This window comes from Mycobacterium sp. IDUB_19 (assembly GCF_055419445.1).
Genome location: NZ_JBVAXR010000004.1, coordinates 210454 through 252532, shown reverse-complemented (window position 1 = coordinate 252532; position 42079 = coordinate 210454). Strand labels below are relative to the sequence as shown.

The 42079-nt window shown below is 65.6% G+C and carries 46 protein-coding genes, 4 tRNA genes and 3 pseudogenes; 29 read left to right on the top strand and 24 right to left on the bottom strand.

Annotated features, from left to right (window positions below):
• The 3 genes from ACZY0B_RS06300 to ACZY0B_RS06290 all read right to left on the bottom strand — a co-directional run bounded on the left by ACZY0B_RS06300 (position 1) and on the right by ACZY0B_RS06290 (position 265).
• A tRNA-Val gene (locus ACZY0B_RS06300) sits at positions 1-75 on the bottom strand.
• A gap of 18 nt (positions 76-93) precedes the next feature.
• Positions 94-164 (bottom strand) — tRNA-Cys (locus ACZY0B_RS06295).
• Positions 165-192: 28 nt separating this feature from the next.
• Positions 193-265, bottom strand: a tRNA-Gly gene (locus tag ACZY0B_RS06290).
• Positions 266-445: 180 nt separating this feature from the next.
• Here ACZY0B_RS06290 and ACZY0B_RS06285 point away from each other — a divergent pair.
• The 5 genes and pseudogenes from ACZY0B_RS06285 to ACZY0B_RS06265 all read left to right on the top strand — a co-directional run bounded on the left by ACZY0B_RS06285 (position 446) and on the right by ACZY0B_RS06265 (position 4626).
• A tRNA-Val gene (locus tag ACZY0B_RS06285) sits at positions 446-520 on the top strand.
• A gap of 328 nt (positions 521-848) precedes the next feature.
• Positions 849-1077: pseudogene (locus ACZY0B_RS06280) on the top strand (IS3-like element IS1141 family transposase); the annotation flags it as partial.
• A gap of 1257 nt (positions 1078-2334) precedes the next feature.
• The gene (locus ACZY0B_RS06275) at positions 2335-3207 is read left to right on the top strand and encodes a hypothetical protein (RefSeq protein ID WP_463763159.1); all 873 of its coding nucleotides are present in this window, start codon (positions 2335-2337) and stop codon (positions 3205-3207) included.
• Positions 3208-3387: 180 nt separating this feature from the next.
• Positions 3388-3681 (top strand): hypothetical protein, encoded by a 294-nt coding sequence (locus ACZY0B_RS06270; RefSeq protein ID WP_463763158.1) that lies wholly within the window; start codon positions 3388-3390, stop codon positions 3679-3681.
• A 105-nt stretch (positions 3682-3786) separates the two neighbouring features.
• Entirely contained in the window at positions 3787-4626 is an 840-nt protein-coding gene (locus ACZY0B_RS06265) for an enoyl-CoA hydratase/isomerase family protein (RefSeq protein WP_463763157.1), read from the top strand.
• 14 nt (positions 4627-4640) lie between these two features.
• Here the strand turns inward: ACZY0B_RS06265 and ACZY0B_RS06260 are convergent, their stop codons facing one another.
• The 5 genes and pseudogenes from ACZY0B_RS06260 to ACZY0B_RS06240 form a co-directional block, all read right to left on the bottom strand.
• Complete coding sequence (locus tag ACZY0B_RS06260; protein ID WP_463763156.1) at positions 4641-5441, bottom strand: MBL fold metallo-hydrolase; 801 nt, start codon at positions 5439-5441, stop codon at positions 4641-4643.
• Positions 5442-5490: 49 nt separating this feature from the next.
• Positions 5491-5661, bottom strand: a complete 171-nt coding sequence (locus tag ACZY0B_RS06255; protein WP_463763155.1) for a RidA family protein — start codon at positions 5659-5661, stop codon at positions 5491-5493.
• Entirely contained in the window at positions 5646-5891 is a 246-nt protein-coding gene (locus tag ACZY0B_RS06250; protein WP_463763154.1) for a RidA family protein, read from the bottom strand. The genes ACZY0B_RS06255 and ACZY0B_RS06250 overlap by 16 nt, the downstream gene beginning before the upstream one ends.
• Positions 5892-5924: 33 nt before the next feature.
• Positions 5925-7493, bottom strand: a complete 1569-nt coding sequence (locus ACZY0B_RS06245) for a long-chain-fatty-acid--CoA ligase (RefSeq protein ID WP_463763179.1) — start codon at positions 7491-7493, stop codon at positions 5925-5927.
• Positions 7494-7724: 231 nt separating this feature from the next.
• Positions 7725-7859 (bottom strand): annotated as a pseudogene (locus ACZY0B_RS06240) (LysR family transcriptional regulator); the annotation flags it as partial.
• A 101-nt stretch (positions 7860-7960) separates the two neighbouring features.
• On the opposite strand from ACZY0B_RS06240, the gene ACZY0B_RS06235 reads away from it, so the two are divergent.
• The 3 genes from ACZY0B_RS06235 to ACZY0B_RS06225 are packed head-to-tail and all read left to right on the top strand — an operon-like array spanning position 7961 to position 10556.
• A complete protein-coding gene (locus tag ACZY0B_RS06235) occupies positions 7961-8752 on the top strand; it encodes an SDR family NAD(P)-dependent oxidoreductase (RefSeq protein ID WP_463763153.1) in 792 nt (263 codons plus the stop codon).
• Between the two features lie 18 nt (positions 8753-8770).
• Positions 8771-9712: a catalase family peroxidase gene (locus ACZY0B_RS06230; RefSeq protein ID WP_463763152.1), complete on the top strand. Its 942-nt coding sequence runs from the start codon at positions 8771-8773 to the stop codon at positions 9710-9712.
• A gap of 34 nt (positions 9713-9746) precedes the next feature.
• Positions 9747-10556: a sulfite exporter TauE/SafE family protein gene (locus ACZY0B_RS06225; protein WP_463763151.1), complete on the top strand. Its 810-nt coding sequence runs from the start codon at positions 9747-9749 to the stop codon at positions 10554-10556.
• 6 nt (positions 10557-10562) lie between these two features.
• Here ACZY0B_RS06225 and ACZY0B_RS06220 read toward each other — a convergent pair whose 3' ends face one another.
• Positions 10563-11657 (bottom strand): glutamate--cysteine ligase 2, encoded by a 1095-nt coding sequence (locus tag ACZY0B_RS06220; RefSeq protein ID WP_463763150.1) that lies wholly within the window; start codon positions 11655-11657, stop codon positions 10563-10565.
• Positions 11658-11711: 54 nt separating this feature from the next.
• Positions 11712-12143 (bottom strand): anti-sigma factor antagonist, encoded by a 432-nt coding sequence (locus tag ACZY0B_RS06215; RefSeq protein ID WP_463763149.1) that lies wholly within the window; start codon positions 12141-12143, stop codon positions 11712-11714.
• A gap of 155 nt (positions 12144-12298) precedes the next feature.
• Between ACZY0B_RS06215 and ACZY0B_RS06210 the strand changes: the two genes are divergently transcribed.
• On the top strand, positions 12299-12919 hold the full coding sequence (locus ACZY0B_RS06210; RefSeq protein ID WP_463763148.1) for a TetR/AcrR family transcriptional regulator: 621 nt from the start codon (positions 12299-12301) through the stop codon (positions 12917-12919).
• Here ACZY0B_RS06210 and ACZY0B_RS06205 read toward each other — a convergent pair whose 3' ends face one another.
• Both ACZY0B_RS06205 and ACZY0B_RS06200 read right to left on the bottom strand, forming a co-directional pair.
• The gene (locus ACZY0B_RS06205) at positions 12920-13585 is read right to left on the bottom strand and encodes a DedA family protein (RefSeq protein WP_463763147.1); all 666 of its coding nucleotides are present in this window, start codon (positions 13583-13585) and stop codon (positions 12920-12922) included. It lies immediately after the preceding gene.
• Positions 13582-14478 (bottom strand): SGNH/GDSL hydrolase family protein, encoded by an 897-nt coding sequence (locus ACZY0B_RS06200; protein WP_463763146.1) that lies wholly within the window; start codon positions 14476-14478, stop codon positions 13582-13584. Before ACZY0B_RS06200 ends, ACZY0B_RS06205 begins: the two co-directional genes overlap by 4 nt.
• A gap of 60 nt (positions 14479-14538) precedes the next feature.
• Here ACZY0B_RS06200 and ACZY0B_RS06195 point away from each other — a divergent pair, with 60 nt between their 5' ends.
• Genes ACZY0B_RS06195 through ACZY0B_RS06185 form a run of 3 tightly spaced genes read left to right on the top strand, consistent with a single transcriptional unit; the run spans position 14539 to position 18120 of the window.
• Positions 14539-16191 carry an acyl-CoA synthetase gene (locus ACZY0B_RS06195; RefSeq protein ID WP_463763145.1) on the top strand — a complete coding sequence of 551 codons (1653 nt, stop codon included), beginning with the start codon at positions 14539-14541 and terminating at the stop codon, positions 16189-16191.
• Positions 16192-17277, top strand: a complete 1086-nt coding sequence (locus tag ACZY0B_RS06190; RefSeq protein WP_463763144.1) for a permease — start codon at positions 16192-16194, stop codon at positions 17275-17277.
• 39 nt (positions 17278-17316) lie between these two features.
• On the top strand, positions 17317-18120 hold the full coding sequence (locus ACZY0B_RS06185) for an IclR family transcriptional regulator (protein ID WP_463763143.1): 804 nt from the start codon (positions 17317-17319) through the stop codon (positions 18118-18120).
• An 8-nt stretch (positions 18121-18128) separates the two neighbouring features.
• On the opposite strand, the gene ACZY0B_RS06180 is transcribed toward ACZY0B_RS06185, so the two are convergent.
• The 6 genes from ACZY0B_RS06180 to ACZY0B_RS06155 all read right to left on the bottom strand — a co-directional run bounded on the left by ACZY0B_RS06180 (position 18129) and on the right by ACZY0B_RS06155 (position 22676).
• Entirely contained in the window at positions 18129-18968 is an 840-nt protein-coding gene (locus ACZY0B_RS06180; RefSeq protein WP_463763178.1) for a polysaccharide deacetylase family protein, read from the bottom strand.
• A 94-nt stretch (positions 18969-19062) separates the two neighbouring features.
• Positions 19063-19788 carry a 3,4-dihydroxyphthalate decarboxylase gene (gene phtC, locus ACZY0B_RS06175; protein ID WP_463763142.1) on the bottom strand — a complete coding sequence of 242 codons (726 nt, stop codon included), beginning with the start codon at positions 19786-19788 and terminating at the stop codon, positions 19063-19065.
• On the bottom strand, positions 19785-20591 hold the full coding sequence (gene hcaB / locus ACZY0B_RS06170; RefSeq protein WP_463763141.1) for a 3-(cis-5,6-dihydroxycyclohexa-1,3-dien-1-yl)propanoate dehydrogenase: 807 nt from the start codon (positions 20589-20591) through the stop codon (positions 19785-19787). Before hcaB ends, phtC begins: the two co-directional genes overlap by 4 nt.
• On the bottom strand, positions 20588-20854 hold the full coding sequence (locus tag ACZY0B_RS06165) for a dihydrodiol dehydrogenase (protein ID WP_463763140.1): 267 nt from the start codon (positions 20852-20854) through the stop codon (positions 20588-20590). Before ACZY0B_RS06165 ends, hcaB begins: the two co-directional genes overlap by 4 nt.
• The gene (locus ACZY0B_RS06160; protein ID WP_463763139.1) at positions 20851-21384 is read right to left on the bottom strand and encodes a 3-phenylpropionate/cinnamic acid dioxygenase subunit beta; all 534 of its coding nucleotides are present in this window, start codon (positions 21382-21384) and stop codon (positions 20851-20853) included. The genes ACZY0B_RS06165 and ACZY0B_RS06160 overlap by 4 nt, the downstream gene beginning before the upstream one ends.
• Positions 21381-22676 carry a Rieske 2Fe-2S domain-containing protein gene (locus tag ACZY0B_RS06155; RefSeq protein WP_463763177.1) on the bottom strand — a complete coding sequence of 432 codons (1296 nt, stop codon included), beginning with the start codon at positions 22674-22676 and terminating at the stop codon, positions 21381-21383. Before ACZY0B_RS06155 ends, ACZY0B_RS06160 begins: the two co-directional genes overlap by 4 nt.
• Before the next feature lie 332 nt (positions 22677-23008).
• Here ACZY0B_RS06155 and ACZY0B_RS06150 point away from each other — a divergent pair, with 332 nt between their 5' ends.
• From ACZY0B_RS06150 to ACZY0B_RS06130, 5 genes are read left to right on the top strand one after another with little or no spacing between them, the layout of a single operon-like run.
• Positions 23009-23959: a Rieske (2Fe-2S) protein gene (locus ACZY0B_RS06150; RefSeq protein ID WP_463763138.1), complete on the top strand. Its 951-nt coding sequence runs from the start codon at positions 23009-23011 to the stop codon at positions 23957-23959.
• A gap of 21 nt (positions 23960-23980) precedes the next feature.
• Positions 23981-24466, top strand: coding sequence for a hemerythrin domain-containing protein (locus ACZY0B_RS06145; protein WP_463763137.1), 486 nt, complete (start codon positions 23981-23983; stop codon positions 24464-24466).
• Positions 24467-24499: 33 nt separating this feature from the next.
• Positions 24500-25276, top strand: a complete 777-nt coding sequence (gene pcaH / locus ACZY0B_RS06140; RefSeq protein WP_463763136.1) for a protocatechuate 3,4-dioxygenase subunit beta — start codon at positions 24500-24502, stop codon at positions 25274-25276.
• Positions 25273-25830 carry a protocatechuate 3,4-dioxygenase subunit alpha gene (gene pcaG / locus ACZY0B_RS06135; protein ID WP_463763135.1) on the top strand — a complete coding sequence of 186 codons (558 nt, stop codon included), beginning with the start codon at positions 25273-25275 and terminating at the stop codon, positions 25828-25830. The genes pcaH and pcaG overlap by 4 nt, the downstream gene beginning before the upstream one ends.
• Positions 25827-27056 carry a lyase family protein gene (locus ACZY0B_RS06130; protein WP_463763134.1) on the top strand — a complete coding sequence of 410 codons (1230 nt, stop codon included), beginning with the start codon at positions 25827-25829 and terminating at the stop codon, positions 27054-27056. The genes pcaG and ACZY0B_RS06130 overlap by 4 nt, the downstream gene beginning before the upstream one ends.
• 63 nt (positions 27057-27119) lie before the next feature.
• On the opposite strand, the pseudogene ACZY0B_RS06125 reads toward ACZY0B_RS06130, so the two are convergent.
• Positions 27120-27758: pseudogene (locus ACZY0B_RS06125) on the bottom strand (TetR/AcrR family transcriptional regulator); the annotation flags it as partial.
• A gap of 169 nt (positions 27759-27927) precedes the next feature.
• Positions 27928-29052, bottom strand: a complete 1125-nt coding sequence (locus tag ACZY0B_RS06120) for an Rv2629 family ribosome hibernation factor (protein ID WP_463763133.1) — start codon at positions 29050-29052, stop codon at positions 27928-27930.
• A gap of 234 nt (positions 29053-29286) precedes the next feature.
• On the opposite strand from ACZY0B_RS06120, the gene ACZY0B_RS06115 reads away from it, so the two are divergent.
• Entirely contained in the window at positions 29287-29769 is a 483-nt protein-coding gene (locus tag ACZY0B_RS06115; RefSeq protein ID WP_463763132.1) for a flavodoxin family protein, read from the top strand.
• A 77-nt stretch (positions 29770-29846) separates the two neighbouring features.
• Here ACZY0B_RS06115 and ACZY0B_RS06110 read toward each other — a convergent pair whose 3' ends face one another.
• Positions 29847-30116, bottom strand: a complete 270-nt coding sequence (locus ACZY0B_RS06110) for a hypothetical protein (RefSeq protein WP_463763131.1) — start codon at positions 30114-30116, stop codon at positions 29847-29849.
• Positions 30117-30407: 291 nt separating this feature from the next.
• Here ACZY0B_RS06110 and ACZY0B_RS06105 point away from each other — a divergent pair, with 291 nt between their 5' ends.
• The 3 genes from ACZY0B_RS06105 to ACZY0B_RS06095 all read left to right on the top strand — a co-directional run bounded on the left by ACZY0B_RS06105 (position 30408) and on the right by ACZY0B_RS06095 (position 33762).
• Entirely contained in the window at positions 30408-31574 is a 1167-nt protein-coding gene (locus ACZY0B_RS06105; RefSeq protein ID WP_463763176.1) for an alpha/beta hydrolase family protein, read from the top strand.
• A 14-nt stretch (positions 31575-31588) separates the two neighbouring features.
• Entirely contained in the window at positions 31589-32992 is a 1404-nt protein-coding gene (locus ACZY0B_RS06100) for a wax ester/triacylglycerol synthase family O-acyltransferase (RefSeq protein WP_463763129.1), read from the top strand.
• A gap of 104 nt (positions 32993-33096) precedes the next feature.
• Complete coding sequence (locus tag ACZY0B_RS06095; protein ID WP_463763128.1) at positions 33097-33762, top strand: SRPBCC family protein; 666 nt, start codon at positions 33097-33099, stop codon at positions 33760-33762.
• Between the two features lie 20 nt (positions 33763-33782).
• Here the strand turns inward: ACZY0B_RS06095 and ACZY0B_RS06090 are convergent, their stop codons facing one another.
• Together ACZY0B_RS06090 and ACZY0B_RS06085 are read right to left on the bottom strand one after the other, a co-directional pair.
• Positions 33783-34676 carry a universal stress protein gene (locus ACZY0B_RS06090; protein WP_463763126.1) on the bottom strand — a complete coding sequence of 298 codons (894 nt, stop codon included), beginning with the start codon at positions 34674-34676 and terminating at the stop codon, positions 33783-33785.
• Positions 34677-34806: 130 nt separating this feature from the next.
• Positions 34807-35601 (bottom strand): class I SAM-dependent methyltransferase, encoded by a 795-nt coding sequence (locus ACZY0B_RS06085; RefSeq protein ID WP_463763125.1) that lies wholly within the window; start codon positions 35599-35601, stop codon positions 34807-34809.
• Between the two features lie 54 nt (positions 35602-35655).
• Here ACZY0B_RS06085 and fdxA point away from each other — a divergent pair, with 54 nt between their 5' ends.
• The 5 genes from fdxA to ACZY0B_RS06060 are packed head-to-tail and all read left to right on the top strand — an operon-like array spanning position 35656 to position 38458.
• Positions 35656-36012 carry a ferredoxin gene (gene fdxA, locus ACZY0B_RS06080; RefSeq protein WP_463763124.1) on the top strand — a complete coding sequence of 119 codons (357 nt, stop codon included), beginning with the start codon at positions 35656-35658 and terminating at the stop codon, positions 36010-36012.
• Between the two features lie 11 nt (positions 36013-36023).
• On the top strand, positions 36024-36683 hold the full coding sequence (locus ACZY0B_RS06075; RefSeq protein ID WP_463763123.1) for a helix-turn-helix transcriptional regulator: 660 nt from the start codon (positions 36024-36026) through the stop codon (positions 36681-36683).
• 2 nt (positions 36684-36685) lie between these two features.
• Entirely contained in the window at positions 36686-37111 is a 426-nt protein-coding gene (locus tag ACZY0B_RS06070) for a hypothetical protein (RefSeq protein ID WP_463763122.1), read from the top strand.
• 52 nt (positions 37112-37163) lie between these two features.
• On the top strand, positions 37164-37511 hold the full coding sequence (locus ACZY0B_RS06065; protein ID WP_463763121.1) for a cupin domain-containing protein: 348 nt from the start codon (positions 37164-37166) through the stop codon (positions 37509-37511).
• A 5-nt stretch (positions 37512-37516) separates the two neighbouring features.
• Positions 37517-38458, top strand: coding sequence for an NAD(P)H-dependent flavin oxidoreductase (locus ACZY0B_RS06060; RefSeq protein ID WP_463763120.1), 942 nt, complete (start codon positions 37517-37519; stop codon positions 38456-38458).
• Between the two features lie 7 nt (positions 38459-38465).
• On the opposite strand, the gene ACZY0B_RS06055 is transcribed toward ACZY0B_RS06060, so the two are convergent.
• Positions 38466-38966 (bottom strand): DUF1990 family protein, encoded by a 501-nt coding sequence (locus ACZY0B_RS06055; RefSeq protein WP_463763119.1) that lies wholly within the window; start codon positions 38964-38966, stop codon positions 38466-38468.
• 30 nt (positions 38967-38996) lie between these two features.
• Between ACZY0B_RS06055 and ACZY0B_RS06050 the strand changes: the two genes are divergently transcribed.
• The 3 genes from ACZY0B_RS06050 to thrS form a co-directional block, all read left to right on the top strand.
• Complete coding sequence (locus ACZY0B_RS06050) at positions 38997-39899, top strand: aldo/keto reductase (protein ID WP_463763118.1); 903 nt, start codon at positions 38997-38999, stop codon at positions 39897-39899.
• A 21-nt stretch (positions 39900-39920) separates the two neighbouring features.
• Complete coding sequence (locus ACZY0B_RS06045) at positions 39921-40547, top strand: PaaI family thioesterase (RefSeq protein ID WP_463763175.1); 627 nt, start codon at positions 39921-39923, stop codon at positions 40545-40547.
• A gap of 96 nt (positions 40548-40643) precedes the next feature.
• A partial coding sequence (thrS, locus tag ACZY0B_RS06040; RefSeq protein ID WP_463763117.1) for a threonine--tRNA ligase occupies positions 40644-42079 on the top strand: 1436 nt, incomplete at its 3' end.

The following is a 42079-nucleotide window of genomic DNA, read 5'->3' as shown; positions in this document are numbered from 1 at the left end:
TGGTGCGCGATACTGGGATTGAACCAGTGACCTCTTCCGTGTCAGGGAAGCGCTCTCCCGCTGAGCTAATCGCGCCTGGGAGAAAAATTTCGGAGGTGGAGACGGGAATCGAACCCGTGTGCACGGCTTTGCAGGCCGTTGCCTCACCACTCGGCCACTCCACCGCTGGGATTGATGCCACTTGCACCTTCGAGCGGATGACGGGATTCGAACCCGCGACCCTCACCTTGGCAAGGTGATGCGCTACCAACTGCGCTACATCCGCGCGCAACGGACGAGATCGTCGCCCGGTGCGAAGGACGACGATAGTCCAATTGAGCGGGCCCACACAAATCTCTTGGTGCGGACCGTGTCCAGGTTATCGCGCGACTCGTGGGGGCACATATGGCGGTGCTGGCGACCGGCGGTTCGTGCTAGTCTTCGACGTCGTTCGCCTCTCGGCGCCGGTCCCGTGGCTCAGTGGGAGAGCGTCCGCTTCACACGCGGAAGGTCGCTGGTTCGATCCCAGCCGGGACCACCACCTGAACTGCGCAGACACTGTGACACCACTCTGCGGACGGTTTGTTGTGTCCGGTTCCTGTCCGGTCGCCTGGTCTGCTGCGAATCCGTGGCGTCGGTGGGGATTGGTGGCTACGTGTTCGAGAATTACGCGGACACACTGCCGGGTTGCTGTGGACTCGTCCGTCTCCGCCGTGCCATGACGAGAATCGACTGCATGAGGTCCAGCCTGGCGAGTTCGGATCTCGCATTAGATAGCGAACTTGGTAGCGCGGCTGCCCGGCCGCATTGGTGCGTTTTCGGACGCGAAAGTGCCGCGCTCGCTGAGGTATTGATCCGTCAGATCCGCGCACTGCCAGATCTTCTTCGGCTGGTACAACGACGAACATCGCCATTCCCGGCTGGGTTTGCACGTTCCTGCCGGCGTGCATTACGGCACCGCCACGATCATCCGCGACAGCGCGCAGGTGTCCTTGATGCCGCCTACCCAGAACGGTTCGTGCAAAAGCCGCCCGAACCACCGAAACTGCCAGCGGCTCATGGATCAACAAACCAGACGACAGCGAGGAATCCATTCAGCAAATACCGCTCAACATTGCCTCATTCAGGTTGACAGATTCCGGAGACCAGCATCCCGAGATGGGTTCGATTCCCGGCAGCTCCACTGGTTGAATTTCCTGTCGCCGCGGGCGCCCGCGAAATGCCACGCGGTGCGGCGTGTCGATTTGCCCACACGCGCGCTCGCGGGCGCCCAGTAGCGCCTAGGGGTGGAAATTCGGGTCCGCGTGCGGTGGGACAGGGCAGAAACCAGGGCCGCAATTGACTCCGGAAGGATTGTCAGGCGGTGGGTTGTCTCCCTCCCAGACGCTCGAGCCCGACAGCGATGGCTGCCCGAGGCTGAGCTTCATAACGTTGCCGTACCCGTAGGACACGCGGTACCAGGTATGGCACACTTTCGTGTTCCAAACATATTCTGTACCAAACCTATTCGGCCCCTGCGGGTCATCCATTGATTGTCCCGGGCACCATGTGTACGGGCCACCGTTGGCCTGCGCAGTTCCCGCGCCCGCTCCCACAGCGACCAATCCGAGAGCGCCCGACACCAATGCGCCGGTCATGACCTTCTTGAGCGTAGGGCAGATATTCATGCGTCTTGTCCTCCTGTGCTTCTGCGAGCAGTCGCGCTCCATCGCGCCGTCATCCCGCTTAGTACACGACGTGCGGTCCGCTACCGATCCCAAAAAAGAGCTAGTCCCTGACAGATCATCCGCGACAATGCGCGTGTCTACGCCGGGAATCAGGAGTCACTCCTAATGTTCGTACGTGGCCGGACTGGGAAATTACGTATGAGGCTGTTGCTACTTGTGTGGCTTGACGGGACCACAACTAAAACCCGTGGGCAGGATTCTCAAGAGGTCGCCCACCAAGGTGCAATACGACCTGGCCCCCAAGTGGGCCCACGCCGCTGTTGACCGCAGGGTGCGAGCAGCCGCGATTCAACGCATTGCCGCTTCTGCGACAAACCGGTCGCGGAGACCACCGCGACGCTTCGGACACGTTGCGCAGACCGTCGCCCAGCTAACAACAATTCGGTAGGTGTCTAATTGCGATCCGTTGACACGCCGGCAAGCCAAACACACCAGGCTCACACCTTCGCGTCGGCCACCACGGTGGCCGAGTAGCGGCTTACCAACGGCGATTTTCCCGCCGCCCAGCGTAGTGCCGCCGCGGCATAGCAACGCTAATCCGGTCAGCAATTTGTTGCTTTCGCGACGTGGATGAGGAAACGTCTAGCAAAGCGGTGCACGCCGCGTTTCCACGAGCTGGGAGGTTTCAATGATACTTGCCCGCCGAAATCCACTGGGCGTTCTCATCGTGATCGCGGCAGCCATCGCCGTTGCCACATCCTTCGGCGTGTTCGCGCCCAAAGCACAGGCGTTCTACATCAAGAACCATGAAACGATCACGCGCAACGCGCTCCCGGCAGACCAGGTCAGCCAGCAGGCCGTCAACCAGATCCTGCTCGGGCCTCCACCCGGCGCCGGAGCCATCGGCAGCGACGCTTTCGCCACCGACGAGTTCCGCCACCTCGACAACTCGGCCAATCCGGTTGACTTGTGCGCGCGCGCTCAGCAAGCGTGGGACACCTTCTCGCCGGTCGTCTTGAGCGGATCGGTACTGAACAACGGCGCCGAAGTGAACGGTCCGGCCGCCCGCGCGGCATTTGGCGCCCTCGCGCACACCCAGCAGGACTTCTATTCCCACTCCAACTGGGTCGAGGACAACGTTGCAATTGGGCAGTTGGATCGCCTTGCGCCACAAATCTTCCCGACGTGCAATCCGGCCGACTTTCCCGCTGACTTGCACACTGGGTACTTCAGCATCGACTTCTCCCAGGAGTTCCCGCTGGCGGGTTGCCCCGCGGGAGGCCCGCCGCCGGGATTCCCGGAGTGCCACTCGGTGCTGAATAAGGACGGCCCCCATACGCCGCGCGGAGGCCAGCCAGTGCCGGGCACCAACATGAACATGTACGACCTGGCAGCCAAGCTCGCGACCGAGGCCACCACCAATCTCTACTTCCAGGTGCGCGACTTGGTGGCCGCAACCAACGGGCAAGACGCCGCCACCGCATTGTTCCAACAGGGCGGCCCGATGCCGTCACTGCAGGATTTGCCGGCCCTGGCCAACGTCTACCCGGGCAGCGGATAGCACCCCAGGGGCCGAGTTCCTCTCCGGCCTCGATGACTTCAAGAAGGCGGCCTAGGCCTCGTCGGCAGACACGAAATCCGTCTACCTCGCCCACGGCGACACCTACACGTTCACGCCCATGGCGTCAGGACAACAATGGGGGAGCACGAGCGCCAGACCACGACCCTCTAGGAGTGGACGATGAGCATTAACCAAGAAGGGATCGGCACGCTGAAACTCGAATGTCCGCAAAGCCATCCCGTCGGCAGAATCCTCAAGGAAGCCCCGCATCAGCAAGTCGTCTTCGACCCCGGCGTCCAGGTCGGCGACCGTCGATTCTGGCCGGATGAAGCAGATCAGCCGCAGTTCACCATCCGCTGTAGCCAGTGCGACCGGTCGGTGGGAGACGCCACGACCGCGCTTCAGGATAAGCATCGCGACGTGGTCCTGAGCGTTTCCGAGACCATCGAGGTCGCCACGCTGCCGTTTGTGTAGAGGCGGCGTACGGGAAGACGGCCCTCGCGAATACTGTAAGAGTTTCAGTAGCGAGCCTGCGGCGCCGTGTCGGCTGGACTACGGCGCCGACCCGAGAGGAGTCCCGTGGCGCAGACCCCGCCGACATCGCAGACAACGCCCCGCCCCCCGGAGGGGGATTGGCTGGGCACCCCCTATCTGTCGTTCGAGCGCCAGGGGCCGATAGCGGTGTGCAGGATCGATCGCCCCGAGGCGCGCAACGCCATGACGCCCGCAATGTACTTCGGAATCCGTTATGCCGTAGGCCTTGTCAACGGAGACCCGGGCCTGTCCGGGCTGCTGATCACCGGAACCGGGGACGTCTTCGCGCCCGGCGGTGACATGACGGGCGGGGGAGGCGTCGACGACTGGATCACCTTCGGCGCCGCGCTGGGCATGGACGTCACGCCGTTCGACGCGGTGCGGACCTCGGCCAAGCCCATCGTGTCCGCCGTCAACGGGCTATGCCAGGGCGGCGGCATGCAGATCGCGCTGTGCAGCGACTTGTCCGTGGTGAGCGAGCGCGCGACCTTCCGCGTTCCCGAGCTGTTCCGCGGCTATGCCGACACCTACTACAGCCAGATGCTGGTCCGCCTGATCGGGCCGGTACGCACCCGCGACCTCATGTTCACCGGCCGGGTGCTCACCGCGGCCGAAGCTCTCGACTGGGGCCTGGTGACCAGGGTGGTGTCACACGAGAGTCTGTTCGAGGTGGCCCGCGAGCTGCTTGCGCAAGGCTGCCGGACCGCACCGCGCGCTCGCAACGTCATCAAATCCAGCATCGACAGCTATCTGGGCCTCTACGACCGCATCGGCATGACCAGCAGCCTGATGGACGCGGAGGCCCGCGAAGGCGTCCGCGCATTCAAAGAGCGGCGTTCGCCCGACTGGGTGCATCCGGAGCTGCGGACCGAGGGACGCCTCTGACGCCGGTTGCCCGCCTACTTCAGGTCGATCCACTCGCCGTTGGGGGCCGTGCGCAGCACCCGTTTGATTCCGGCCTGGTCGAATGCCGCGGCGAATTCGTTGGCGCCCTCGCTGAAGTGAGCCCAGCCGTCGACGTGGGCCGGTATCACCACCTTGGCGCCGAGGACTTCGGCGGCCGCGGCCGCGCGCGCCGAGGTCAGCGTCAGCGGTCGCCCGCGCTCCTTGGCCGGCACGATCGCAGCTCCCGCGAACAGCACGGCGATGTCGATATCGCCGATGCGATCGGCCACCTCGCCGACGGCACTCATCGAGGCGTTGTCGCCGCTCAGATAAATAGTCGGCAGACCGGGTCCGTACAACACGAAACCCGTTACCTCGCAGTTGACGTGGCCCGCCATGTCTCGCATCCCATCGGCCGGACCGTGCACGGCCGGAACAGCTTGCGCCGCAACGCGTCCGGGACCACCCGGCAAATAATAGGACTGCCACGGCTGCAGCCCCACCGCCGGCGGCCCGAACCGGCCGGCGGCACCGGGGTTGGTGACGATCAGCGGCGCGGCCTCCGCCAGCCGACGGCCCGCGGTGTCCAGATTGTCGGGATGTTGGTCGTGGCTGACCAGAACCACATCGATTTGCCCGAGGGCTTCGGCGCTCACCGCGGGACCGGTGAGCTTGTCCAGGTAGTCGTGCGGACCGGGCGGGTCGAACGTCGGATCCAGCACGATCCTGCGGCCCGCGATGTCGATCACTGTCGTGGGGCCACCCAGCACAGCGATCGCGCAATCCTGTCGCTGCGCCTCTACTACCTCGCCCATGTCGCCCCTGATTGCATTCGCGGAGAATCGATATCGGGTCGAGTGCAGGCTATAACATCGCGGGCCTGCGGATCGCGGTGACTTCGACTTCCACCCGGATATCCGGCCAGACCAGCGCCGGGACCACCGCGAGCATGAATACGGGTTGATGCCGGATCACCGACGACCGCACCGCCGCGTAGGCCGGAAGGTCGGCCGCGTCGGTCAGCCACTGCCGCACGCTGACGATGTCGGACAATACCGTCCCGCCCGGCTCAGCGCCTCCTCCACGTTGCGCCACGCCTGGGTGGCTTCTTCGGTGAAGTCCTTGGGCAGCGTCCCGTCGCGACGCAACCCGGGCGTGCCCGAGGTGTAGATGACCTCGGAGCCCGCGGGGATGCGCACCGCGTCGGCGTAGTTGCCGATATGAGCGGCGACACCGGTGTTGATGGACTCGAACGGCCTGCTCATATCGCCCTTTCGCCGGGGTTCGGTAAGCCGGTGTCACACTTTGCGGGCGCGGTCCTTCCAATATGGTTCGCGCAGCTGGTTTTTCAGGATCTTACCGCTCGCATTGCGGGGCAGCTCGTCCACGAAGTCAACCGTTCGCGGGCATTTGTAACCGGCCAGATGCTGGCGGCAGAACTCGATGACCTCGGCGGGCTCCAGCTGGGTGCCGGCGACCACGATCGCCTTGACCGATTCGCCCCATTTCTCGTCGGGCACACCGATGATCGCCGCATCGGCGATTCCGGGATGTTCTTGAAGCACGCTTTCCACCTCGGGCCCGTACACGTTCTCACCGCCAGTGATGATCATGTCTCTCAGCCGGTCCTCGATGAAAAGGTAGCCGTCGTCGTCGAGGCGCCCGATGTCACCGGTGCGTAGCCAATCGTCGGCCGTGATGGTGTCGGCGGTGGCCTCGGGCCGATTCAGATAACCGCTCATCCGCTGATCGCTGCGTACCCAGACCTCGCCGGACTCGCCGTTGCGCACCGGGTCGCCCGTCTCGGGATCGACAATGCGGATCTCGTTGCCCGGCGCGGCTTTTCCGGCCGACATCAGCAGTTCGGGCCGACTGGAATTGCGATGGTCCTCGGCATCCAGCGCGGCGATCGCACCACAGAGTTCCGTCTGTCCATAGACTTGGACGAAGTTCATCTGGGGCCACACCGCGAGCGCTCGCTGCAGCAACGGCACCGGCATGGGCGCGGCTCCATAGACCAGGTAGCGCAGACTCGACAGCGCGGAGGTGGCAGCCTCTCCGGCGTCCAGGAACCGGGCGATCACCGGAGGCACTAAAAATGCATGCGTCGCACCGGCTTTCACGGCACCGATCAGCGTCGCGGCCTCGGGCTCGCGGGTCAAGAAAGTCGGCGCACCCGCGCGTATGCCGAAGAACGCGTACGCGATACCGCCCACGTGGAACAAGGGCATGGCAACAAGGTTGGCGTCACCTTCCGAAAAGGGAAACGGCGGGGACAGATTCGCGATGTGATTGACCAGCGCTCGCTGGGTCAGCAGCACACCTTTCGGGCGCCCGGTGGTGCCCGAGCTGTATATCGTCAGGGCCGTATCGGTGTCGGCGACGTCGGGATCGACATCGACGGGCGATGCCGCGGAGAGCAAGGATTCGTATTCGTCGTCGGCGCCGCCCACCACGATGATGCGCTCCACGCCCGGGACTTTCGCGCGGATTCCCTCGACCGCGGATAGCAGTTCGGCGCCGACGAAAAGCACGCGTGCGCCGCTGTCATTGAGCACGTGGACGAGCTCGTCGCCGATCACCCGCCAGTTGACGATCGTGGCCACCGCGCCGATCGATGTGGCGGCGAGCAGGGTTTCCAGACAGGCGGGGTGGTTCTTGTCCAGGAATGCCACAACCTGGCCGCGCCGCAGGCCGGCGTCCCGCAGCACCCCGGCCGTCAGCCGAATCCGCGACGCCCACTGTGCCCACGACCACTGCCGCTCGCCGTAGTGGATCGCGACGTCGTCGGGTCGGCGCGCTGCGTGATGCTCGACCATACCGACGAGCGTCTCCGTCGTGCCGGTGCTGACGTCGGCTGGTGGCATTACTTCTCCGCTCATCGAAGTCCGTGGGTTCAGTCAATAAGGCTAGTCACCGTGTCCACAGCCAGTTCCAGTGAGAGTGGGTGCCTCCGTATTGGTAGCAAGCCGGTGATGGCGAATGGCGTGGTGTGCAGTGAATGATCAGCAGTGATGAGCCGCGTATTCACACGGTTGCCAAGGTGATTCGCGACCGGTAGCGGTCGCCGAAAGGGCGGCGACCAAACCGCCGTCGCCGATCCGCAGATCCTGCTCCAGGAGCTTGATTTGCTGCGAAAGCGACGGTCGGGCAATGCCTAACCGCTATGCGGCACGACCGAAATTCAGCTCTTCGGCGACGGCTACGAAATAACGAAGATGACGGAACTCCACGCGGGAAATGTTAGTGCGACACTGGGAGTTACGGCCCAACAGAATCGTGTTGACAACGTATGTAACCATTTGGGCAAACCTTCTGATAAAGGAATTCAATCATGGCGGTCAACGCTGATCGTGCCCGTTCTCGCACCTTCGTCGTGACGGGTGCGGCGTCGGGTATCGGCCTGGCCACCGCGCGGCGCCTGCTCGCCGAGGGCGGAACCGTCATCGGAGCCGACTTGCAATCCCCGCCCGATTTGGGTCCAGACTTCCACTTCGTGACGGCCGACGTGACCAACGAAGCTGCCATCGAGGCCGTGCTGGCCGCGGTGCCCGGCCGCCTCGACGGGATCTTCCACGCCGCCGGTGTTGCCGGGGGCGGCCCGGTCCATCTGCTGGACCTCGCGGAGTGGGATCGGGTGATCGGGATCAACCTCACCGGCACGTTCTTGGTGGCCAAGGCGGCCCTGGCCAAGATGATCGAGCAGGAAAGAGTCGACGGCGAGCGCGGCTCGATCGTGACCGTCGCCAGCATCGAGGGACTGGAAGGCACCGCGGGCGGCAGTTCCTACAACGCCGCCAAGGGCGGGGTTGTGCTGCTCACCAAGAACATTGCGCTGGATTACGGCCCGAGCGGCATCCGGGCCAACGTGATCTGCCCCGGCTTCATCGATACGCCGATGGCCCAAAGCGTTTTCGGCCTGCCGGGGATGGAGGGTCCGTTGGCCTCCATCACCTCCGAACATGCGTTGCAACGGCTCGGCCGGCCGGACGAGGTCGCCGCCATGGGGGCGTTCTTGTTGTCGCGCGATGCGTCGTTCGTCAGCGGTCAGGCGATCGCCGTCGACGGTGGGTACACCGCGGGTCGCGATCACGGTGTCGTCAAACTCTTCGGTTTTCCTGATTGATGCCTTTAGGATTCGCCCATGGGCGGTCCTGTTTCTCCTGACGACGCGATCAGTGCGATTCGAGGTACCGGGGGAGCGCAACCCGGCTGCCGAGCGCTGCACGCCAAAGGCACGTTGTACCGCGGCACGTTTATCGCTACCCGTGACGCGGCCGAACTGTCCCGCGCCAAACATCTCGACGGCTCCACGATCCCTGCGTTGATCCGCTTCTCGAACGGCTCCGGTAACCCGAAGCAGCCCGACGGTTCGCCGGGCGTTCGCGGGGTGGCGGTGAAGTTCACCCTGCCCGACGGGTCCACCACCGACGTGTCGACGCAGACCGCCCGGCTGTTCGTTTCCAGTAAGCCGGCGGGCTTCGTCGATCTGCTCAAAGCGATGCGACCCGGGTTGACGACACCGCTGCGCATGGCCAAATACTTCGTTACGCACCCTCGACTGCTCGGCGCGTTGCCGGTGGTGCGCGACGCCAACAAGGTGCCGGCGAGCTACGCCACCATCGAATACCACGGCCTGCACGCATTCCGCTGGATCAGCGCCGACGGCAACGCCAGATTCGTTCGCTACCACCTGATCCCGGCCGCGGGCGAGAGCTACCTCTCGGGATCCGACGCCCACGGTGCGGACCCCGACTTCCTCACCGACGAGCTCAATACGCGGCTGGCACAAGGGCCGGTGCGGTTCGACTATCGCGTGCAGATCGCCGGGCCACAGGACTCGACAGTCGACCCCTCGGCGCCGTGGCGGAGCGTGGAGACGGTCACCGTCGGCACCCTGGAAATCACCGGACTCGACACCGAGCGCGAACACGGCGGCGACATCGTGGTGTTCGATCCGATGCGTGTCACCGACGGCATCGAACCGTCCGACGACCCCGTGCTGCATTTCCGTAGCCTTGCCTACTCGGCCTCGGTCAAGCTGCGCACCGGTGTAGACCGCGGCTCGCAAGCGCCTCCGGCCTGACGAAAAGGCGCTCAGCTGCACGATTGTCGGCCCAATGGGACAGCCGACTAAATTTTTCGACGTGTTGGCTTCCCATGTCGTTTTGATCGGCCTGGCCGGGTTCGCCGCTGGCGTGATCAATGCGCTCGTCGGATCGGGGACCCTGATCACGTTCCCGACGCTCGTCGCTCTCGGCTATCCGCCCGTCACATCCACCATGTCGAACGCGGTCGGTCTGGTCGCCGGCGGCGTCTCGGCCACCTGGGGCTACCGCGCCGAGTTGGGTGGTCAGTGGGATCGACTGCGTTGGCAGATCCCGGCGTCGCTGGCCGGTGGCGTCCTGGGCGCGTTCTTGTTGCTGCATCTGCCCGAGACCGTGTTCATCGAGGTGGTGCCGTCGCTGCTGGTGCTGGCCCTGGTGCTGGTGGTGGTCGGGCCCAAGATTCAATCCTGGGCGCGGCAGCGGGCCGAGGCGCAGGGGCGCTCCGCCGAACACATCTCACCGAGGCGGATGGCGTTACTCGTGTTCGGAACGTTTGTCGTCGGCGTCTACGGCGGCTACTTCACCGCCGCGCAGGGCATTTTGCTGGTCGGCGTGATGGGCGCGCTGTTGCCGGAGTCGATGCAGCGCATGAACGCGGCGAAGAACCTTCTGGCTCTGGTCGTGAATATCGTTGCGGCGACTGGCTATACGTTGGTGGCTTTCGATCGGATCAGTTGGCCGGTGGCCGGGATCATCGCGGCGAGCTCGCTGGTCGGCGGAGTGGTCGGAGCGCGATACGGGCGCCGGTTGTCGCCAAATGCGTTGCGGTCCTTGATCGTGGTTGTCGGCTTGATCGGGCTGTATCGGCTGCTGGCGGTGTAGCGCAGCTCAACCCTGCGTGGCAGCCGCGGCCTCGGCGATGACGGTCATCATGTCGCCGTTCCTTTGCCATACTTTCCGCTGCCGCATCGCCCCGTTGCCCTGCGCCAAGATGCGGTCGAGTTCGGCGGTGACGCGCTCGTATTCGCCGAGTGCCTCCAGCGCCGGGCGCACCCGTTGCACCAGTGCGTCCATCTGCTGACGGGCCGGCACCGCGGCGCTGTAGTTGACGGAGTCGAGCAAGTGTCCCGACAGTCCGTCGTGAGCGGCCTTCCAGTACGCCGCCCGTAGGGCGGCTGGCGGCAGTCGTCCGCCGTCGTCGCCGCGGCCATCCGCTTCGAGCGCGGTCATCACCGCGGCCCTGATCAGGGTGGCAAGCAGCACCGTCTCCTCGACCGTCGCCGGTACGTCGGCCACCCGCACCTCGACCGTCGGGAAGTTGGCCGACGGGCGCACGTCCCAATAGATCATCTTGTGATCCAGAATCACCCCGCTGCCGACCAGCATCCGAACAGTGCGGTCGTACTGCTCCGGTGAGGTGAAGAACGGCGGTGCGCCGGCGGCCGGCCAGCGCCTCCACAGGATGCTGCGCCAGCTCGCATGACCGGTGTCGGTGTTGCGATACAGCGCCGAATTCGCTGACAACGCAAGCAAAGACGGCAGCCACGGACGCAGCCAGTTGCTGACTTTGATGGCGGCCGCCCGACCGGGCACCGCGACGTGCACGTGGCATCCACAGATGCCTTGCTCGTGCGCGATCATCCCGAACTCCTTTCCGATCCGCCGATAGCGCTCGGTGTCGGTGATCGGGAATTCGTGCGGCGTGACCGGTGGGAGCCCCAAGGCCAGCAGTCGAACCCCGCTGGCCTCGGCCGCCTGCGCCGCGGTGCGCCGCAGCACCTTGAGCTCCGCGCGGAGTTCGGCGCTGCTGGCGGCCACGCTGGAAGTGGTTTCGACTTGGCAGCTGCTCAGTTCCAGCTGCAAGGTGATGCCCCGGCGTTGGGCTTCGGCGGCCACCGCGTCGTTGCGCGCGGCGGGTTCGCCAGTCTCGGGATCAACGAGGAGAAACTCCTCCTCCACGCCGAAGCTGGGTAGGTGATCCATCCAGCCCAATCATCCTTTCGACCTCAGAAGGTGATTGTGGCTCAACGTATGTCGCTACCGCGCCAGCGCGGAGTCCGCGTTCGGGTAAACGGGCAGGGCTCCGCCGAGCCCGCACGCGTCGACAATGCGCGCGACGACCGGCTGCCGGCTGACGACCCGCAATTCGACTCCGCGTCGGCGGAGGGTTTCTGCTTCATCGGCCAGCACCGCGAACGCGCAGCAGGCCATGAAATCCAGTTCGGTGACGTCGACGATCAAGGGGCCGGGGGACGCCACGGTGGCGGCCGCTTCACTGACCAGATGGCGCCAGGTTTGCTCGTTGCAGGCGTCGACCTCGCCGCCGGCGTAGATGAGCACGGCCGGGCCGCGACGATCGGTGGTCGCCCGCAGCGTGCTGTGCGGATCGCCGAGTTCGTAGACCAGCCGCGTGCTCAGCATCAGACGGGGGCTCGACATGAGGGGAGCGGGTTCAGCAATCGACTTCATGGTGGACTCCTAATCGACCGGCGCCACGGGCGCCGCGATGGATGTCCGTCCTGCTATCTGAAGACAGACTTTCCGCGTAACTGCGAATCTCATTTGTATAACGAGACAGGGCGGTCTGTCTACCTGGAGCGCCTAAGAGTATCGTAAGGCGAAATATGGCAACCTCCGATATCGTGCCGGCCGCTCCGTCTGCTCGTGAACGGATCTTGAATGCGGCATATGAGCTGTTCAGCCGGCGTGGGATTCATGCCGTCGGCACCGATGAGGTGATCGACCGGGCCTGCGTGGCCAAGGCAACCCTCTACCGGCATTTCGCGGCCAAAAACGACCTCGTGCTGGCCGTCCTGCAGCGCCGCGAAGAGATCTGGACGCACGGGATGATCGAGGCGCAGTCGGAGCAGCGCGGCGATACACCCGAGGAACAGCTGCTGGCGATCTTTGACGTCATGCACGACTGGTTTCAGCTCCGCGACGGTTACGAAGGCTGCTCGTTCATCAACGTGTTGCTCGAGTTGGGCGCCGATCACCCCGCCGGGCAGGCCAGCATCGCGCACATCGACCACGTGCGAGACATCGTGCGCCGCCGCGCGCTCGCGGCGGGGCTCACCGACGTCGAGGACTTCGCGTCGTCCTGGCACATTCTGATGAAAGGGGCCATCATTCTGGCGGCCGTGGGTGACCTGAACGCCGCCCAGCGCGCCCAGAAGATGGCGATATCTCTGATCGAGCAACACCGGCCGGTCGCGGCCACCGAGATTGGGGAGGCGACCGGCTAGTCAAACCGCGTCAGCCGCGGCGGTTCCGGTCTTACGCTCGTGCTCGGCCTCGAGTTCGGCGATCGCACGGGATGTACGCTCGCGCAGCAAGATTGCAGCGATGAGGCCAATCACGATGGCGATGACGAGTGCGATCCAGGAGAACCGCTCCAACCAACGTTCGGCGGCCATCCCCGCGAAATAGACCAGCGCGGTCGTGCCACCCGCCCAGCAGATGGCGCCCGACACGTTGGCCGCCAGGAACCGCTGGTAGTGCATCTTCAGCGCGCCGGCCAGCGGCCCGGCGAAGATCCGCAGCAGTGCGATGAAGCGCCCGAAGAACACCGCTCGAATTCCCCAGCGATCAAACAAGCGCTCGGCCAGCATCACGTGCCCCGGACCGAAGTGCTTCGGGAACCGCCTGCCCAGCCTGTCGAAGAGCGACATGCCGAAACGGCGCCCGATCGAGTAGCCGATCGAATCGCCGATCACCGCGCCGATCACGGCGGCAACCCCGACGCCGATCGGGTTCACGGCAAGGTCGTGATGAGACGACATCAGCGCCGCACTGACCAGAACGATCTCGCCGGGAAGCGGCACACCCAGGCTCTCCACCCCGACCACACCACCGACGACGAGGTAGACCGCCAGCGGCGGGATGGACTGCAGCAAAGTCTGGACGTTCATGGGTCAAGGATGCCTGACTGCTGGCGGCTCCGTGCCGCAATGTCGTCGGTTGGCGCCGCGTCGTGCGGCGCGCGAACGGGCTCCAGCTCCGGGCGCTTGGGAAATCGACCGTCGGCCGCGGACAGGCCGCGCATCCGGCGCCAGACCCAGGGGAAGAAATTGTCCTGCGTCCAGCGCAGCCTTCCGTACGCGCCGTGGGCAATCGACAGCTGCGTGGGATTGGGATGCGCCGCTGCCCAATCATGGCTGCTGTCAGGCAAATTGAGGGCCTCGGCCGCCGCGGCGGCGAACAGGATGTGGCCTTTGGGGGACGCGTGCACGCGATCGAAGCTCCAGGTGTCCCAATCGCGCATCGAGGCCGCGTTGTATAGATCGATGAGCCGGAAACCGTAGCGGCCGGCGGCGACGGTGATTGCGTTGTTGATCCGGTCAAGTCGTTTGGACACGATGCGCCCGAACGGCAGGAATTGCGCGACGTTCGGAAAGGTCGTCGTCACCACCGTCGCGCCCGATCTGGCGAGTGCGGCGTAGACGTAGTCGAGCTCGGCCAGGGCGCGGGGGAATGATCGTCCGGGTTGGATCACGTCGTTCATCCCGGCGCACACGGTGATCAGATCGGGCTTCATCGCCAGCGTCTGCGGCACTTGCTCGGTGAGCACGTCGCCCAGCTTCTTGCCGCGTACCGCGAGGTTGGCGTATTGCAAGCCGGGGTAGAGCGTGTCGAGCATGACGGCGAGTCGGTCGGCAAATCCCAACAGGCCGGTGGTTTCGTCACCGTCCCAAAGGCCTTCGGTTTGGCTGTCACCGATGGCGACGAACCTGGAGTATCCGGCCTGCCTAGCTCCGTACACGATGCCGAGACTAATCCCGATCCGAATTCTGATGCGCGACATCCGCTCCGAAACGCTGTTGTAGCGTGGCTCTCGCCGGACCGGTCGGCGTGAGGAGAGCCAGTGGAATTCAATCTCGCCCAAGTGTTCTCGGCGGTAGCGGCCGCAAACCCCGATCGCGACTGCATTGTATTTGGACACCGACGATTCACCTTCTCGCAAACTGACGAACGTGCCCGCCGGCTCGCGCGGGCGCTGCATGCGTGGGGACTCGGCGCGCGTCGGGAACGCCGCGATCTGGCGCCACACGAATCGGGCCAAAGCCACCTCGGGTTGTACATGGCCAACTGCAACGAGTTCCTCGAGGGCATGCTCGGCGCGTACCAGGCGCGGGTGGCCCCGTTCAACGTGAACTATCGCTACGTCGCCGACGAATTGACCTATCTGCTGGGCAATGCCGGCGCCGAAGCGGTCATGTACCAGGCGCGGTTCGCCCGGACCCTGGCCCTGGCATTAGAAAAAGCGCTGGAGAAATCTCAGCTGCCGCCGATGCGGCTGATCCACGTCGACGACGAGTCCGGAAACGATCCGTTGCCCGGGGCGGTGCGCTACGAGGAACTGCTGGCTTCGGTGTCCGACGAGCCGCTGGACCTCGCGTTGTCGCCGGACGATCTCTACATCCTCTACACCGGCGGCACCACCGGGATGCCCAAGGCGGTGCTGTGGCGCCAGCACGACATCTACCTGAACGCCATGGGTGGACGAACGTTGGGCACCGGCGAGGTGGTGACCAGCCTGCAGGAGATCGTCGAACGATCGCGTCTCGAGGGGCCCGGCTCGATGACTCTCGCGCCGCTCATGCACGGCGCGGCGCAGTGGGCGGCCTTCATCAGCCTGTGTGGCGGCCGGCCGTTTGTGATGGCCCCGACGACCACCCACTTCGATCCGGCCGAGGCGTTGGCACTGGCCAGCCGCGAACGGGTGATGTCGCTGTCGATGGTCGGCGATGCGTTCGGGCGGCCGTTGGCCGACGAAATCGAGTCCGGTGACTACGACCTGTCCGGGCTGTTCGTGCTGGTCACCGGCGGAGCCGCGCTGAGCGCACCGCTCAAGCAGCGATTGGTCGACCTCGTGCCACACCTGACGGTCCTGGACGCGGGCGGCTCGTCGGAATCCGGAGCCCAGATGATCCAGGCCTCCAATCGTCAGCAGGGCGCCAGCGGCCGGTTCGCCCCGAACCCGGGTGCGGTGGTGGTCAGCGAGGACATGACCCGGATTCTGTCGCCCGGCGACGACGAGATCGGCTGGCTGGCTCAGCAGGGGCTGATCCCGCTGGGCTACCTGGGTGATGCCGAAAAGACCGCACGGACGTTTCCGGTGATCGACGGGATCCGGCATTCCGTGCCCGGCGATCGCGCCCGCTGGTTCGCCGACGGCGAGATCGAGCTGCTGGGCCGCGATTCGGTCACGATCAATTCCGGTGGCGAGAAGATCTTTGCCGAAGAGGTCGAGGCCGCGATAGCCGAGCACCCCGCCGTGTACGACGTGGTGGTCACGAGCCGGCCCAGCACCCGATGGGGAAACGAAGTCGTCGCGATCGTTGCGCTGGCCGACGGTCGTCACGCCGACCCCGAGAGCATCATCGCCGAGGCCGCCCGTCATCTCGCGCGCTACAAGCTGCCGAAGGCCGTTGTCTTTCGCGACCGTCTGCAACGGTCACCGTCCGGCAAAGCCGATTACCGGTGGGCGAAAGCCCAAGTTGCACAGGATAACTGAATGGGCCTCGATGCGTGGACCGGGTTGAGAGCGCCCCGGTGGATCCAGGGTCGGGTGCGCTTCACGACAGGTGTCCTCATCACGTTGGTTGTCTTCGTGGTCGGGCTGCTCTGGGCGAAGTGGACGCCCTACATCGCCAAAGCCTTGGCAGCACAGCGGACTCACCATTGGCCGGGGTCGAGCATCCTCGCGGTCGGTGGAGTGCGCGCCGGGGACCCTCCGACATGGCTTGCGGCCACGACGTTCGTGCACGCGTACATCGCATCGATTTGGCCGGCCCTGGTGGTGGCGCTACTGATCAGTGCTTCGGTTCAGGCGCTGGTGCCGCGATCCTGGCTGCCGCGCGTGTTGAACCGTCGCCGCTTCATCTCGAGCGCGCTGGCAGGCGGAGTTGCGAGCATGCCATCGATGATGTGCACGTGCTGTGCCGCCCCGGTGGCTGTCACGTTGCGCCGCAACGGCGTGACGCGCACCGCGGCCATCGCCTACTGGCTCGGGAATCCGTTACTGAATCCGGCAGTACTCGTTTTCTTGTTCTTCGTCGCTCCCTGGCAATGGACCCTGACCAGGGCGGTCGTCGGCATCGCGACAGTGCTCGGCGTCGCGGTGTCGGTGGGGCTGGTCACCGGTACGCAGGGCGCCGGGCAACCGCTGCCCGAGACGAGTGCGCGGTCTGATGACGAGTCCACAGTAGCCGCAAGTAGATTCGTGCGTTCACTGCTCTGCTTGTGCCTGGTGCTGTTGCCGGAGTACGCAATCATGGTGCTGGCCGTCGGGGTGTCCCGCGGTTGGCTTCTCACCCTGACTCAACCTCCGCACCAAGGCCTGCTGATCGTCCTGGTCGCAGCGATTGTCGGCACGCTCATTGTCATTCCGACAGCGGGGGAGATACCGATCCTGCAGAGCCTGGCACTGCTGGGCGCTTCCTCGGGGACACTTGGTGCACTGCTGATCACTCTTCCTGCCCTCAGCGTCCCCGGCGTCGCGATGGTCGCCCGTAGTTTCGGATGGAAGGCCATCGCGACCGCAACGGTCGCGGTTGTCGCGGCGGGGTTGCTCGGCGCGACCGTCCTGAGCTTGCTGTAAGCAGCGCAACCTGGATGTTGCTCCGAGTACCGTGAGCTAGTGCCGAAGAAGGGGCGTCAGGACGCCGGCGAGCCCGCCGTCGATTCGCCTGTGCCGCAGTACCCCATCGAATCGGTCGACAACGCGCTCAAGCTGCTGCTCCTGCTGGGCGAGCAGCCTCAGATCCGGCTGAGCGAGGCCACCCGCTATCTCGGTGTGGCGTCGTCCACCGCGCACCGGCTGCTGGCGATGCTGACCTACCGCGGGTTCGTCCGACAAGACCCGGTGTCCAAGGCTTACCTGCCCGGTCCGTCGCTCACCGGTGTGGCGTTCGCGATCTTCGGCCGCATCGACATTCAGGGCTCCGCCACACCGGTCATGCGCGGTCTGTCCGACCAGCTCCGGGAAACGATTCACGTCGGGATGCTCGACGGCGCCAACGTCCGCTTCGTCGCCGCGGTCGAGGGCCCGGCCGCGGTTCGGGTGGCTTCCCGGTTGGGGCGCACGATGCCGGCGCATTGCACCTCGACGGGCAAGGTGATGTTGGCCCAGCTGCCGCAGCCGGAATTGCGTCTGCTGCTACCGGACGAGCAGTTGGAACGCATCACCGCTGCATCGATCGGCAGCCGTGCCGAGCTGGAGGCCGAGCTTTCCGGTATCCGCGAGCGGGGCTATGCCATCAACACCGAGGAGAGCGAGGAAGATGTCGCCTCGGTCGCGGTGCCGATACCGACTCGCGCGCCCGGTTTGCGGCTCGCGCTCAACGCCGCCGCGCCCCGGCATCGGCTCGACGATTCACAGCACGAATCTGTGGCAGCCGTACTTATCAAGGCGGCCAAGGAGATTGGCGATCGGCTGGGCTGAGCGGCACCTCAGCTGTCGAACGCCGGTGTCCGGTAAGGGATTTCCGGCCGCAGGAAAACGTCGTTGAGTGTGACGGTGCGCAGCCGTCGCGCCCGGATGATCTCCACCAGCTGCCCGTACACGCGGGTGACCGGTGCGTGGTTGAGATGGCCGATCACGATGTTCTGCGGCGTGAAGTACTGGTCGGCCATCTTGACGATCTGATCCTCGGAAAGCACTGCGGAATCCCGCAAGTCGCCACTCCACAGGGTGGGAACCTGGTAGCCCAGATCGGCGGCCACCGCGTCGACCGTGGCATTGTGATGGCCGTATGGCGGCCGGAAATACGGCGCGGCGTCCACGCCATAGGTATCGCGCAGGAACACATCGGTGCTCTTCAGCTCGTCGGCGATTTGCTTCGGCGACAGTTTAGTCAAGTCCGGATGTGTCCAGGTGTGGTTGGCCAGCTGAATCTGCCCCGACTCGACGAGCGGTCGAAGCAAGGCGGAATTCTCCGTCCAGGAGCGAAAGACGCCGGTGACGAAATAGGTCAGCCGCACGCCGGTGTCCTTGGCGAATTGCGTGTACAGCCGCAGCACATCGGAGTCGACTCCGTCATCGACCGTCCATGCCAACAGATCACCGTTGCCCGGAAGCTGTTTGAGTACGGCGCCGCCGGGCAGCGTGACACGCGACGCTGGGCCGGGTGGCGGCAACAATTTCGGCGGCGCCGGAGTCACCGGGTTGGGTGCGGATCCGAGCACATCGGCGTGCGCCACCGTCGCTTTGGGGCCGTTGGCCGACGACCACGAGATCCCGGTGACCGCCACCGTTGCCGCCATGGCGACCAGGAACCGGCGGCGGTCCAGTTCTGTCACCTGCAAAGGCTAAGCCGGTCGCCGCGGCAATTCCGTGCGCCACGGTCGAGTGTCGTCGGCAGATACGAACTTGTGACCTTCGAGCTCAGTCGGCCCGAAGCCGGGCGACCTCATGGCGCCAGGCCGCATCAGCGGTGAAGCCGGCCCCCAAATCGGGCAGGTCGTCCCAGTCGGCCTCGTCGATGTCGCGCAGCGTGCCTCCGGCCGACAGCACTCGCAACGACATCCGGGCCAACGCGTCGAGGCTGATCGCTTGCAACACCGCCTGCGGAACAGTGGCTGCGGCGCTGGTGATTCCGTGCCCGCGGCAGATCACCACCGGCCGTCCGCGCATCGCGGTCACCATCTCCTTGCCCAGTGTGCTGCTGCGGATCAGCACGGCGCGTTCGTAGACCGGCACGCCGTGGCGGGCGAGCCAGGCGCCGGGAATGTCGTAGGCCCCGTAGATCGGCCGGATCGTGACGCCGGCGAGATCCGCGGCGACGACCGCCGGCGGGTGCAGATGCGCGACGGCCCGGTGCTGCGAATCGGCCAGCATGGTTTCGACGTGGATGGGCAGTTCGTTGGGAACGCGGTACCCGTCGAGTTCGCCGCTTCCGCCTGCGCTGCCGTCGAATCCGATGAGGCGGATGTCGCTGGGCGCGGTGTTGGCCACACCGGTGTCGGAGTCGCTGCGGCAACGGACGAGAAGATGGTCGTCGTCGACGCGCAGACTCAGGTGGCCGAGCATTCCGTCGACCAGGCCGCGCGCCGCGGCCACCCGGCAGCCCACGGCGACCAGGGCGCGCTGGCGGTCCAGCTCGTCGGTCACGGTCGCTCTGCTTTCGGGGTGCCGATGCCGAATCCGCCGTCCGGGTGGATGGTCTCACCGGTGATGCCGCGAGACCGGTCGGAGGCCAAGAACACGAAAGACCACGCGTGGTCCGCTCCGGACAGCGCGACGTTCAACGGCGTGCGTGCGGCGATGTCGCGCGCCCGGTTGGGACTGTCGTCGAGGCGGGTTTCGTTCAGGCCCAGGCTGGTCAGGCCGCGTAGGTCGGTGTTGACCGTGCCGCCGGGTGCCACCCCGTTGACCCGGATCTGCGGCGCCAGCTCGTGCGCCAACGACGCCACCAGCCCGCGCACGGCGAACTTCGACGACACGTACAGCACACCGCCGCGGCCGGGGTAGTACGACGACGCCGACTCGGTCAGAACGATCGACGGCTCGGTCCCGTTGCGCAGCGCCGGGACCGCGGCCTTGACCGACTGCAGATGGCTCAGCACGTTGGTGCGAAACATCTCGTCGAATGCGTCGGCGAGGTTGTCGGCGTCGAGATCCGCCACACCCTGGTAGAAGTCGAAGACTCCCACGCAGTTGATCAGGATGTCGAGTCCGCCGAACGCATCGACCGCCACGGTGACCGCGCGGTGGTTGGCCGCACTGGTGATGGCGTCACCTTCGACCACCCGAATCTCAGGCAGCTGCGAGCGCAGTATGCCGCACTTGTCTGGATCACGTTCCAGCACAGCCACTTTGGCGCCCTCGGCGAGAAACGCCTCGACAACGGCTCGCCCGATTCCGGATCCGCCGCCCACGACCAGGGCACGCTTGCCGTGCAACCAGGTGGTCACGGCTGAGGATTTTCGGGGTCGGGAAGCAACGGCGCGCCGGAGGTCCCCACCATCGCCGCCATCGTCCGGGGATTCTGCCACGTCAATGCCTCCACCTCCAGGGCGTCCAGGCTGATCCAGCGCCCTGTCCTGGGCGCGCCGATCAACAGTCTCGAACCATTGCGGGTGTCGACTCGGCGCACCACGACTTCGGTGAATTCGTTTGCGACCGTGAGCGGTTCGCCGACCGCGCCCGCTATCAACTGCTCGAGTTCGTCGTTCACAGGAACACCGCCAGGTTCTGCATCCGCAATACCGACTCGTCGGCGATGATCCTGCGCCGGGCGAGCATCCATCGATCGTCGCACCAACGCAGCAGGTCTTCGCGACCGCAGGACAGGCACGCACTCTCGTTGACGTCGCCGCGGCTGCGGAACAGCAGTTCGGCGGATTCGACCACCAGGTGTGCTGCATCGTCGGATTCGAATGTGCGCACGTTGGTGATGAAGTGGCGCAGCCGCGATGGTGGATCCTCGGCCCACACATGCTCGGTGCCCAGTCGCGCGACCCGCTGGGTCAGCGAGTACTTGTCCTCGTCGAAGTGCGCCATCCCTGGTGAGGTGTCGAACCCCGCGCCGCGTGCCGTCGTGACGCGGACCGGCATCACATAGCGGACATCGTCGGTCAGCGTGTGCAGCCACGACTCGTACTGCTGGGCGTCCAGTAGATAGGCTTCGTCCACCAGAAACTGATGCGCCTGAAGATGCCGGGTGTCGTTGAACGGCAAGGCTTTTCTTGACGAGTCCGGGCTCACACGCCCACCCCCTGCAGATAATCGGCCCACAACTTCAGCAACGCGCGCTGGTTGTACTCGTTGTAGCCGACCTGCGCGCGCCCCGGGCCGTGGAAGGCCTGGGCGGGCAACGCCTCGACCACCGGGCGATCGTCGGACAGCAGGCCCATGCGACTGTTCAGCAGCAGCCGCCGTGCCATCGAGCCGCCAGCGGTGGTGGTCAGCGACACCCAGTTCTCCACGTCGTCCTGTTCGAACATGCCGGTCGAACCGAAGCACATCAGATACGCCTTGTAGGAATCCTGTTTGTACTGCGGGGGCGCGGCGGAGTCCACCGCGAACCACGAGCACACTTCGGTTTCATTCTCACTGATGGGCTGCCACAAGCGGATCGAAATGAAGGGCAGCACCTCGTCATCGCGGTCGTGCACCTTGGGCCAGTTGTGCACGAAGCTCAGGTTCGGAAAGCACGTCGCCGCCGAGATCATGAACCCGTCCTCGCCGACCACCCGCTGCTGTTGCGCCGTCCAGACGCCTTTGATCCGCTCGATCATCTCGTCGGGATAGCCGACGTAGCGCATCCGTTCCTCGAAGCTGCCCGGCGGAAGCTTGTAGGTGGTCCCGCCGCCGCGATGCGCCCAATAGGTGGCGCCGTCCTTGCGTTTCTGCGCCTTCGGCTCACGGAACAGCCCGATCTCGACGATCGATGCGTGCGTATGCGGCGTGTGGTACATGTCGCCGGAGAAATTCTCGGCGCCGATCTTCCAGTTGGCCTTGATCCGCCACCGTTGCGGCCCGCGCACCTCCAGGCCGGCGGCGCTCTGCTTGGTGTAGAAGTCCAGATAGAACTTGAAGTCGCCGAGGAAGTCCTCCAGCGGTTCGGCGTGCGGGTCCAGGCTGATGAAGAGCAGACCGTTGTAACTGGCGAAGTTGGGTGCCGGCAGCAAGCCGTTGGCGCTGCGCGCGAAGCCCTCTTCGCCCCCGTAGGCCTCGCGATGGAACGGCAGGCCGGTGAGCCGGCCGTCGTTGCGGTACGTCCAGCCGTGGTACGGGCACCGGAAGTTGGAGGCGTTGCCCATCTCCGCGCGGCACACCTGCATGCCGCGGTGCAGGCACATGTTGAACATCGCCCGGATCTCGCCGGCCGCGTCGCGGGTGATGATGAATGAATCGTCGAGAACCCGGCGCACCACGTAGTCGCCGTCCTGCGGGATCTCCGACTCGTGGCCCACGAACGTCCAGGCCCGGCTGAACAACCGCTCCTTTTCCAGCGCGAACAACTGCTTGTCGTTATAGATGTGCGCGGGAATCATGCCCCGGCGCACGTTCTCGAACAGGCCGTCCTCGAAATCGGCGACGTCGTCTGCCACGGGGCACCCCATCACTCTGCTCTACAGAAATAGCTTCCGTTCATTAGAATCCCGCAGAACTCCCAAGCTGGTCAACCACGGCTCGCCCCCATGTTCAGGCCGTTGGAAGAATCCTTGGGGGTAACTCACAGGCTTCGCACAACTGAAGGGGCGGGACGCGCGGCTACCGTTGGGCACGGTGGATCGAGACACGTGTGAGCGAGATTTAACCTGCCGTTAACGTCAGAGCTCCCGCCCACATTCGTGACTTCGTTAGTGGGGAAGGACTGTTTGCCATGGTTGATCGGTCAGCGGCGACCGGTGCTCGGTTGCGGAAGCTCGGACCGCGCGTGGTCTCGGCTATCGGGAGCCAAGAGTGGCTGGACCGGCCGAGTTATCGGCTGGAACACCTGCTCAGCTTCGCTTTCAACGGATTGGGCCGGGCGCGCAACACCGTCACCAACGCGCTGAACGGGGTTTGGCTCGGGCACCCGGTACACCCGCCGCTCGCGTCGCTGACCAGCGGAGCTCTGGGGACCACGGTGGCCCTCGATGCGCTCAGCGTGCTGCCCGGCCGGCCCGCCGGCGAAATGGTCGACGCGTCACGATTTGCCTCCCGTGCCCTCGGCGTCGGGATCCTGGCCAGCGTCGGTTCGGCCGTCACCGGCGCCACCGACTGGCAGCACACCCACGAATCCGACCGCAGGGTCGGGTTGGTGCACGGCGTCGTGAACGGTGTCGCGACGGCGCTGTACGCGCAATCCTGGTGGGACCGCCGCCAGGGCCGCCATCGTCGCGGCATCGCGCTGACCGCGCTCGGCTACGCCATCACCGTCGCAGGCAGCTATCTCGGCGGCGCCCTGGTGTTCGAATCCGGCATCGGCATCGATCAGTCCGGCCGGCGACTGCGCACCAGCGAATGGACCCCGGTACTGGACGCGAGCTCGTTGAATGGGAAACCGGTGCGGGTCGAGGTCGACGGGGTGGGGCTGGTGGTGTGCCAGACCAAGCCCGGAGAGGTGTCGGCATTCGGCGAGTTCTGCCCGCATCTGGCGGCTCCGATGGCCGACGGTTGGGTGGATCGCGGCCGGATCGTATGTCCTTGGCACGGTTCGTGGTTCGCGACCGAGTCGGGCGAGGTTCTGCGTGGCCCGTCGGCAGCTCCGCTGCCGTGTTACGAGGCCAGGTTGGCCAACGGAATGGTCGAAGTCCGCGGCGAGGCGCAGCCCAGCCTCGACGGGGCATAGGGATTGCAGCGAAGGAGCAACGTGAACGCGTACGAAGTGTTGAAAGACCACCACGTCGTGATCAAGGGCCTCGGTCGCAAGATCAGTGAGGCGCCGGTCAACAGTGAAGAGCGTCATGCGCTCTTCGACGAAATGCTGATCGAACTCGACATCCACTTCCGGATCGAAGACGACCTGTACTACCCGGCCCTGGGGGCCGCCAGCAAGCTGATCGCGGTCGCGCATGCCGAGCATCGTCAGGTGATCGACCAGCTTTCCGTGCTCCTCAAGACCCCGCAGACCGCGGCCGGTTATGAGGACGAATGGAACTCGTTCAAGACGGTGCTCGAGGCGCACGCCGACGAAGAGGAACGCGACATGATTCCCGCGCCTCCCGAGGTGAAGATCACCGACGCCGAGCTCGAGGAGCTGGGCAACAAGATGAACGCCAAAATCGAGCAGTACCGCGGCTCCGCGCTACACAAGCTTCGTACCAAGGGGCGCGCCGCGCTGGTGCGTGCTCTGTAGCTGCGGGCCCATTGGCGAGTAGCCTCACGCTTCGTGAGGGCCGCACTGGAGCGCGTCGCGTCGCAGGGTGACATCACGGCGGAGATCGCCCGAATCGTGGCCGACTACGAGCAGGCCGGCGCCGGACCGGGCGCAGAAGATCAGCCGCGGCTGAACTATCCGCCATACCGCGGCAGCATGTTGCGCCACCCGAAACAACCACTGCTGCTTACCGATCCCGAGGAGCTCGAGCGCTGCGCGCCGTGCTTCGGTGAGCGTGACGTCGACCCGCTCGACGCCGACCTGACCGCCGGCCATCCGGGCGAGCCGATCGGGGAGCGCATCATCGTGCCCGGGCGGCTGCTCGATCGGTCTGGGCGACCGCTCGCGGGCCAACTGATCGAGATCTGGCAGGCCAACGCCAGCGGTCGCTACCGCCACCAGCGCGACCAGCACCCCGCTCCGCTCGACCCGAACTTCGCCGGGGCCGGGCGGTGTCTGACCGGGCCCGACGGGACGTACCGATTCTTGACCGTCAAGCCCGGCCCCTATCCGTGGCGCAATCATCACAACGCCTGGCGCCCGGCGCACATCCACTTCTCGCTGTTCGGTACCGCGTTCACCCAGCGCCTGATTACCCAGATGTACTTCCCCGGCGACCCGCTGTTCGGCCTGGATCCAATTTTCCAGTCAGTTCTGGATCCCGCTTCACGCCAACGCCTGATCGCCGGCTACGACCATGACCTCACCGAGCCGGAATTTGCCACGGGGTATCGATGGGACATCGTGCTGGCGGGCAGCGCGAGAACCTGGACCGAGACCCAATCATGACTGAATTGGCTTGCACCCCGGGGCAAACCGTCGGCCCCTTCCTGGATCTCGGGCTACCGTATTCGGGTGACAGCGACCTGGTCGGCGATTCGGATGCCGGAGCGGTTCGCCTGCACGGCACCGTGCATGACGGGGCCGGCGCACCGATCCCGGACGCCCTGATTGAACTCTGGCAGGCCGACACCGACGGGCGCATTCCCCATCATGCCGGCTCGCTGCGACGTGACGGCTTCACCGGATGGGGCAGGGCCGCAACCGATTCCGCCGGGCGCTATAGCTTCACCACCGTGACACCGGGAAGCGACGCGGGGCCGCCCTTCTTCGCGATCACCGTCTTCGCTCGCGGGCTGCTGAACCGACTGTTCACTCGCGCCTATCTACCCGGCGCCGACCTGGGTGCGGACCCGCTGCTGGCCACCGTCGATGCCGAGCGGCGGGCCACCTTGCTGTGCGTGGGCGAAAGCAGCTCGGGCCGAATGGATTACCGCTTCGACATACATCTGCAGGGTCCCCGCGAGACCGTGTTTCTGGCATATCGGGACGCTGCGGAATGACCAATCTGTTGTGGCCGGGCGACCACCGGGCCGGCGAGCACATGACCGATCAGTCGCTACTGCGGTCGATGGTGGCCGTGGAATCCGCGTGGCTGAGCGCCCTGGCCGCCGCGGGTCTGGCGCCCGCCGACGCTGAAAAGGCCGACCTGTCAAGCCTGGTGGACCAGGGCGATGTGCAGGCGCTCGCGGTCGCGGCCGAGAACAGCGGCAACCCGATCGTCGGTCTGGTCGAGCTGCTGCGCGAGCGGGCCAAGCCCACCTATGCCTCGTGGATTCACCGCGGGCTCACCAGCCAGGACGTCGTGGACACCGCGCTGATGCTCGGCGTACGCGACGTGGTGGACAAGCTGAGAACGCAGCTATCCGAACAGGTTTCGACGCTAGCCGCACTTGCCAACGTGCATCGGGCCACCCCAATGGTGGCTCGTACGCTCACGCAACAGGCCGCGCCCACCACATTCGGCGCCAAGGCGGCCGGCTGGTTGAACGGTGTCGTCGACGCGTACGAGCAACTGTCCGGTCTGGTGACGCCGATCCAGGTCGGCGGTGCCGTCGGAACATGGTCGGCCACCACGGAACTCGCGACACTGCTCACCGATGCGACCGACCCGGCGGAAGTATCGGAACAGGTGATGGGTGCTACTGCAGCTGCTTTGGGTCTGGGCGTGCGACCGCCGTGGCATACAACCCGGACGCCGGTGACCGCGGCGGCGGATGCCTTCCTCGGGTGCACCGATAGCTGGGGCCGGATCGCCTCGGACGTGGTCACCCTGGCTCGTCCGGAGATCGGCGAGCTGAGCGAGCCGGCCGCCGACAAACGTGGTGGCTCATCCTCGATGCCGCACAAGCGCAATCCGGTGTTGTCCATCCTGATCCGGCGGACGGCGATCTCCGCTCCGCAGCTGGCCGCTACCCTGCACACCGCGGCGGCGCTGGCCAACGACGAACGCCCAGATGGAGCGTGGCATGCCGAATGGGACACGCTGCGGACTCTGGCCCGGCGGACCCTGATCGCGGGCTCCCAGTGCGCTGAGTTGCTCGCCGGGCTCGGGGTGCATGACGGGCGGATGGGCGAGAACCTCGGTGCCGCAGATGTTCTCGGTGAGCAACGCGCAATCGTCGACCTGGCTGGGAAGTCGCCGTCGCCAACCTATTTCGGCGGCGTCGACCGGTTGATCGACGAGAGCCTAGCTCGCGCCGAGCGGATACCCGGCAAGCGGCCGTGAGACGTTAGCGGTCATGTCCCGCAGCGACAGTGCGGCATGCGCGGCGGAGGCATGGCCGTCCTCGTAGATGCTGGCCAGCCAGATGTGCACCAGTGTGTCGATGACCCGGTCCTGGCGGATCGCCGGCTCTTCGGTGGTGAAGGCCGCGGCCATCAGCCGCTCGCTCAACATGTTCAGCGCGATGGACAGGTCCTCGGCCGGGACGGTGGCCGGGGCGGCGCCCCTTTCACGCTCGGCCGTGATCGCGACGGTGGTAAACGAGATCCACTTCTGCATCAGCGTCGACCAGAGCTGGCGGACCTCGGGGTTGGTGGCCTTGGCTGCCGAACCGGCGACGGCGACCGCGCGGTGTGACCCGGACACCTCGAAGAACGCCTCGATGCGGTCGCGCCATAGCGTCGCGGGATCGCCGGTCAGCTTGTCGCGAAGTGCCTTCAGCGCCGCGTGCGCCTTGTTGTTCATTTGGTCCAGCAACGACAGCAACACCGCGTTTTTCGATTGGAAATAGAAGTAAAAGGTGGGGCGGGAGATGCCCGCGCCTTTTGCCAAATCGTCCACGGAGAAGTCGGCCAGCGGGCGCTCCTCCAAAAGCCGCTCCGCGGTGGCCAAGATGGCTTTCTCGCGGTCGTCATCCGAGTGATGCGACGACCGGCGGCCGCGGGAGGCGTGCGCGTACCCGGTGCGCGGCGAGGGGTCGGACACGGCACATACCCTAGGGGTGCATCGATATATGCCAGGCAAATTGTTGATTAAAACCAACGATCATGTCGATTAAGTTCAACATTTTGTTGGTGACTGTCGACGCATTTGTCGACTCCGCCGACAGTCTGCCGCAAATTATGTTCCCAGCAACCGAGCGGCCTGCCGGGCCTTAGGGTTGCTGACTGGCAAGACGTTCGGTCGCGGCATACCGCAACAACGCGGCAATCCCGTCTGTGGGTGCGATCCGGTTGTCGGCCCGGATCAACGAGGCGCCAGCCGCGATCGCGGTGAACGGCAAGGCTTCATCGGCCCTTGCGATGCGCTCCACCGGTTCGCCCAGCTCGGACAAACCGTCGGCATCGGGCGCGATGGCGGTGAGCCGGTGGCCGGTGACCACGACGGTGTCGCCCAGCTCGCCGACGATCAGCGTGTCGATGTCGCGGTCGCGCAACGCCGCGCATACGTCGGCGAGTCCTTGTGCTGCCAAGCCAGATCCACGCCCGATTTCTGATTCGAATCGACCGGCGGCGGCGCCCATTTCGAGGTCGTGACGCCGAGCGAACTCGGTGGCCGTCAGTTCGTGGATCTCTTCTTCGTCGACACGGCCTTTCCGGGCGCCGCCGTGCACCTGCAAGACCCGTTCGGCCACCCGTTCCGGCAACTCGGAAAGCAGATCCGCGCGTGAAGGAACCGCGCCGCTCACGAAGACGATCTCGGGATCCGTATCGTCCACCAGCCGGGTCAAGTGGTTGGCGATCGCCCGGCAGTTCATCCGAATGGCTTCATCGGTCGTGTGTTGGAGGTCGCCATAGCCGTTCCAGCCCGCAGTGGCCGGCTTGTGCACGGGGTACCCGGAGCCTTCGATCCTGGTGGAACTGACAGCGGTGCCCTCGTACACGCTGATGTCGGCACCGGTGTGGTCAACCGCGGCGAACACGTAGGCCGGTCGCTGCATCTCGCCGTCGATCAGGGGCAGGACGTATGGGTAATCCGAGAAACGAACCACCGTGGTCGGCGGTGGACTACTGAGCGGCGCGTCGACCAGCACGTGGTCGCTGGTGGTGATCAGCGCTCGCCCGCGCCGACCCACCGCCGGGCGATGGTGCAGCACCGCATCCTGGAGAGTGGCGAGGAGTTCCGCTCCCGCACCCATGTTTTCGAGGTGCTTGCGGATATCGCGCCACTTCGCTTCGAGTTGCCCGACGGCGTCCGCGGTGTCGTGTGAGTCGTCGAAATACACCGAGGCGAAAGGGCCTTTCGCCTTTACCAGCCCCCTGAGGCGTTCGGATCGCATGCCACACCTTCGCTGTTGTGTCTCCATTTACTGTTGGTTCAACGGTATGAAGGGCAAGTGTGGGCTCGCCAGAGCCATTAGCCCCTTGGCGTGGGCCTTAAGTCCCGTGGTCCGCCGGCGCCTCGTCGAAGTGACTAACGCCCCGCGGCCGTGTGTCTTTGCGCCCTTACCGGATGGCGATGGACGAACGCAGCATGAGCTTGTCCCGGCAATGTTCTTCAAGGGAGTCAAACCATGAAGTCAATCATCGTCTGCTCGTCGAAATCGCACGGCAATACGCGCCGGATAGCCGATCGGATGGCGCAGGTGCTTGAATCCGCGGTGGTCACACCCGAGTCGGTCGACCCCGCATCCCTCGGCGGCTACGACCTCGTGGGCTTCGGGTCCGGCATCTACTACATGGCGGTGGACACAAGGCTACGCAGCCTGATGCGTCGGCTACCGGACGTGGACCACGTCCGGGCGTTCACCTTCTTGACCAGCGGCGCTCGGGAGATTCCACTGTTGAGCTACCACAAGCCGGTGCGGAAAATGCTCGAAGCCAAAGGGTTTGACGTGATCGGGTCGTTCTCCTGTCGGGGGTTCGATACGGTCGGGCCGTTCGGGTTCATCGGCGGGATCAACCGGGACAGGCCGAACGATCACGACATGGATCGTGCCGCGGCATTTGCGGCCCGTCTTCGTGAACAGGTCGAAAGTTCTTCGGCCGTTGGCTGATGACACGCGTTGGCCGGGCAGTTCGTGATTGCAACCACCCGGCCAGCGCTCCATCTAGTCAAGGGAGATAGAAACCGCTACTTGCTCGTCTTGCTCGTCGCCTCGCTGGCGCTGCGCACCACACTGCGGAAGAACTCGATCCGCGCGGTGGTCAATTCCTCAGCCAAGTCCAGCGCAGCGTCGACAACGGTCTTGCGTCGCGACTGGTCTGGAAGCACCGGACCGACCTGATCGACGAACTTGCGTACCGCCTCGATGGCATGCTTGCGGCCGGCTTCGACCGACTCGAGCACGTCGTCAGAAAGTTCGGCCCAGCGCGGCTCGGATTTTGCGGGTGCCTCTGCCATGATCCCACTCCTACTCGAAACAATGTCTTGCGGACGCCCCCGACGGTACGACTTTCCGCGGACCGCCACGAGTGACTAAAGTCCTTTCGCGCTCCGCCGGTCGTCGCCATCCCGCGACGATGTCCGAGGTTGTCGATCAAGGACTTTCGTGACTTTCACCGGGCCGTAGGTCCCTAACTCGCCGACCTGCAGTGGTGTTAGCGTTCGGCCATGGCAGTGCCCAACGGCGACAACCCACAACCGCGGGACGTTCCTCATCGAAGCGCACCCGGCGGCGCCCTGGGCGGAGCCATCACTCCCTTCGTGCATACCGGCAGCTACATTGCCCGGTCATGGCGCGACTACCTGGGTCAAGCGCCGGACCAGCTTCCGATCGCACGGCCCACCATCGCGCTGGCGGCACAGGCCTTTCGCGACGAGGTCGTCTTGACGGGCCTGAAGGCCCGCCGACCGGTCAGCCGGCCGGAGGTGTTCGAGCGCATCACGCGCGAGGTGATCGCCGCGGTGGAGTTCTACGGCGACAAGGGATGGCCGGAAAAGCCCAGGGGATTCTTCGCTAAGCCACCCGTGCTCTGCGATGTCACGGTGCGAAAGGTCAAGGGGCGCAGACGCTCCTTCCATCGCATCGTCTTCGACAGCGGGTACGCGCCGCACCCGGGCGAACCCGGTGCGCAACGATGGATGAGTTACCCGGGGAACAATCGTGAGTACGCACTGTTGCTGCGTCACGAGGAACCGCGTCCCTGGCTGGTCTGCGTACACGGAACCGAGATGGGTCGTGCCGCACTCGATCTCGCGCTGTTCCGCGCCTGGAAACTGCACGATGAGCTGGGTCTGAACGTCGTCATGCCGGTGCTCCCGATGCATGGCCCCCGGTCGCGTGGTCTGCCGAAGGGTGCGGTATTTCCGGGGGAGGATGTGCTTGATGACATTCACGCGACGGCTCAGGCGGTGTGGGATATCCGGCGGTTGTTGTCCTGGATCCGCCTGCAGGAGCCCGAGTCACTGATCGGGTTGAACGGCCTGTCGCTCGGCGGTTACATCGCGTCGCTGGTCGCCAGCCTCGACAAGGGCCTCACCTGCGCGATACTCGGCGTCCCGGTGGCCGACCTGGTGGAATTGCTGGGGCGCCACTCCGGCCTCAGTCACGAAGATCCCCGCTTTCAGACGATGAGATTGGCCGAACCGATCGGGCGTATGGTCTCGCCGTTATCGCTCACTCCGTTGGTGCCAATGCGGGGCCGTTTCATCTACGCAGGTATCGCTGACCGCGTTGTGCATCCACGCAAGCAGGTGATCCGTCTGTGGGAGCACTGGGGTAAACCGGAAATCGTTTGGTATCGCGGCGGCCACACGGGATTCTTCCGTTCGCAGCCGGTGCAGCGGTTCGTGGGGGACGCACTGCTGCAGTCCGGGCTTCTGGACGAAGCGGCGACGCGCCGCGATCACCCTGCCTAGTCTCGGAGGTTGGCATGCATCCGCTGGATCCGCTGGACGCGGCAATGATGGCCGCGGAGTTGGTGTCGAACCCCATGCATGCCGGCGTCGTGCTGATCATGTCGCCGCCCGCGCAGGCCGGTCCGGCCTATGTCGACGACCTGTACCGGGAGACGCTCGCCGGAAACGCATCGATAGATCCCAGGCTTCGCCGATATCCGCATTGGGGTGTCGATACCGCCGGCATCTGGGTGTGGCGTGAATGCGAAAGCGTGGATGTGAGCCGACATTGCCTGCGCCGCACGGTGTCTGGGGGCAACGACGCCTTCTGGCAGTTGATCGGCGAGCTGGACGCAGAGCGGCTCGACCGGTCCCGCCCGATGTGGATCTCTTATCTGATCGACGGCCTCGACGATGGCCGATTCGCGTTCTACATCAAGGTGCATCACACCCTCATCGACGGGGTGGCCGGTCTTCGGATGATCGCCGACGCACTGAGTCGTGACCCGACGCGTCGGTCGATGCCGCCCTTCTATGCCGATCACCGTGCCGAACCCGCCTCGCCACCAGCGTCGACAGGATTGCTGTCTCGTCTGACTGCACCGGTACGGGCGGTGGTCGACACCACGGCGTCGAGTCTGGGTCTGATCGAGCGAGTCGTCACGGGAGAGTTGTCGACGATGATGGACGGCTTGATCGGTTACACGACCGGGTGGCCCCTTGGGGCGCCTTACACACGATTCAACGGCCGTCTGGGACCCGAGCGTGTGGTCTGCGCGGGTAGCTGGGCGAAGAGTCGCATCCAGGCGGTGCAAGAGTCCGCCGGTGTCACCGCCAACGACGTGGTGACCACGATAGTGGCCGGCGTTGTGCGCGGCTGGTTGCGCGACCGCGGTGAATTGCCCACCCAGTCATTGGTCGGCGTCTGCCCGATCACGGTCCGCGATCACAAGGCTGATCCGTCAATTGACCAGCACGGCAACATGTTCGGTCTTTGGCTATGTCCGTTGGGAACCAATCTGGATGACCCGATCGCGCGGTTGAGTCTGATTCACCGTTCGATGTCGGAAGGAAAACGCTGGGTGGCGAAACGGGGATCGGCGGCATCGCTGCTGACGAATGCGGCAAGCATCGCCGCGACCGTCATTTCTCCGCTGCTGCCGTTCACTCCGCGGATACGGACCGGCTTCAACGTCCCGATTTCGCACGTGCCGGGGCCCGGGGACGAAATGTATTGGAACGGCGCGCATATCGAAGAGATTTATCCGGTGTCGACCGTCTACGACGGGATGGCGCTCAACGTCACGACCTGCTCGTACTCCGACCGCATTGGATTCGGCTACGCGGCTGGTCGTGATGCGGTGCCCGATATCGACACCTTGATACCGCTGACCGAGCAATGTCTTGCCGAACTCGAATCCGCCGTGGCCGCGCGTTGATGCCCAGAACGCAAAGGGGACTTCGGTCCCTACCGGCACGCAATCAGAAGTGGTCAGATCGAACGGAACGTCCAACCAGCCACGCAGACTCGGTGGGAAACATCATGACGCACCTGATCAGGCCGATCACCAAGACCGCGGCGCTGCTTTCGTTGCTGTACGGCGCGAGGCGCTATTACCGCAATTGGGGCACAACGAAATCGGAATGCCGGATGGTGCTGCCCGGCGACAACTTGGTGGCCGATCCCGCCATTCAGACCACCGAAGCAATCTACATCGACGGCCCCAGCTCCGCGGTCTGGCCGTGGCTGCTGCAGATGGGGCTGGACCGCGGTGGCTTCTATGGCTGCGACGGACTGATGAACCTTGCCGGTCTTGGTTATCACAGCACCGACCGACTGCATCCGGAATGGCAACAACTCGCGGTGGGGGATCTGGTGCGCCTGGCTCCCGAAGGCTGGATGGGCCAGACCGATGGTGTGCAGCTCGGCGTCACCGAGATCGTGTCCGAAAAGTACATCGTGCTCCATGCCACGACATCGGATCCGCGCTGGAATGCAGTGTGGTCGTTCCACGTTCAGCCACACTGGGAGGACCGCGTGCGACTGCTCACCCGCGTCAGGTTCGCCTTGCGCAGGCCGGGCGAAGTGTTTGCCATGGAACTGGCTAGGCCGGTCGTCGCCCTCAGCACGCGGGCCTTGTTGCGTGGAATCAAACGCCGAGCGGAGACATCTCTTACGATCGCCCCGCACAGCCCCGCCCGGTACTGAGTCGCTTTGCAGCGGCTGACTCAGGACACCGACTCGCGCGCGACGATCACCGGCACCTGCGCCATCTGGGCAACGGTCTCGCCGACGGAACCCACCAGCATTTCGGCGAATCCGCCGCGACCCCGGCTGCCGACCACCACCAGCTGAGCGTGCTTTGACCGTTCGACGAGCTGTCGAGCCGGCTGGTCGCACGCGACGGTGCGGGTGACCCGCACATCGGGATACCGTTCCTGCCAACCCGCCAAACGCTCGGCTAATATCTCTTCCGCCGTCGACTCGGTTGCGGGCCAATCGATTCCGGGCCACTTCGAAATATCGGTGTCGCTCCATGCATGCAAAGCGGCCAATCCGACGTTGCGGCGCGAAGCTTCATCGAAGGCGATCGCGGTCGCCAATTCGGATGCCGACGAGCCGTCGATGCCGACCAAAACCGGTGCCTGACTGGGATGCGACAGCGATGGATCCTCGTCGTGGACGATCGCGATCGGGCTATGCGCGTAACGAAGGAGGCCGGTGCTCACCGAACCGAGCCGATGGCCCGGCCACTGCCCACTGCCGTGGCATCCGGCGACCACCAATTCGGCATCTTTTGACAAGTTGACCAACGTGGGAACGGCAGCCGACGACGAGAGTTCAGTGTGGACCTCAGCGGGTCCGCCACGCTGACAGGCATTTTCAACCATCTTGAATGCGTCGTCGAGGAGCGCTCGCCCGCGGTCCCGTTCCCAGCGCACCAGGCCCGCCGGCGGCCGAACGTTCGGGCGCATCGTGAACTCCGGTGAGGTCGCGTGGACGAGCGTCAGCGGGATTTTTCGCAGCTCGGCGTCCCGCGCGGCCCATTGCACGGCCATCTGGGCGGTCGGTGATTCGTCGACTCCGACGACAATTCCCAATCGCGCGCTACCTGTTGACATGGCTCTTCCCTCACTCGTCGGCGCCGTAACGCGCCCTGCCGCAGTCGGCTTAGCGCGCTACGCGTGACGGTATCGAGATTGACCGAGCCCGGTCAGAGGCCTTTGTCACCAGCTGGACGGGTGAGCCCGGCTATTCCGGTTTACGGGCGATGATCGCGACGGCGGTCAGCCGCTCGCGATGCTTGCGGAACGTGTTGCGCATCGTGAGCACCCGCTTGCGTGCATCCGGATTGAGTAGCACATTTCTGGCAAACCGTAACGCTCCCAAAAGCCCCTCGTCGGCGATGACCCGGCGTGGTTGCAGAAGTGCCATCGGGGCGGTCACGACCCGGTCGACGACCAGGCCGTGCTCCGACAGCAGTCGCGACCATTCGGCAATGGTCAACGGACGCGCGTTCACCTTGATCGCGCGGGCAAGCGACTGCCGGATCTCCGTGCTGATCTCCTCGGAGACGGTGTCGGGCGTCAGCGCGAGTTCGTGGATCGCGTAGCGGCCGCGCGGCCTCAGCACCCGTGCGGCCTCGGCGACGATGGCGTGCTTGGTGGCATCGCCCTGCATGGTCAGCATCGCTTCGCCGATGACGACGTCACGACTGGCATCGGGCAATCCGGTGTCGGCCGCGTCAGCAACCCGGACCGTGCCGGACCCGCCCAGGTGTCCGGCGATGACGTCGCGAACCGTTTCTGCCGCATCGGGGTCCTGTTCGGCGCCCACATACGAGCGCGGTTGGCGGGTGAGAATCTCGGCGGCGGTGCGGCCGAGGCCCGGCGCCAGCTCGAGCACGTCGGCGTCGGTCACAGCGGCGCCGGCCAGCATCGTGCGGGTGAGCCCGACACCGCCCGGGCGAAGGACTCGTTTCCCCAGCCGCGCGAGCAGCCAGTGGCCCGCAACGCTGTCGTCTGCGCGACTTGACATGGGAGCCATGGACTTGCCCGTCCCTCCTAGTTTTCACAACTATGATTGTGTAAACTCTAGCGCATGACCTACGTTATCGGGAAGCCCTGCATCGATGTGCTGGATCGGGCATGTGTGGACGAATGTCCGGTGGACTGCATCTACGAGGGCGGCCGTGCGCTGTACATCCATCCCGACGAATGCGTGGACTGCGGCGCATGCGAGCCCGTATGCCCGGTCGAGGCGATTTACTACGAAGACGACCTGCCCGAGGAACTGCAGCCGCACCTGGCCGACAACGAGGCGTTTTTCTCCGAGACCCTGCCGGGGCGCGACGCTCCGCTGGGGTCACCGGGCGGAGCGGCCAAGCTCGGTGCGCTGGGCGTCGACGCGCCCTTGGTGGCCGCCGAGCCGAAGGCCGACGTTTCCGAAGGGGCGTGAGGGAGATCGCGATGTCAACGGGGGAGTCCGCGGGTCGCCGTCGTGCGGTGCTTCAGACATTGCGAACATCCCGGGATCCGCTGACCATCGTTGCGATCGCCGATGTGCTGGGCGTGCATCCCAACACCGTTCGCTTTCACCTCGACAGCCTGGTCGGCGACGGCCAGGTGGAACAGGTCGAGCCGGGGCGAAAGGGGCCGGGGCGTCCACCGCTGATGTTCCAGGCGGTCAGGCAGATGGACCGCGGCGGCACGCGCCACTACCGGTTGCTCGCCGAGATACTGACGATGGCGTTCGCGGCCGACAAGGATTCGGGCGCCAAGGCGCTGGCCGCCGGGCGGGCGTGGGGACGACAGCTCGATTCGAGCGCTGACTCGGCGCGCGGAGATGCCCAGAGCCCGCAGACGGCCATTCGTCAGCTGGTCGACGTGCTCGACCAGCTTGGTTTTGCCCCCGAGCACCGGCGGGCCGACGGGAAACAACAGGTCGGCCTGCGGCACTGCCCGTTCCTGGAACTCGCCGAAAGCCGAACCAGCGTCGTGTGTCCCGTCCACCTTGGGCTCATGCAAGGAGCCCTGGAAAGCTGGGGATCGCCGGTTGCCGTCGACCGCCTCGATGCGTTCGTCGAACCGGATCTGTGTGTCGCTCACCTCGAGCTGCAGGAGGCCTGAAGATGAGCACCGAAATGGCGGTCGCCGTTGCGGTCACGTTCGTCTGGCTTGGCATGGTGCTGGCCATCTCGTTCCTGGAAGCCCCGCTGAAGTTCCGGGCGCCCAACGTGACCTTGCAGATCGGACTCGGCATCGGGCGTTTGGTCTTTCGGGCACTCAATACCGTCGAGGTCGCTTTCGCCATCGTCATCCTGGCGGTCGCGGTGGACGGCCCGATGCCGACGCGGATTGTCGTCGCATTTTGCGTTGCGTTCGCCGCGCTCGCCGTGCAGTTGATCGCGGTGCGTCCCCGGCTGACTCGCCGCTCGGATGCGGTGCTCGCCGGATCGGACGGGCCCCGCTCCCGGGCTCACTACGCCTACGTCGCTTTCGAGGTGGTCAAGGTCGTTGCCTTGATTGTGGCGGGGATACTTCTATTGACCGCTTGAGACCACTGATAGCCGACCGTCAGCCCACCGTCACACCGAGGGGACTTACCCAATGGAATCAATCTCGCTGACCAGCCTGGCCGCCGAAAAGCTGGCCGAAGCCCGGCAGTCGCACAGCGGACGCGCCGCGCACACCATCCACGGCGGCCACGACCACGAACTCCGGCAGACCGTGCTCGCGCTGCTCGCCGACCACGACCTGTCCGAACACGACAGCCCCGGCGAGGCCACGCTGCAGGTGCTGCAGGGTCATGTGCGCCTGACGACGGGTGGCGACTCCTGGGACGGCAAAACCGGCGACCATGTCGCGATTCCGGCGCAACGCCATGCTCTGCACGCGGTCGAGGATTCGGTGATCATGCTGACGGTGCTCAAGAGCATCCCCTCGCAGTCTCACTAGCGCCGATGCTCGCCACGCCCTGGTCAAGGGAGTTCGGCCTGCGGGTGCCCATCGTCAACGCCCCGATGGGCGGCGTCGCGGGTGGCCGGCTGGCCGCCGCGGTCAGCGCCGCCGGCGGTCTGGGCATGGTCGGCATGGGCAGTGTCGCGACCAGAGAACTGCTGGCGACCCAGTTGCAACACGTGGACGGCACGTTCGGAATCGGCTTGGTGGACTGGGTGATGCGCAACGAGGCGGGGTTGCTCCAGGACGCCCTGGCCGCGCGGCCCGTCTTGCTGTCGGTCAGTTTCGGCACCGACTGGTCGTGGATCGACAAGGCCCATGACGCCGGAATCGCCACGGTCACACAGGTATACGACGCTCTCGGGGCCCGTCAGGCGGTCGACGCGGGTATCGACATCCTGGTGGCGCGCGGTTCCGAGGGCGGCGGGCACGGCGATACGAAGCTCGGGACGCTGCCGTTGCTCGACACCGTTTTGGATGCGGTGTCGGTGCCGGTGCTCGCGGGCGGCGGTGTCGCCTCGGCGCGCAGCCTGGCCGCGGTGCTGGCCGCCGGTGCCAGCGGAGCCTGGGTGGGCACCCGACTCGCCGCGTGTCCGGAGGCGCTGACCGGCGACGGCAGCCGCCAGGCCCTGATCGCGGCCGGGTCGACCGACACAGCGGTCACCCGGGCCTTCGACGTCGCCAAGGGCCTGCCGTGGCCGGCGCGGTTCCCCTCGCGGGTGTTGACCAATGAGTTCGTCGCGCGCTGGACGGGCAAGGAGGACGCACTCGATGCGCCGGCCTGCGACGAGCTGGCCGCCGCGATCGACGCCGACGACCGCAAGATCGCCCCGGTCGATGCCGGTCAGGGTGTCGGCATGATCCGTGACGACGCCTCGGTGGCCGAGGTCATCGACGGAATGTGCGCCGGTGCGCAACGCCTGCTGGCCGGCTGGAGCTCCTAGCGGCGGTCTACACCCCGCGCAGGTAGCGCTTGGCGATGACGCGCTGGGCCACCGACACCACCGGGCCACCGAGCCTGCTCCACCAGGTGGCGGGCCGGGAGAAGGCCGACACCTCGGCGAAGACCGCGGAGGTGGCCGGGTCCCGGCGGACGACAAAGCGTTCCTCGCCGGATTCGGGATGGCCTTCGAGCGTGCCGTAGGCGAAACCGCGGATGTCGGGCTCGTCGATCACGTATACGACCCGGCACGGCGCGGGCAGAAAGCCCATCCGCACCAACACCACCGTGTCGAGGGCCGCGACCTCGGAGCTGGCCTTCACCCGCAGCCCGGCTCCGCGTTGCATGCCCCAGCGCATCACGGCCTCGGCGGCCCGGTCGAAACGCTGCTGGCCCGTGCCGATCTGTTTCTCGACGTGAAGGTGGCCGTATCCCGCGGGCAGCTCTCCCGCGGCGGTCGCGCCCACCTCGGAGTAACTCAGCGGAAGTTCCTCGAGGGCAGCTAGGTCCACATGCCCAGCTTGCCACGCCGGGATGCGCGAATGCTCTTGGAGCGTAAGTTCGTAGGCGTGACCGCACAAAACTCGAAAACCGTTGCCGAAGCTTCTGGAACGTTCACCTTCGGCGGCGATCTGACCGTCAACCGCCTCGGATTCGGGGCGATGCGCATCGTCGGTAAGGGCGTCTGGGGCCCACCTGCCGATCGCGATGAATGTGGCCGGGTGTTGCGCCGCGCCGCCGAACTAGGCGTTGACTTCTTCGACACCGCGGACTCCTACGGGCCCTACATCTCCGAGGACATCATCCGCGAGGCGCTGTACCCCTACGACAACCTGGTGATCGCGACCAAGGCCGGGTTTTTGCGGACGGGTCCGGATGTCTGGATCGAGATGGGCTACCCGGCGTACTTGCGGCAGGAGTGTGAGATGAGCCTGCGCCGCCTGGGCGTCGAGGCCATCGACCTGTTCCAGCTACACCGCGTCGACCCCAAGTGGCCGCTGGCCGACCAGGTGGGCGAGCTGGTCAAGCTGAAGGACGAAGGCAAGATCCGCCACATCGGGCTGTCCGAGGTCGACGTCGACCAGTTGAACGAGGCGCAGGCGATCACCCAGATCGTTTCGGTGCAGAACATGTACAACCTGTCGGTGCGCAAGGCCGAACCGCTGGTCGACGCCGCGACCGAACAGGGTGTCGGCTTCATCCCGTGGTTCCCGCTGGCGGCCGGGCCGCTGGCGGCTCCCGACGGCCCGCTGCAGCGCATCGCCGACGACCACCACGCGTCGCCGTCGCAGCTGGCATTGGCCTGGTTGCTGAAGCGCTCGCCGGTGATGTTGCCGATTCCGGGCACGTCGAAGGTGGCGCACCTGGAGGAGAACGTGGCGGCCGCCGAAATCACGCTCAGCGACCACGAGTTCGAGACCCTGGCGGCTGCCGGAGCGAAGTAACCGGCCACCCAATACGGTGTTCTGGTGCCCGGCGACCATCAGAAACACCCCGGTGGGGGATTCAACCCTCCCGAACCGACGAGCAAGGGCGGGCCCGACTACGGCCGGTTCATCGACGCGGTGCGCAAGCTGCAGGACCATGCGCGTGCCGTCGACGCGCCCGACGAGGTCATCGCCGAGGCCGCGGACACGCTGGAAAAACTGTCCGCGCTGCTGAGCCCCTACGACGCCGACGAGTGGGCGTCGCCGTCGGGTCGGCGGATGGACCTGCCGGTGCGCGGCAACATCCTCACGGTGCCGATCGGGTCGCGCAAGACCGAGGACGGTCGCATCGAAGGCTGGGCGCGGTTCGCGCGGTTCCACCTGGGACGCAACGGCGCCGTGCACGGCGGGTCCCTGGGCATGCTGTTCGACACCGTGTTGGGCCTCACCGCGTCGGTGCTCACCGGCAGCCCCCGCCAACGCACCGCATATTTGAAGATCGACTACCGCAATATCGTGCCGATCGAAAAAGAGCTGCAGTTCGACGCCGGCATCGATGCGGTGGACGGCCGCAAAATCTTCGTGTCGGGCAGGTTGACCGACGGCGACACGCTGCTGGCCGAAGCCGATGCGTTGTTCGTGAAACTCAAACCCGGCCAGCCCTGACGACGTTGAGGGCTTGGGCCCTTCGGGGCGCGCCCCGATAGCATGACATCGATCAATCAGGATCAATTCCCACAGAAGCCTTGGAGACCCAACCCGATGAGCGCCCCCGCACAATCCGTCCCAGTAGCCCCGATCCGGGTTCCTGCCGGGACTACCGCGGCCGCCGCGGTCGGGGAGGCGGGGTTGCCGCGCCGGGGTACTCCGGATGCGATCGTGGTGGTGCGCGACGCCGACGGCAAGCTGCGCGACCTGAGCTGGGTGCCCGACGCCGACGCCGAGGTGGTCCCGGTCGCGGCCAACACCGACGAGGGCCGCAGCGTGATCAGGCACTCGGCCGCACACGTCTTGGCCCAGGCCGTTCAGAACCTGTTCCCGCAGGCCAAATTGGGCATCGGGCCGCCGATCGCGGACGGCTTCTACTACGACTTCGACGTGGCGGAACCGTTCACCCCCGAAGACCTGACGAAGCTGGAAAAGCGGATGCGTCAGATCGTCAAGGACGGCCAGCTGTTCGACCGGCGGGTCTACGAATCCAAGGACGCGGCGCGCGAGGAACTGGCCAACGAGCCGTACAAGCTCGAACTCGTCGATGACAAGTCGGGCTTGACCGAGAACATGGCCGAAATCATGGAAATCGGCGGCGACGAACTCACCGCCTACGACAACCTCAATCCCCGCACCCGCGAACGGGTCTGGGGTGACCTGTGCCGCGGGCCGCATATCCCGACCACCAAGCACATCCCGGCGTTCAAGCTCACCCGTAGCTCGGCGGCCTACTGGCGCGGCGACCAGAGCAACGCCAGTCTGCAACGCATCTACGGCACCGCCTGGGAGTCGCAGGAGGCGCTCGACAAGCACCTGGAGCTGATCGAGGAGGCCCAGCGCCGCGACCATCGCAAGCTAGGGGTCGAGCTGGACCTGTTCAGCTTCCCCGACGAAATCGGTTCCGGCCTGGCGGTTTTCCACCCCAAGGGCGGCATCATCCGCCGCGAGCTGGAGGAGTATTCGCGGCGCAAGCACATCGAGGCGGGGTACGAGTTCGTCAACACCCCGCACATCACCAAGGAGCAGCTGTACATCACGTCGGGCCACCTCGAGTGGTACGCCGACGGCATGTACCCGCCGATGCACCTGGACGCGGAGTTCAACGCGGACGGGACGGTGCGCAAGCCCGGGCAGGACTACTACCTCAAGCCGATGAACTGCCCGATGCACCACCTGATCTATCGGTCGCGCGGTCGGTCGTACCGCGAGCTTCCATTGCGGCTCTTCGAGTTCGGCAGCGTGTACCGCTATGAGAAGTCGGGCGTGGTACATGGGCTGACCCGGGTGCGCGGCATGACTCAGGACGACGCGCACATCTACTGCACGCGAGAGCAGATGCGTGACGAGCTGACCTCGCTGCTGCGCTTCGTGCTCGACTTGCTGGCCGACTACGGGCTCAACGACTTCTACCTGGAGCTGTCCACCAAAGACCCGGAGAAATACTCCGGCTCCGACGAGATGTGGGACGAGGCCACTGACGTCCTGCG

Excerpts from the sequence above, each read along its gene's own strand:
- ACZY0B_RS06070 (WP_463763122.1), top strand. The coding sequence starts at position 36,686 with ATGAGCACCGAAATGGCGGTCGCCGTTGCGGTCACGTTCGTCTGGCTT.
- ACZY0B_RS06260 (WP_463763156.1), bottom strand. The coding sequence starts at position 5,441 with ATGGGCGAGGTAGTAGAGGCGCAGCGACAGGATTGCGCGATCGCTGTG.
- ACZY0B_RS06115 (WP_463763132.1), top strand. The coding sequence starts at position 29,287 with ATGAAGTCAATCATCGTCTGCTCGTCGAAATCGCACGGCAATACGCGC.
- ACZY0B_RS06095 (WP_463763128.1), top strand. The coding sequence starts at position 33,097 with ATGACGCACCTGATCAGGCCGATCACCAAGACCGCGGCGCTGCTTTCG.
- ACZY0B_RS06075 (WP_463763123.1), top strand. The coding sequence starts at position 36,024 with ATGTCAACGGGGGAGTCCGCGGGTCGCCGTCGTGCGGTGCTTCAGACA.
- ACZY0B_RS06200 (WP_463763146.1), bottom strand. The coding sequence starts at position 14,478 with ATGTCGCGCATCAGAATTCGGATCGGGATTAGTCTCGGCATCGTGTAC.
- ACZY0B_RS06065 (WP_463763121.1), top strand. The coding sequence starts at position 37,164 with ATGGAATCAATCTCGCTGACCAGCCTGGCCGCCGAAAAGCTGGCCGAA.
- ACZY0B_RS06275 (WP_463763159.1), top strand. The coding sequence starts at position 2,335 with ATGATACTTGCCCGCCGAAATCCACTGGGCGTTCTCATCGTGATCGCG.
- ACZY0B_RS06100 (WP_463763129.1), top strand. The coding sequence starts at position 31,589 with ATGCATCCGCTGGATCCGCTGGACGCGGCAATGATGGCCGCGGAGTTG.
- ACZY0B_RS06050 (WP_463763118.1), top strand. The coding sequence starts at position 38,997 with ATGCTCTTGGAGCGTAAGTTCGTAGGCGTGACCGCACAAAACTCGAAA.
- ACZY0B_RS06210 (WP_463763148.1), top strand. The coding sequence starts at position 12,299 with ATGGCAACCTCCGATATCGTGCCGGCCGCTCCGTCTGCTCGTGAACGG.
- ACZY0B_RS06120 (WP_463763133.1), bottom strand. The coding sequence starts at position 29,052 with ATGCGATCCGAACGCCTCAGGGGGCTGGTAAAGGCGAAAGGCCCTTTC.
- ACZY0B_RS06130 (WP_463763134.1), top strand. The coding sequence starts at position 25,827 with ATGACCAATCTGTTGTGGCCGGGCGACCACCGGGCCGGCGAGCACATG.
- ACZY0B_RS06085 (WP_463763125.1), bottom strand. The coding sequence starts at position 35,601 with ATGGCTCCCATGTCAAGTCGCGCAGACGACAGCGTTGCGGGCCACTGG.
- ACZY0B_RS06215 (WP_463763149.1), bottom strand. The coding sequence starts at position 12,143 with ATGAAGTCGATTGCTGAACCCGCTCCCCTCATGTCGAGCCCCCGTCTG.
- ACZY0B_RS06090 (WP_463763126.1), bottom strand. The coding sequence starts at position 34,676 with ATGTCAACAGGTAGCGCGCGATTGGGAATTGTCGTCGGAGTCGACGAA.
- ACZY0B_RS06150 (WP_463763138.1), top strand. The coding sequence starts at position 23,009 with ATGGTTGATCGGTCAGCGGCGACCGGTGCTCGGTTGCGGAAGCTCGGA.
- ACZY0B_RS06245 (WP_463763179.1), bottom strand. The coding sequence starts at position 7,493 with ATGCCACCAGCCGACGTCAGCACCGGCACGACGGAGACGCTCGTCGGT.
- ACZY0B_RS06155 (WP_463763177.1), bottom strand. The coding sequence starts at position 22,676 with ATGATTCCCGCGCACATCTATAACGACAAGCAGTTGTTCGCGCTGGAA.
- pcaG (WP_463763135.1), top strand. The coding sequence starts at position 25,273 with ATGACTGAATTGGCTTGCACCCCGGGGCAAACCGTCGGCCCCTTCCTG.
- ACZY0B_RS06060 (WP_463763120.1), top strand. The coding sequence starts at position 37,517 with ATGCTCGCCACGCCCTGGTCAAGGGAGTTCGGCCTGCGGGTGCCCATC.
- fdxA (WP_463763124.1), top strand. The coding sequence starts at position 35,656 with ATGACCTACGTTATCGGGAAGCCCTGCATCGATGTGCTGGATCGGGCA.
- ACZY0B_RS06190 (WP_463763144.1), top strand. The coding sequence starts at position 16,192 with ATGGGCCTCGATGCGTGGACCGGGTTGAGAGCGCCCCGGTGGATCCAG.
- ACZY0B_RS06220 (WP_463763150.1), bottom strand. The coding sequence starts at position 11,657 with ATGGATCACCTACCCAGCTTCGGCGTGGAGGAGGAGTTTCTCCTCGTT.
- ACZY0B_RS06225 (WP_463763151.1), top strand. The coding sequence starts at position 9,747 with ATGGGACAGCCGACTAAATTTTTCGACGTGTTGGCTTCCCATGTCGTT.
- ACZY0B_RS06205 (WP_463763147.1), bottom strand. The coding sequence starts at position 13,585 with ATGAACGTCCAGACTTTGCTGCAGTCCATCCCGCCGCTGGCGGTCTAC.
- ACZY0B_RS06250 (WP_463763154.1), bottom strand. The coding sequence starts at position 5,891 with ATGAGCAGGCCGTTCGAGTCCATCAACACCGGTGTCGCCGCTCATATC.
- ACZY0B_RS06270 (WP_463763158.1), top strand. The coding sequence starts at position 3,388 with ATGAGCATTAACCAAGAAGGGATCGGCACGCTGAAACTCGAATGTCCG.
- ACZY0B_RS06230 (WP_463763152.1), top strand. The coding sequence starts at position 8,771 with ATGGGCGGTCCTGTTTCTCCTGACGACGCGATCAGTGCGATTCGAGGT.
- ACZY0B_RS06110 (WP_463763131.1), bottom strand. The coding sequence starts at position 30,116 with ATGGCAGAGGCACCCGCAAAATCCGAGCCGCGCTGGGCCGAACTTTCT.
- ACZY0B_RS06235 (WP_463763153.1), top strand. The coding sequence starts at position 7,961 with ATGGCGGTCAACGCTGATCGTGCCCGTTCTCGCACCTTCGTCGTGACG.